Annotated in this window: 50 protein-coding genes, 1 tRNA gene, 1 rRNA gene and 1 pseudogene (1 of these 53 running past the window's edge); 33 read left to right on the plus strand and 20 right to left on the minus strand. The window is 61.7% G+C overall.

The genetic code is table 11. The features are described 5' to 3' along the window. Nucleotides 1-15: 15 nt before the first annotated feature. A 5S ribosomal RNA gene (rrf, locus tag K328_RS0114905) occupies nt 16-130 on the plus strand. 58 nt (nt 131-188) lie between these two features. Next, a tRNA-Met gene (locus K328_RS0114910) sits at nt 189-265 on the plus strand. A 154-nt stretch (nt 266-419) separates the two neighbouring features. On the opposite strand, the gene K328_RS0114915 is transcribed toward K328_RS0114910, so the two are convergent. From K328_RS0114915 to K328_RS0114945, 7 genes are all read right to left on the minus strand, one after another. After that, nucleotides 420-3,992 (minus strand): hydantoinase B/oxoprolinase family protein, encoded by a 3,573-nt coding sequence (locus tag K328_RS0114915; protein WP_028466655.1) that lies wholly within the window; start codon nt 3,990-3,992, stop codon nt 420-422. 65 nt (nt 3,993-4,057) lie between these two features. Beyond that, a complete protein-coding gene (locus tag K328_RS0114920) occupies nt 4,058-5,341 on the minus strand; it encodes a TRAP transporter large permease (protein WP_028466656.1) in 1,284 nt (427 codons plus the stop codon). Further along, on the minus strand, nt 5,341-5,901 hold the full coding sequence (locus tag K328_RS0114925; protein WP_036554542.1) for a TRAP transporter small permease subunit: 561 nt from the start codon (nt 5,899-5,901) through the stop codon (nt 5,341-5,343). The genes K328_RS0114920 and K328_RS0114925 overlap by 1 nt, the downstream gene beginning before the upstream one ends. Nucleotides 5,902-5,986: 85 nt before the next feature. Next, complete coding sequence (locus tag K328_RS0114930) at nt 5,987-7,039, minus strand: TRAP transporter substrate-binding protein (protein WP_028466658.1); 1,053 nt, start codon at nt 7,037-7,039, stop codon at nt 5,987-5,989. A 25-nt stretch (nt 7,040-7,064) separates the two neighbouring features. Further along, a complete protein-coding gene (locus tag K328_RS24245) occupies nt 7,065-7,886 on the minus strand; it encodes a putative hydro-lyase (protein WP_036554545.1) in 822 nt (273 codons plus the stop codon). Nucleotides 7,887-7,965: 79 nt separating this feature from the next. After that, a complete protein-coding gene (locus K328_RS0114940; protein WP_028466659.1) occupies nt 7,966-8,841 on the minus strand; it encodes a LysR family transcriptional regulator in 876 nt (291 codons plus the stop codon). Between the two features lie 3 nt (nt 8,842-8,844). Continuing rightward, the gene (locus tag K328_RS0114945) at nt 8,845-9,039 is read right to left on the minus strand and encodes a hypothetical protein (protein WP_028466660.1); all 195 of its coding nucleotides are present in this window, start codon (nt 9,037-9,039) and stop codon (nt 8,845-8,847) included. Nucleotides 9,040-9,296: 257 nt separating this feature from the next. On the opposite strand from K328_RS0114945, the gene K328_RS24250 reads away from it, so the two are divergent. From K328_RS24250 to K328_RS27010, 3 genes and pseudogenes are all read left to right on the plus strand, one after another. Further along, nucleotides 9,297-10,988, plus strand: a complete 1,692-nt coding sequence (locus tag K328_RS24250; protein WP_051284955.1) for a flavin-containing monooxygenase — start codon at nt 9,297-9,299, stop codon at nt 10,986-10,988. Nucleotides 10,989-10,999: 11 nt separating this feature from the next. Continuing rightward, nucleotides 11,000-11,068, plus strand: a pseudogene (locus K328_RS27180) (hypothetical protein); the annotation flags it as partial. 85 nt (nt 11,069-11,153) lie between these two features. Continuing rightward, nucleotides 11,154-11,306 carry a hypothetical protein gene (locus tag K328_RS27010; protein WP_245577559.1) on the plus strand — a complete coding sequence of 51 codons (153 nt, stop codon included), beginning with the start codon at nt 11,154-11,156 and terminating at the stop codon, nt 11,304-11,306. Nucleotides 11,307-11,334: 28 nt separating this feature from the next. Here the strand turns inward: K328_RS27010 and K328_RS0114960 are convergent, their stop codons facing one another. The 5 genes from K328_RS0114960 to K328_RS0114980 form a co-directional block, all read right to left on the minus strand. Beyond that, a complete protein-coding gene (locus tag K328_RS0114960) occupies nt 11,335-11,976 on the minus strand; it encodes a TetR/AcrR family transcriptional regulator (RefSeq protein ID WP_036554548.1) in 642 nt (213 codons plus the stop codon). A 126-nt stretch (nt 11,977-12,102) separates the two neighbouring features. Continuing rightward, nucleotides 12,103-13,185 (minus strand): ABC transporter ATP-binding protein, encoded by a 1,083-nt coding sequence (locus tag K328_RS0114965; protein ID WP_028466662.1) that lies wholly within the window; start codon nt 13,183-13,185, stop codon nt 12,103-12,105. Between the two features lie 81 nt (nt 13,186-13,266). Further along, entirely contained in the window at nt 13,267-14,430 is a 1,164-nt protein-coding gene (locus K328_RS0114970; protein WP_028466663.1) for an extracellular solute-binding protein, read from the minus strand. 32 nt (nt 14,431-14,462) lie between these two features. Next, complete coding sequence (locus K328_RS0114975; protein WP_028466664.1) at nt 14,463-15,245, minus strand: ABC transporter permease; 783 nt, start codon at nt 15,243-15,245, stop codon at nt 14,463-14,465. 10 nt (nt 15,246-15,255) lie between these two features. Continuing rightward, nucleotides 15,256-16,125, minus strand: a complete 870-nt coding sequence (locus K328_RS0114980; RefSeq protein ID WP_245577561.1) for an ABC transporter permease — start codon at nt 16,123-16,125, stop codon at nt 15,256-15,258. A 166-nt stretch (nt 16,126-16,291) separates the two neighbouring features. Here K328_RS0114980 and K328_RS24255 point away from each other — a divergent pair, with 166 nt between their 5' ends. Further along, the gene (locus K328_RS24255) at nt 16,292-17,305 is read left to right on the plus strand and encodes a LysR family transcriptional regulator (protein WP_051284956.1); all 1,014 of its coding nucleotides are present in this window, start codon (nt 16,292-16,294) and stop codon (nt 17,303-17,305) included. On the opposite strand, the gene K328_RS0114990 is transcribed toward K328_RS24255, so the two are convergent. The 3 genes from K328_RS0114990 to K328_RS0115000 all read right to left on the minus strand — a co-directional run bounded on the left by K328_RS0114990 (nt 17,271) and on the right by K328_RS0115000 (nt 22,440). Next, complete coding sequence (locus K328_RS0114990) at nt 17,271-18,425, minus strand: FAD-dependent monooxygenase (protein WP_028466666.1); 1,155 nt, start codon at nt 18,423-18,425, stop codon at nt 17,271-17,273. The two genes, K328_RS24255 and K328_RS0114990, sit on opposite strands and share 35 nt — an antisense overlap. Nucleotides 18,426-18,547: 122 nt before the next feature. Beyond that, the gene (locus tag K328_RS0114995; protein ID WP_028466667.1) at nt 18,548-21,946 is read right to left on the minus strand and encodes a molybdopterin cofactor-binding domain-containing protein; all 3,399 of its coding nucleotides are present in this window, start codon (nt 21,944-21,946) and stop codon (nt 18,548-18,550) included. Next, nucleotides 21,943-22,440 (minus strand): (2Fe-2S)-binding protein, encoded by a 498-nt coding sequence (locus K328_RS0115000; protein WP_028466668.1) that lies wholly within the window; start codon nt 22,438-22,440, stop codon nt 21,943-21,945. Before K328_RS0115000 ends, K328_RS0114995 begins: the two co-directional genes overlap by 4 nt. A 240-nt stretch (nt 22,441-22,680) precedes the next feature. Between K328_RS0115000 and K328_RS0115005 the strand changes: the two genes are divergently transcribed. The 11 genes from K328_RS0115005 (at nt 22,681) to K328_RS0115060 (ending at nt 33,050) form a co-directional block, all read left to right on the plus strand. After that, nucleotides 22,681-23,121, plus strand: a complete 441-nt coding sequence (locus K328_RS0115005) for a MarR family winged helix-turn-helix transcriptional regulator (protein WP_028466669.1) — start codon at nt 22,681-22,683, stop codon at nt 23,119-23,121. A gap of 58 nt (nt 23,122-23,179) precedes the next feature. Beyond that, on the plus strand, nt 23,180-23,890 hold the full coding sequence (locus K328_RS0115010; protein ID WP_028466670.1) for a TetR/AcrR family transcriptional regulator: 711 nt from the start codon (nt 23,180-23,182) through the stop codon (nt 23,888-23,890). A gap of 252 nt (nt 23,891-24,142) precedes the next feature. Continuing rightward, entirely contained in the window at nt 24,143-24,931 is a 789-nt protein-coding gene (locus K328_RS0115020) for an alpha/beta fold hydrolase (protein WP_281169436.1), read from the plus strand. A 41-nt stretch (nt 24,932-24,972) separates the two neighbouring features. Continuing rightward, the gene (locus tag K328_RS0115025; protein ID WP_028466672.1) at nt 24,973-26,007 is read left to right on the plus strand and encodes a 2,5-dihydroxypyridine 5,6-dioxygenase NicX family protein; all 1,035 of its coding nucleotides are present in this window, start codon (nt 24,973-24,975) and stop codon (nt 26,005-26,007) included. Between the two features lie 32 nt (nt 26,008-26,039). Continuing rightward, nucleotides 26,040-26,690 (plus strand): isochorismatase family protein, encoded by a 651-nt coding sequence (locus tag K328_RS0115030; RefSeq protein ID WP_028466673.1) that lies wholly within the window; start codon nt 26,040-26,042, stop codon nt 26,688-26,690. 177 nt (nt 26,691-26,867) lie between these two features. Further along, nucleotides 26,868-28,163: an ABC transporter substrate-binding protein gene (locus tag K328_RS0115035; RefSeq protein WP_028466674.1), complete on the plus strand. Its 1,296-nt coding sequence runs from the start codon at nt 26,868-26,870 to the stop codon at nt 28,161-28,163. A gap of 119 nt (nt 28,164-28,282) precedes the next feature. Next, nucleotides 28,283-29,164 carry a branched-chain amino acid ABC transporter permease gene (locus K328_RS0115040; protein WP_028466675.1) on the plus strand — a complete coding sequence of 294 codons (882 nt, stop codon included), beginning with the start codon at nt 28,283-28,285 and terminating at the stop codon, nt 29,162-29,164. Further along, a complete protein-coding gene (locus K328_RS0115045; RefSeq protein ID WP_028466676.1) occupies nt 29,164-30,123 on the plus strand; it encodes a branched-chain amino acid ABC transporter permease in 960 nt (319 codons plus the stop codon). Before K328_RS0115040 ends, K328_RS0115045 begins: the two co-directional genes overlap by 1 nt. After that, nucleotides 30,111-30,860 carry an ABC transporter ATP-binding protein gene (locus K328_RS0115050; protein ID WP_028466677.1) on the plus strand — a complete coding sequence of 250 codons (750 nt, stop codon included), beginning with the start codon at nt 30,111-30,113 and terminating at the stop codon, nt 30,858-30,860. Before K328_RS0115045 ends, K328_RS0115050 begins: the two co-directional genes overlap by 13 nt. After that, complete coding sequence (locus K328_RS0115055; protein WP_028466678.1) at nt 30,857-31,564, plus strand: ABC transporter ATP-binding protein; 708 nt, start codon at nt 30,857-30,859, stop codon at nt 31,562-31,564. The genes K328_RS0115050 and K328_RS0115055 overlap by 4 nt, the downstream gene beginning before the upstream one ends. A gap of 70 nt (nt 31,565-31,634) precedes the next feature. Continuing rightward, nucleotides 31,635-33,050, plus strand: coding sequence for a hypothetical protein (locus K328_RS0115060; protein ID WP_051284957.1), 1,416 nt, complete (start codon nt 31,635-31,637; stop codon nt 33,048-33,050). A gap of 81 nt (nt 33,051-33,131) precedes the next feature. On the opposite strand, the gene K328_RS0115065 is transcribed toward K328_RS0115060, so the two are convergent. Together K328_RS0115065 and K328_RS24260 are read right to left on the minus strand one after the other, a co-directional pair. Next, the gene (locus K328_RS0115065; protein WP_028466680.1) at nt 33,132-34,034 is read right to left on the minus strand and encodes a LysR family transcriptional regulator; all 903 of its coding nucleotides are present in this window, start codon (nt 34,032-34,034) and stop codon (nt 33,132-33,134) included. A gap of 17 nt (nt 34,035-34,051) precedes the next feature. Next, nucleotides 34,052-34,900: an amidohydrolase family protein gene (locus K328_RS24260; protein WP_169721215.1), complete on the minus strand. Its 849-nt coding sequence runs from the start codon at nt 34,898-34,900 to the stop codon at nt 34,052-34,054. A 193-nt stretch (nt 34,901-35,093) separates the two neighbouring features. Between K328_RS24260 and K328_RS0115075 the strand changes: the two genes are divergently transcribed. From K328_RS0115075 to K328_RS0115105, 7 genes are all read left to right on the plus strand, one after another. Continuing rightward, nucleotides 35,094-36,125, plus strand: coding sequence for a C4-dicarboxylate TRAP transporter substrate-binding protein (locus K328_RS0115075; RefSeq protein ID WP_028466681.1), 1,032 nt, complete (start codon nt 35,094-35,096; stop codon nt 36,123-36,125). An 86-nt stretch (nt 36,126-36,211) separates the two neighbouring features. Continuing rightward, the gene (locus K328_RS0115080; RefSeq protein WP_028466682.1) at nt 36,212-36,748 is read left to right on the plus strand and encodes a TRAP transporter small permease subunit; all 537 of its coding nucleotides are present in this window, start codon (nt 36,212-36,214) and stop codon (nt 36,746-36,748) included. Then, a complete protein-coding gene (locus tag K328_RS0115085; protein ID WP_028466683.1) occupies nt 36,745-38,055 on the plus strand; it encodes a TRAP transporter large permease in 1,311 nt (436 codons plus the stop codon). The genes K328_RS0115080 and K328_RS0115085 overlap by 4 nt, the downstream gene beginning before the upstream one ends. A gap of 46 nt (nt 38,056-38,101) precedes the next feature. After that, nucleotides 38,102-38,716, plus strand: a complete 615-nt coding sequence (locus K328_RS0115090) for a glutathione S-transferase family protein (protein ID WP_028466684.1) — start codon at nt 38,102-38,104, stop codon at nt 38,714-38,716. Nucleotides 38,717-38,734: 18 nt separating this feature from the next. Further along, a complete protein-coding gene (locus K328_RS0115095; RefSeq protein WP_028466685.1) occupies nt 38,735-39,268 on the plus strand; it encodes a carboxymuconolactone decarboxylase family protein in 534 nt (177 codons plus the stop codon). 18 nt (nt 39,269-39,286) lie between these two features. Further along, nucleotides 39,287-40,156 carry an amidohydrolase family protein gene (locus K328_RS0115100; protein ID WP_028466686.1) on the plus strand — a complete coding sequence of 290 codons (870 nt, stop codon included), beginning with the start codon at nt 39,287-39,289 and terminating at the stop codon, nt 40,154-40,156. Between the two features lie 11 nt (nt 40,157-40,167). After that, nucleotides 40,168-40,968 carry an SDR family NAD(P)-dependent oxidoreductase gene (locus tag K328_RS0115105; protein ID WP_028466687.1) on the plus strand — a complete coding sequence of 267 codons (801 nt, stop codon included), beginning with the start codon at nt 40,168-40,170 and terminating at the stop codon, nt 40,966-40,968. 22 nt (nt 40,969-40,990) lie between these two features. Here the strand turns inward: K328_RS0115105 and cynS are convergent, their stop codons facing one another. The 3 genes from cynS to K328_RS0115120 are packed head-to-tail and all read right to left on the minus strand — an operon-like array spanning nt 40,991 to nt 44,115. Then, entirely contained in the window at nt 40,991-41,440 is a 450-nt protein-coding gene (gene cynS / locus K328_RS0115110) for a cyanase (RefSeq protein ID WP_028466688.1), read from the minus strand. 26 nt (nt 41,441-41,466) lie between these two features. Then, a complete protein-coding gene (locus K328_RS0115115) occupies nt 41,467-43,206 on the minus strand; it encodes a bifunctional protein-serine/threonine kinase/phosphatase (RefSeq protein WP_245577564.1) in 1,740 nt (579 codons plus the stop codon). Between the two features lie 60 nt (nt 43,207-43,266). After that, the gene (locus K328_RS0115120; protein WP_028466690.1) at nt 43,267-44,115 is read right to left on the minus strand and encodes a formate/nitrite transporter family protein; all 849 of its coding nucleotides are present in this window, start codon (nt 44,113-44,115) and stop codon (nt 43,267-43,269) included. A 533-nt stretch (nt 44,116-44,648) separates the two neighbouring features. Between K328_RS0115120 and K328_RS0115125 the strand changes: the two genes are divergently transcribed. The 9 genes from K328_RS0115125 to cysG all read left to right on the plus strand — a co-directional run. After that, complete coding sequence (locus K328_RS0115125) at nt 44,649-45,224, plus strand: ANTAR domain-containing response regulator (protein ID WP_036554591.1); 576 nt, start codon at nt 44,649-44,651, stop codon at nt 45,222-45,224. Further along, nucleotides 45,221-46,387, plus strand: a complete 1,167-nt coding sequence (locus K328_RS0115130; RefSeq protein WP_028466692.1) for a CmpA/NrtA family ABC transporter substrate-binding protein — start codon at nt 45,221-45,223, stop codon at nt 46,385-46,387. The genes K328_RS0115125 and K328_RS0115130 overlap by 4 nt, the downstream gene beginning before the upstream one ends. 303 nt (nt 46,388-46,690) lie before the next feature. Beyond that, nucleotides 46,691-48,073, plus strand: a complete 1,383-nt coding sequence (locus K328_RS0115135) for a CmpA/NrtA family ABC transporter substrate-binding protein (RefSeq protein ID WP_028466693.1) — start codon at nt 46,691-46,693, stop codon at nt 48,071-48,073. Nucleotides 48,074-48,152: 79 nt separating this feature from the next. Further along, nucleotides 48,153-49,247, plus strand: coding sequence for an ABC transporter permease (locus K328_RS0115140; RefSeq protein ID WP_028466694.1), 1,095 nt, complete (start codon nt 48,153-48,155; stop codon nt 49,245-49,247). A gap of 11 nt (nt 49,248-49,258) precedes the next feature. Beyond that, nucleotides 49,259-50,980, plus strand: a complete 1,722-nt coding sequence (locus tag K328_RS0115145; RefSeq protein ID WP_028466695.1) for an ABC transporter ATP-binding protein — start codon at nt 49,259-49,261, stop codon at nt 50,978-50,980. Between the two features lie 21 nt (nt 50,981-51,001). Then, on the plus strand, nt 51,002-53,455 hold the full coding sequence (nirB, locus tag K328_RS0115150; RefSeq protein WP_156901386.1) for a nitrite reductase large subunit NirB: 2,454 nt from the start codon (nt 51,002-51,004) through the stop codon (nt 53,453-53,455). Beyond that, on the plus strand, nt 53,452-53,823 hold the full coding sequence (nirD, locus tag K328_RS0115155) for a nitrite reductase small subunit NirD (protein WP_051284959.1): 372 nt from the start codon (nt 53,452-53,454) through the stop codon (nt 53,821-53,823). The genes nirB and nirD overlap by 4 nt, the downstream gene beginning before the upstream one ends. Then, nucleotides 53,820-56,492: a nitrate reductase gene (locus K328_RS0115160; RefSeq protein ID WP_028466698.1), complete on the plus strand. Its 2,673-nt coding sequence runs from the start codon at nt 53,820-53,822 to the stop codon at nt 56,490-56,492. Before nirD ends, K328_RS0115160 begins: the two co-directional genes overlap by 4 nt. After that, nucleotides 56,467-57,671 carry the 5' portion of a siroheme synthase CysG gene (gene cysG / locus K328_RS0115165; protein ID WP_028466699.1) on the plus strand. It continues 283 nt past the right edge of the window, so the window shows 1,205 of its 1,488 coding nt (coding positions 1-1,205); the start codon lies at nt 56,467-56,469; its stop codon lies beyond the right edge, outside the window. Before K328_RS0115160 ends, cysG begins: the two co-directional genes overlap by 26 nt.

Below are 57,671 nucleotides of genomic sequence, written 5' to 3' on the forward strand. Positions count from 1 at the left end.
CTTGCTCGTAGATGACCTGGTGGTCATGGCGAGGGGCCCGCACCCGATCCCATTCCGAACTCGGCCGTGAAAACCCTCCGCGCCAATGGTACTGCGTCTTAAGGCGTGGGAGAGTAGGTCGCCGCCAGGTCATCTACGAACAAGACAAAAATCTTAACCTCCACAATGCAAATCAATCACACCCATGGCGCGGGGTGGAGCAGCCCGGTAGCTCGTCAGGCTCATAACCTGAAGGTCGTAGGTTCAAATCCTACCCCCGCAACCAAACTAAACAATATATCAACGGCTTAGCCACTCCAGGCTGGGCCGTTTTTGCATTCTAAGCACTGAAATGACCGGCGAAGTTCAGCAAGAGATGAACAGGAGCCACCCAAGCCGGCTCCTGTTAAATCAATCCTCTGCACCATACCCGGACTTTATCAGGAAGAGGGCGTTCCCCATCCGCCGCCGGACGGGGTTTGCATGACGAACAGGTCGCCGGCGTGGACCTCGTTCTGATCGTTGCCGCCGTGCTCAACGTGGCTTCCGTCAGCTCTGACGATCCATTCTTGGCCCACTTCGCCGGGACATCCGCCTGGCCCAGCAAAGGGCGGAACGCGTCGATGCGAGCAGAGCGTCGTGACCGTCATGTCTTCGAAAAAGCGCATCTTGCGGGTAATCCCGTCCCCGCCATGCCAGCGCCCGGTGCCGCCCGAGCCGCGCCGGATTGACCATTCTTCCAGCCGTACGGGGAAGCGATGTTCCAGAACCTCCGGGTCCGTCCCCCTTGTATTGGTCATATGTGTCTGCACGGCCGAGCAGCCGTCAAAGCCGGGGCCCGCGCCCGTGCCGCCGCAGATTGTCTCGTAGTTCTGGATACGGTCGTTGCCCCAGACATAATTGTTCATGGTCGCTTGGGAGCCTGCCATCGCGCCAAGTGCGCCCATTAGGGCATTGCAGGCAAGCTGGCTGACTTCGGTGTTGCCGGCAATCACCGCCGAGGGGTAGCGCGCATTCACCATCGAGCCTTCCGGGGCGATGATCTTCAGCGGCTTGAAGCAGCCTTCGTTCAGGGGAATAGGAGCGCCGACAAGGGTGCGGAATACATAGAGGACAACGGCGTGGCACACCGCGAGCGGGGCGTTGTAGTTCAAGGCGTTCGATGCCGTGCCGGTGAAGTCGATCTCCGCGGCGCGCCGCTCATGATCGACCCTGACAGCGACGCGGATGAAGGAACCGTTATCAAGCTCGTAGTCGAAAGACCCGTCCTTCAGGGCGTCGATCACGCGCCGTACGCATTCCTCGGCATTATCCTGCACGTGCCCCATATAGGCATGCACCGTTTCGAGTCCAAACTGGGAGATCATCTTCGCGACTTCCCGCGCGCCGGTTTCGTTCGCCGCCACCTGGGCCGCTAGATCGGCCATGTTCTCATTGATGTTCCGGCACGGGTAGGGGCCGGACCCAAGCAGAGTGCGGGTTTCGGCTTCCCGGAACCGGCCGCCGTCGATCATCTTGAAATTGTCGATCAGCACGCCTTCTTCCTCGATGTGACGGCTGTCGGGCGGCGCGGAGCCGGGCGTCTTGCCGCCGATATCCGCATGGTGGCCGCGGGAGGCGACATAGAAGATCGGTTTTCCGTTGTCGAAGACCGGCGTGACGACGGTCACATCGGGAAGGTGTGTGCCGCCGTTGAACGGCGCGTTGAGAACGTAAACGTCGCCTTCCTTCATGTCCGGATTGAGCCGGATCACGGTGCGTATGGATTCGGACATGGACCCGAGATGCACCGGCACATGTGGCGCATTCGCGACGAGGTCTCCGCCAGGTCCAAAGAGGGCGCAGGAGAAATCGAGCCTTTCCTTGATATTCACCGAATAGGCCGTGTTCGCCAGGGTCGCGCCCATCTGCTCGGCAATGGACATGAAGAGATTGTTGAAGACCTCGAGCATCACGGGATCGGCGCTGGAGCCGACAGCTTCCGCCCGGATCATCGGAACGGTACGCGAGAGAATGAGATGCCCCCATTCATCGACCGCGGCTTGCCAGCCCCGTTCGATCACATTGGTGCCTGTCGGCTCCTTGATGATTGCTGGCCCGTCGACGGTCTGACCGGACGTCATGCTTTCACGGTCATAGAGCGGCGTCGCCTTGCCGCCGAAATGGCTGTCGATCTGATCGACGGCAGACGGCGTGCCTTCGCCGGCCGGAAATGTCTCGGCGGTGATTTCCGCCGCGCCTCCGACGGCCTCCACGGCGAGTGCCTCGAAAACCAGCTCGCGCTCACCTGCGGCGAAGCCGAAGCGGGCTCGGTGCGCGACTTCGAATCCCGCACGCAACGCAGCTTCGTCGCCGAACGGGACTTCCAAGGCCTGGTGCGAGCCGCGATAGCGCAGATGCGCCCGTCGCTCAACGCGGATAGCCGTGCTGGCAACACCCTGTCTCTCGACCTCTGCGACGGCCTCGTCGGCGGCCTCCTTCAGCGCGACCTCTGCTGCGGCGACTGAAGAGATCGGCGCATCGAACTGGCGCTCACGCAGGGCGCGGATCTCCGCCAGACCCATGCCATAGGCAGAAAGCACACCGGCGAAGGGGTGCACGAAGACGGTCTCCATGCCGAGGGCGTCCGCAACGGCACAGGCATGCTGACCGCCGGCGCCGCCAAAGCATTGCAGCGTGTATTTCGTGACATCGTATCCGCGCTGAACGCTGATCTTCTTGATCGCGTTCGCCATGTTCTCCACGGCAATCCGCAGGAAGCCCTCGGCAAGGTCCTCCGGCGTCCGGACGGCAGCACCGGTCTCGGCGGCGATCTCCCTGGAAAGCGCCTCGAATTTCTCCCGGACGACAGCGGCATCCAGCGGCTGATCCGCGTCGGGGCCGAAGACGGCGGGAAAATGCGACGGCTGCAACTTGCCGAGCATCACATTGCAGTCGGTCACGGTCAGCGGTCCGCCACGCCGGTAGCAGGCCGGACCCGGATCGGCGCCGGCACTGTCCGGGCCGACCTGGAAGCGTCCGTCGCGGAAATGCAGGATCGATCCGCCGCCTGCCGCCACCGTGTGAATGTTCATCATCGGAGCCCGCATGCGGACGCCCGCGACTTCGGTCTCAAAGGACCTCTCGTAGGTTCCTGCATAATGGCAGACATCCGTCGAGGTGCCGCCCATATCGAACCCGATCAGGCGGTCATAACCGGCAAGCGCGCCGGTCTTCACCATTCCGACGACGCCGCCGGCCGGTCCGGACAGGATGGCGTCCTTGCCCTGGAACAGCGTCGCGTCCGTCAGACCGCCGTTCGATTGCATGAACATCAGCTTTCCCTCGCCCCCGAGCGCGTCGGAAACCTGGTTCACATAGCGGCGGAGGATCGGCGAGAGATAGGCGTCAACCACGGTCGTGTCGCCACGCGGGACGAGTTTCATCAGCGGCGAGACCTGGTGCGATGCGCTGATCTGCCCGAAGCCTTCCTCGGCGGCGATGGCGGCGATGCGGGCCTCGTGCACCGGATTGAGGTAGCTGTGCATGAAGGCAATGGCGACACTGTCGATGCCGTCTGTCTTCGCCTTTCTGAGCGCGGCGCGCGCACTGTCCTCGTCGAGCGGCGTCACGGTCTCGCCATCGGCATCCAGCCGCTCGTGAACTTCGACCACCCGTTCATAGAGCAGTTCCGGCAGCGTGATGTGAAGGTCGAAGATCCGCGGGCGCGCCTGGTGTCCGATCCGGAGCAGATCACCGAAGCCCTCGGTGATAAGGAGCAAGGTGCGGTCGCCCTTGCGCTCGAGAAGGGCATTGGTAGCAACGGTCGTTCCCATCTTCACGGACTCGATGGTGCCCACGGGGACGGGGGCGTCTTTGGTCAATCCCAGAAGGTCCCGGATACCCTGAACGGCGGCGTCTCTGTAGCGCTCGGGGTTTTCGGACAGCAGCTTGTGGGTGACGAGTGTCCCGTCTGGTTTCTGCGCCACGATATCGGTGAAGGTGCCGCCGCGGTCGACCCAGAATTGCCACATCACAGAATTCCTCCGTTGCGCTTCTTGCGCACGATTTTAGAAAGTTTGGTCAGGTAGATGATTGCTTAATAGAAGAGGCTGGGAAGCCAGAGAGCGACATCGGGAAACATCAACAGCACAGCGATCATCGCAAACATCGTCAAGACAAAAGGCGCGGCTCCGATCATGACATCGGTCAATTCACCCCGCTCTCGTACGCCCTGAACCACGTAAAGATTGATGCCGATCGGCGGCGTGATAAGCGCGGTCTCCAGCAGGACCATGAGCAGGATCCCGAACCAGACCGGGTCGAACCCGAGCGTTATCACGATCGGTGTAATGAGCGGGGCGACGGTGAGAAGCATGGAAAGTGTCTCCATGAAACAGCCGACGACGATGAGAACCCCGATCAGCATCAGCATCGTTTGCATCGGCGAGAGACCGAGGCCGGTGACGAAATCCGCGAGTGCCTGGGTCAGGCCGATCACCGACAGGACAAAGTTCAAAAAGACGGCGGCGAGGATGATCAGCAGGATCATCGAGGTTGTCCGCATGGTGCCCTCGACTGCCACCCTGATCATATCCAGCGACAACGAGCCGTTCGCCCAAGAGAGCCCCAGAGCGGCGACGACGCCCAGCGCAGCGGCTTCCGTCGGTGTCGCGACGCCCGCATATATCGAGCCGACCACAACCAGGAAGATGCCGATCGGCGGCAGGAGCGAGGGCAGAGCGTCGATCCGGTCATCCCACGTGGCCACGACGGGTTCTCCGCCCCATGCCGGCTTCGCAATGCAGAGTAAGATGACCGTCACCATGAAGAGCGCGGCCAGCAGGAAGCCGGGAATGAAACCTGCGAGGTAGAGTTCCGGAACCGAAGTGTCCGTCAGCAGACCGAAGAGTATCAGGTTGATCGAAGGGGGGATGAGAATGCCAAGCGTGCCCCCCGCGGCAATGGTCCCGAGAAATATACGCTCGTTGTAACCGCGCTTCTCGATCTCCGGGATGGCGACTGTGCCAATGGTCGCAGCAGTCGCGACGGAGGAGCCGGATGTCGCGGCAAAGAGCGCACATGAGCCGGTATTGGCATGCATCAGCCCGCCGGGCAACCAGCCGAGCCAGGTGACGATGCCGGCATACATCTTCGCAGCGATCCCGGAACGCAGCAGAATTTCGCCAAGCAGGACAAACATGGGGATCGCGACCAGCAGAAAGTCGGTCCCTGTCTGCCAGACCATGTCGCCCAGCGCGCGATGCAGCGGCATCGGGCTTTCGAGATACTGCAGGGTGATACCGAGCCAGCCCAGCGCGGCTGCGACGGGAACGGCCAGTGCGATGAGGCCCAGGAGGATCAGAAGCGTCTTGGCAAGCATCAGGCTGTCTCGTCTTTGATCTGTTCGTCCAGGGTCTTCACGCCGATCCGCCGCTCCGCCTCGGCCATCCCCCCCGTGAGCGTGGTGAACAGCATGCCGAAGAACAGCAAAAGGCCGCAGGCGACAAAGTAGATCCAGCCTGCCAGCCAGGGGATCTGGGGGATGGCGAGAGGCGTGCGCATTGGCGTGATCGAGCGGGAGCCATGCTGCAATGTGTCGGCGACAAGTCCCCAAGCCATCCAGGTTACAATTCCGGCAAAGCCGATGAGCAGTGCGAGCCCGAAGAAATTGAGAAACATCCTTAAAGAGCGCGGCAGGATCAGAAAAAGGGCGTCGATCCGAATATGGGCGCGCTCGAAAAGCGCGAAGGCGAGGCCGAGAGAGGTCGCCACTCCGAATGCGTAGCCGGATATCTCGTCCGCGCCGGCAATCGATGTGTTGAAGAACTTCCGCAGGATCACCTCCAGGGTGACCAGAAAGGCGGATCCCAGGATGAGCGCACCACCGAGCCAGACAAGCCAGCGGGATAGCCTGTGAGCGCAATCAATCAGACGAATCATGCAGGAGCTCCTCGAGAACCGATCGGTACGAGCTTGAGGCAGGACCGCCGGCGCCGGGTTGTGACCGGCGCCGGCGACTGTCCGTTTATTTGGCTTTCGCCGTCAATCCGAGAATCTTGCCGACAGTCTTGTTCCAGTCGGCGGCACAGTCGGCACCGCAGCGCTCTGCCCAGCGGGCCAGGACGACGTCAGTGGCGACGGTGTCGCGCAGGGCGAGATCTTCAGCTGAAGGCTTGACCAGCTTCATCGCACCCGGCTCGCCGATATCGCACGTGCCGCCGGTGATGCAGCTGATGGCGATGTCGTCTTCGGACGCGGTCTCGGTCCACATCTGATCGTTCAGAATGGCCAGTTCTTTCTGAAGCAGAGCCTGCTTCTCGGCGCTCATGGAATTCCACTTGTTCATGTTCATGGCGCCGAAGGCGAGGCCCCAGCCAACCCGAAGCGTGTAGGCGTGGGTTGCAACCTGGTGCCATTTTGCCTTGTAGGCGGACATGGTTCCGGTGATACCGCAATCGACCACGCCCTTCTCGAGCGCCGGGATGACTTCTGCGAACGGCACGGTGACGGAGGTGCCGCCGACGCCTTCGACGAAGTCGCCGAGGGTGGTGGCATAGACCCGGACCTTCTTGCCCTTGAGATCCTCGATCCCGTTCACCTCGGCGTTGCACCAGAGCGTCTGGCTGGGGAACGGATAGAGCATCAGAAGCTTGGCGTTGTAGATCTCAGCGAAGGCTTTCTCGAGGATCGGGTAATAGGCTTTCGCCACACTGCGCTCGGTCTCGATGTCCTGGGTGACGGAGGAAAGATCGGCGCCCTCGAACACGGCATTCTCCGCCGCGACATAGCCCGGAAGCCCGAAGGCGAAATCGAACACGCCGTTCTTCACGAGCCGCATGATCTCGAAGCCTTTCAGGCCGAGTTCTGTCTGCGGCTTGATCTCTCCGATGATGGATCCGCCGGAGGCCTTGGCGATCCGCTCGTTCCAGAACGGACCTTCATGTTTCTGATAATTTGTCAGGCTGCCCCAGGTTCCCACGGCCTTGATGACCGTCGGACTGTCGGCGACCGCCGGACCGGACGCGGACAAGCCTGCCGTGATGGCGAGCGCAGCGCCTAAAGCCTTTAGTTTTCTCATTTTTTGTCTCCCTGTTTTTGAGTGGTCACGCGATGAAACTGTTGGTCTGGTCGTCGATGTCCGTGATCAGCATCCGCCCGGGCGTGTGGGTGATGCAGAGGGGCGGGCGGGCTTCTGCGAGGGCATTCTGAGGTGTCACGCCGCATGCCCAGAACACCGGCACGCCCTCGGTGCTGACAGGTGGATCGCCCCAGTCGGGCGCATGGACGTCCTCAATGCCGATCTCGGCCGGATCCCCGACATGGACCGGTGCGCCATGCGCCCAGGGGAACCGGGCGGTGGTTTCTCGTGCCAGATCTACCTGGTCCGGCGCCACGTAACGAAGTGAGACAACCATGCCGCCGCCGAAGGGGCCGGCGGGTATCGTTTCGATATTCGTGCGGTACATCGGGACGGTCGTATCGGCCTCGATATGTGCCATGGGCACACCGGCGGCAATCAATGCCGTCTCGAAGGTAAAGGAACAGCCGATCGCAAAGGCTACGAGGTCGTCACGCCAAACCGCGCTCAGGTCTGGAACGGATTCGACCAGGTTGCCGTCCCGGTAGATATTATAGGATGGCGTGTCGGTGCGGACGTCGATGTCGCCGAGCGCGGGCCACAGCGGATTACCTGGCTCGGTCATCCCCACCAAGGGGCAGGGCTGCGGGTTCCGCCGGCAGAATGCTTCGAAATCGGGCGCGAGGTCCACTGACAGGATCGCCAGATTTACCTGGAGTTTTCCAGAGGCGAGACCTGCTGTGTGACCGCGATAGGCGCCGGCCCTGATTGCCGCCCGCACCGTTTCCACGTCGCGGCCAGCGAGATCGTCGTAGGTTGGATTTGAAGCATCGCCGTATGCGTGCATTGGTGCCTCCTGCGTCGAAAGAACAGTAGGCTGCGCATTTGATCAGGTTCAAATTAGTTATTTTGCGCTAATTCGATCACTAATTTTTATCGTATGCGGTGGCAACCATCTGCGCGATCTCAGCCGCCCGACCGGTCACAGAGACCTCGGGCGCCGCGAGAAAAGAGGCTGTGAAGCTCAGCGGTTCTGGCGTCCAGCCGGGATCAAATTGTTCGACCTGCCCTGAAGTCAGATAGTCCGCGGCTAGTGAAAGCGGCAAGGCGCCGATACCAAGCCCGGCTGCAACCAGCCGGAAACAGGCTGAAAGTGAAGAGGACGGGAAGATGACCGCACCAGGTCCGTAGCGTTCCAGAAGCGTTTCCTTAAGCAGACGGAAAGGCCTGGTGTCGCGGGCGAATGTAATGACAGGCGCGCCCGCAGCCGGATCGCTGACGGACAGAGACGGCGCGCGAAACCAGGTCATCTGATAGTCGGGGAGAGGAATGTTTTCGACCCGGTAATCTGAAATCGGTCCCATGAGGAGTGCAAGGTCTATCGCGTTGGCGAAAAGTCTCTCTCTTAGCGTGCGGGAAATGTCGACATCAATCTCGACGGTCAGCCGGGGAAATTCCGTTCTGAGCGCTGTGATGAACTCCGGGAGCCACGATTGCACGATGGTTTCGGACACGCCGATCCGAAAGAGAGACTGCATGCCGTCCGGTCGGCCGACATCTCTCTGGATGAGGCTGTTCAGCTTTAGGTATTGTTCGGCATAGCCGATCAGCGCCGCCCCGTTTTTGGTCGGGCGCATCGAGGCGGAACGATCGAACAATTCGACACCCAGTGCTGTCTCCAACGTTTTTATTCGGGCGGTTACAGCTGGCTGGGTCAGATGCAGTTCCTCCGCGGCCCGGCGTACGTTGCCCGTGCGCGCGACGGCCAGGAAAGCTCTGAGTTGGTCGAGGGTGAAGCGCACGGATCAGCCCTTGACGGCGCGGAGCGCGCCGCAGTCGACGTTGGATATTACGTTCGCCCGCATTACCAGGCGGGATCTCTCTGGAACATTCCGGATGCGCGTGGTGTCGGGGGCACGTCCGATCCTCAGGGCTTCGGCGAGGCCACTGTACGAGAGGATCTGCGCTTCGATGCTGTCAGTCCGCCGCCATATGCTCATGTTCGCCCGCCATTTAGATACTGTGACGGTTTCCCGTCGGGTCGCTAAGATCTGTCAGAGAATACTATTATATCCGTGGGTTGGGTTTTTCGTCGCCTCAGAGGTCTTTCTTTACCCGGCTCTGCTCTCATCGGACCATCTCAATTACAGTCTTCATAGTAATGACAGTCATGCAAAGGGTCGGTCGATCCTCGGCTTGCTGAAAAATGAACGATGGTTCATTATTCGTTGAAGACCACGGAGGAAAAGGGACAGTCATGAGTGATGGATCGACACTTGCCAGACTTCAGGCAGCCGACCCGCAAGCAAACCGCCATCTTGATGCGGTGATCGTCGGCGCCGGGTTCTCGGGCATGTATCAGCTTCACCTGTTGCGTGATCGGCTGGGGCTGAAGGCCCGTGTCCTGGAGCGTGGCGATGGTGTTGGTGGGACCTGGTACTGGAACCGCTATCCCGGTGCGCGGTGCGATTCCGAGAGCCATTCATACAGCTATTACTTTTCCGACGCCTTGTTGCAGGAGTGGGAGTGGTCCGAACGGTATCCGCAGCAGCCGGAGATTGTGCGCTATCTGAATTTCGTCGCCGACAAGCTGGATCTGAAGCGGGACATCCAGCTCGACACGACCGTCACCGCGTCGCGTTACGATGAGGCGGCAAACCGGTGGCTGGTCGAAACCGCAAGTGGCGAGACTCTTACGGCCAAGTATCTGATCACCGCGGTCGGCTGTCTGTCATCGGCGAACGTACCCGATATTCCGGGCCGGGATCGCTTTCAGGGCCAATGGTATCACACCGGCCAGTGGCCGCATGAGGGAGTGGACTTCACCGGCAAGCGCGTCGGCCAGGTCGGCACCGGTTCGACCGGTATCCAGGCTGTGCCGGTGATCGCCGCCGAAGCGGAGCATCTGACGGTTTTCCAGCGCACGGCAAATTACAGCATCCCGGCACAGAACGGCCCGCTGTCTGCCGAGTTCAAGGCGTGGGCGAAGAAGAACACTGACGATATCCGCCACACCATGCATGCCTCGACCAACGGTCACCCGTTCCTGATGGAGGAGCGCAATGTGTTCGACGTCTCCGCCGAGGAGCGACGGGCGATCTACGAGAAGGCCTGGGAGGTCGGCGGGTTGCGGTTCAGAGCGGTGTTCCAGGATTTGCTGCTCGACAAGGCGGCGAATGACACGGCGGCCGAGTTCCTAAAGAGCAAGATCCGGGAGATCGTATCGGATCCGCAGAAAGCCGAGGCACTCTCCGATATCGACCACCCCTTCGCGACCAAGCGGCCGCCGATCGATACCGGCTATTTCGAGGCTTACAACCGCGACAATGTCAGCCTCGTGAACCTGCGTAAGACTCCGATCGTCGAGATTACCGAGAAGGGAATACGCACGAGCGGGAAGGAATACGCGCTCGACATCATCGTTTTCGCCACCGGCTTCGATGCGATGACGGGATCGTTGCTCAAGCTCGGCATCGTCGGGCGTGACGGGGTCTCCTTAAGCACTGCCTGGGAAGCGGGTCCACGTACCTATCTGGGGCTTCAGGTTGCCGGCTTCCCCAACATGTTCACCATTACAGGTCCGGGCAGCCCGTCGGTGCTTTGCAACATGCCGGTCGCAATCGAGCAGCATGTTGAATGGGTGACCAACTGCATTGAGCAGATGGAGAAAAAGGGTGTCGAGCGGATTGAGCCGGACGAGCAGGCTGTCACGGACTGGGTCGAGCATGTCAATGATGCCGCCAACGCCACTCTGCTGCCGAAGGCTGGGCATTCCTGGTACCTTGGCGCGAACGTGCCCGGCAAGCCGCAAGTCTTCATGCCCTATGCCGGCGGCATGGCCCGCTATCGCGGGATCTGTGACCGGATCGCGACCAGCGGGTATGAGGGGTTCGTGATGGATGGCGAGACTGCTGCTACGTCAACAAGCGCCGTGGCGGCTCAATCGTAACTATCAGTTCGATGACGGCCGAGCGCTCGGTGCCGCGCCATGCCTATGCGCCTAGCAAGGCGGCGGTGACCAACATGACCATGAATCTCACCGCCGAATGGGGCCGGGCCGGTATCTGGGTGAACACGGTGGAGCCCAGATACCCGCACCCTGCGCGAGACGGGCGTGACCATCGTGCTTGCGGAGCAGAACATGCATTTCTGTCTCGGTATTTCCGAAGATGCAGCGGTGATCGACAAGGGGCATATCGTCTACCGCGATACGATTGACGGTCTGCGGGCCAATGAGGCGATCACAAAGCGCTATCTCGCGATCTGAAGTGTCTGGTATCCGAAGGCGTTGCGCCTCAGCTGGGCGAGAACAGCCCGCGGGTAAGGATCTTCATATAGGCCTGGATCACGTGCGCGGGTACCGCCTTGGCGCGACCATTGTCGTCCCGTGCATAGTGCATCGAAATGTAGGACCGTGCTGAAAGCAGCATATAGATCACGGCCTCCAGTTCGGCCTCGTCGAACCCTTGAATCTCACCGCGCTCGACTGCGCGGCCGAGCGAGCCCTTGTAGCCATTGACCAGCACACGGAAATGTTCAGCATGGGCTTCCGGCGCGAATACTTCAGCCTCATAGAGGATGCGGTAGAATGCGGGATGGGTGTTGAGATATTCCAGGAACGCCAGAAGGCGCGCCTTTTCGCGCTCTGAGCCGGTCAGGTCGCGCGGCAGCGAGGTGGCGATGTGATCGAGCATCTGGCGGCCCATATAGGGCAGGAGCTTGTTCAGGACGTCTTGGCGTGATTTGAAATAGTTGTAGAACGTTCCCTGTGCGATGCCGGCGAGCTGGGTGATTTTTGAAATCGACGCGTCTGCGTATCCCTCGCTTCCAACCACCTGCGCTGCAGCTTCCAGTATAAGCCTATAGGTTTCACGGGATTTTTCCTCGCGAGACATCCGCCGTGGTTGGGAGCTGCGAAGGGCAATTGACTTCGTCATCGAGAAACAGTGCTTTCCAATACTTTGTTCTTTTGATCGTATTTTGACGGAAATCTGTCAAGTTTCGCGGCCTCGCTTTGGTTTTGGACGGGGGGCGAGCGGTTGCTCGGTATTCGCTTCGAGATCTTACGCCGGCAGAATGACGCAATCTCGGGCGCGGACCCGGATCGCGACCTCTTTGCCGACCGTATGCGGGCGTTCGTCGATCTGGTTGATCGCCTGCAGAGACTGATTGCCTGCCTGCAGGAAGTAGCGGGCCACCTGACCCTGGTAATCGACATCCCGTACCTGCGCTGTCAGCACGGTATCGTGCGCGCCGGCTGTGCGTTGGTCTTCCAGTGCCAGTTTCTCGGCCTTTATCGACAGCTTGACCGGTGTTCCGCTTTTCAAAGGCTGGCTCTCACTTGCTTCCAGCATGGCGAAGATACTGCCGAGAGCGGGGACCTCGATCTCGGCGATGCCGTCGTTCAGGGCCTTCACAGTGCCGGAAAGAATGTTGGCGTTGCCAAGGAAGGTTGTCACGAATTCGGAGGCTGGGCGGTTATAGACCAGCTCCGGCGTGCCGATCTGTTCGACCCTGCCGGCGCTCATGACCACAATCCGGTCGGACATGGCCAGCGCTTCGGACTGGTCGTGGGTGACGAAGATCGTGGTGACGCCGATGCGGTTCTGGATGGCTTTCAACTCAACCCGCATTTCCTCGCGCAGGTTTGCATCCAGGGCCGAGAGCGGCTCATCGAGCAGCAGGACGTCCGGCTCGACGACGATGGCGCGGGCGAGCGCGATGCGCTGCTGCTGGCCGCCGGACAGCTGGGTCGGAAAACGGTCCTCTACGCCGGGGAGGCGGACGATGTTCAGGGCCTCGGTGACCTTCTTGCGGGCGTCCTCTTTCGGCACACCGCGATATTTCAGGCCGAAGGCGATGTTCTCGCCGATGGTCTTGTGCGGGAACAGGGCATAGTTCTGGAACACCAGGCCGAGATTGCGTTTGTGGATCGGTATGTCGTTCACGCGCCGGCCGCCAACCAGGATGTCGCCGGTTGTGGGGGATTCGAGCCCGGCGATCATCCTCAGCAAGGTTGTTTTCCCGCAGCCGGATGGCCCCAGCAGCGTGGTGAAGGAGCCTTCCTCGAAGGTGATGTTCGCGTCTTCGACCGCGACAACGGTGCCGAAGGCCTTCCGAATGCCGACAAGTTCAACCTGCGCCACTGACCATTCCTCGCTTTATAGACTGTTCCAGCGGGTCCGGCCGGCCTCCGGAGAGGCCGGCCGGGATGTTGGATGAAAGGCTCAGGCGCCTTTCTTCAGGCGGTTCCACTGCTTCTTCTGCGCTTTTTCGACCGGGTTCCAGGTCGTCGGATCGCGGAACACGAGGCCTTCCAGTTTGCCGGTCGGATCGAAGGCCGGCAGCCCCTTGATCACGTCGGACATGGCAATCTTGTTCGGATCGAGCGAGGACGGGTATTTCTGTCCTTCGGCGACCGCGAGCGCGGTTTCCGGTGCCAGCATGAAGTTCAGCAACTCTTCGGCGTCGGCCATCGGCGAGCCCTTGAGCACGAACATGCTTTCCATCCAGGCGAGGCCGTTCTTCGGGTCGAGATAGCCGATCGGATGACCTTGGGCCTGCAGCGCGGCGACACGGCCGGACCAGGCCTCTGTGACATAGATCTCTTCCTTGGCGAGAAGATCCATCAGCTCGGCGCCGGACTCCCAGTATTTGACGATCAGGCCGCGATGCTCGCGGGCTTTTTCCCAGACCGCGTCCCAGTCCTTGATGTTGTTCGGATCCTGATCTGATTGCAGCGCGCCGTACCATGCCCGGTTCGCCCAGTCGCCGCCCCAGCCGCCGATCTTGCCTTTCAGCTCTTTCTTGAGCAGCAAATTGGCGCCAAGCGCCTCGGCTTCTTCCTTGGAGACATACTTGGTGTTGTAGGCGATCCCGGTGGTTCCGTAGTCGTACGGGACTGCGGACAGGCTGTTCGGCGTGATGGCCCGGAACGGCTTGATGATGGCGTCCATCACGTTGACCATGTTCGGGATGTTGGCTTCGTTCAGCTCACTGCCATAGCCGTTGTCGACCCAGCGCTGATACCAGCTCACACCGGAGGAATGCAGCATGTTGTGGCCGTCGATGGAGCCGGCTGCCTTGATCTTGGTCAGCACTTCGGACTCGCCGCCAAAGGCGGAGTCGATGACCTTGTTGCCGCTCTTTGCCGTATAGGGATCGAAGGCATGCTTGCGCAGGGCCTCGCTGACGACGCCGCCCCAACCTTCGAAATAGATGTCGGTTCCGGCGGCCATGGCGTGCCGGCTGAGAGCGGTCATGCTGCCGCCTGCGACACCGGCGGCGATGCCGGCATAACCGAGCAGCGCCATGAAGGAACGGCGGTCCATGTCGCCGTTACCCATGCGCTCGCGCAGGGTTTCGTAGCGCTTTGTTGAGCTGATTTTCATCGTTGTTTCTCCTCTGTTCATGAGATGGCGGATTATCGTTGTTTGCGTGTGAAGTACCGGGCGAGTCCGCCCGCCATGAGCGGCACGCCGACGGTGATGACGATCATGACGAAACCAAGGGCATTGATTTCCGGGCTGACGGAATTGCGCAGCATGCCGAAGATCTGCGTCGGCACGGTCTCGGAGCCGGCCGGACGCCAGAAGATTGTCGCGGTGATGTTGTCGAATGAAATCGTGAAGGCGAACAGCGCGCCGGCGAACACGGCCGGCATCAGCAGCGGCAACGTGATCTGGAAGAAGGTCTGTAGCGGATTGGCGCCGAGGCTGAGCGCCGCCTCCTCATAGTCCTTGCGGATGCCGACAAGTCTCGCCTGGACAACGAGCACGACAAAGGGCAGGGCGATGATCGTGTGGCCGATCAGCAGCAGGGCGAAGGAGCGCGGCATCGACAGCCAGCGCAGGAACAGCAGCAGGCCGACGGCAAGGACCGTCTCCGGCACCAGAACCGGAGAGATCAGGAAGGTGGTGATCCAGGCCTTGCCCGGGAAGCGGTATCTGACGAGGGCGAGGGAGGCGAGAATGCCGATCGTGGTTGCCAGGATGGCGGTGCCGATTCCGAGCACGAACGAGGTCTTGAAAGCGCGGACGATCGCCTCGTTTTCGTAAAGCTTCTCGAACCATTGCAGGCTGAAGCCTTCGATCGGGAAGCCGCCGAACTGCGAGCTGTTGAAAGCCAGCAGCAGGACAACCGCAACCGGCGCGAACATGAAGATATAGACGGCGACCGCATAGAGGCGGATCAGGTTCCAACCCATGGCCCGCTCCTCACCCGAAGGCTTTGTAGAGTTGGTTCATGCCCATGATCCGGCTGTAGAGGACAACCACGAGACCGAGCAGAACCAGCAGGGTGAAGGAGAGTGTCGCGCCCATCGGCCAGTTCAGCTCGGACAGGATCGCGTCATAGATCAGGTTGCCGTACAGGAAGTCGTTCGGGCCGCCGAGGATAAGAGGCGTCACGTAACTTCCGGCAGTGAGCACGAAGACCAGCAAGCTGCCCGCGGCCAGGCCCGGCAGGGACAACGGCAGCGTCACCTCACGGAAAGCCTGCCAGGGCGAGCAGCCGAGAGTTCGCGCGGCGGGCACAAGGTTCCGGTCGACGCCTTCAAGGCTGACATACACATTAAGGATCATGTAGGGCAGGAAGACGTGGATGAAGCCGACGATGACTGCGAACTCGTTGAACATCATCTGCAACGGCTCGTCGATCACTCCAAGCCAGAGCAACACACCGTTGATGGCGCCCTGATTGCCCATGATGTGGATCCAGGAGAGCGTCCGGATGATGAAGCTGACCCAGAAGGGCAGGATCAACAGCAGGAGCAGCAGCCATTTGTGCTTGTAGGTGGTGTTGGCGATGAAATAGGCCGGAATGTAGCCGAGCAGGGCCGCCAGCACGGTGACGATGACGGAGAGCCTGAACGTCTTCCATATGGCCACGTGGTAGTAGTTGTCGGTGAACAGCTCCGACCAGTTTTCGAACGAGAAAGCGGGGCGGTCCACGCCGAGATCGATATTGATATAGAAGGAATAAATCAGGATCAGCGACATCGGCACGACCACAAGAAGCGTGATCGTGACCAGTGCCGGCGACAAGAGCCACCACGGCCTCATAGCCTTGCTACGCAATGCGCTCACCTGAAAATGTCCCCAACGATACGCGACCCTGTCTTGAACGGCCGGTTGTCCGGCTCTTCTCGGCGGCCGCACATGCGGCTCATCTCGAATGTAGAAATCTTCATCAGGCTCGGTCATTGTTCCAATAGATAATGAAAATCACGGTCATTGATTTGAGGAATGGTCTATGGAACTGCCTCGGGTGGACGACAGTGAACGCCTCGCGAGGGAGCTCGACTGGAACCTGTTGCGCACCTTCATCGCAATCGTTCAGGAGGGCGGTATCACTGCGGCGGCAGATCGGCTTTTGCTCAAACAACCGAGTGTCAGCAATGCTCTCAAACGTTTGGAGACAAGCCTCGGAAAGCGGCTGATCGACCGCGGGCCCAGTCACTTCCGGGTCACCGACGCGGGGCAGAGCCTCTATCACGAGGCGCTTGAGATCCATGGCACGATCGCCCGGCTGACTGTGGAGCTACGCGATATCGAGGACGAGATCCGCGGTCATGTCCGGATACGCCTGGCCAGTCATGTGATCTTCCCGCCGCTGGACGCTACCCTGAGGGAATTCAGTCACCGGCATAGCAACGTGACCTATGACATATCCGTCGAAACCAGTGCGAACGTGGTGGCATCGGTGCTGGAGAAGAAAGCCAGTCTCGGGATCTGCCTTGTTCACCGCCAGCATCCCGATCTGACCTATGACAAGCTTTTCCGGGAGCATTTCGGCTTCTTTTGCGGGCCGACCCACCGCTTTTTCGGGCAGAAGAACCTGACTCTGGCGGATCTCGACGGTGAGCCTTCGGTCACCTTCGATACAGACAGCCTGCAGGATGCGCTCCGGCCCGTCGCCGTACTGCGCACTCAGCTCAATCTCGATCATACGATCCGTGCGACCTCTTCCCAGCTGGAAGAGGTGAAACGGCTGATCGTTGCCGGGGTCGGGATCGGCCCGTTGCCGATCCATGTCATGACCCGCGATGTCGAGGATGGTCTGCTCTGGCGCCTGCCGCCCTATGACGATCCGCCGGCAATCGATGTCTTTCTCGTCACCAATCCGGCCTCGCGCCTCAACAGGGCGGAGAAAGGCATGATCGATATGCTGCTGGAGATGACAGAGAAATTGCCGTTGTCGGGCCGTACCTACCCGCCCTCCGGCATTGCCGTCAGGGTTGGGAGCCACCCAGTTCGGCCCGGATAGGGTCGTACCCATAGACCCAGGCTGGGTCTTCCGGCTCCTTCAGCCAGGTATTGGCATTGGAAATCGTCTGCACCTTGGTCGCCCGGTCCCGTCGCGTCGCCTCGTAGAGATTGAAGACATCCCCGTAATTCTCTGCCCCCAGCTCCTTCAGGCACCGGGTCAGGACGGCGGCATCCTCGATGGCCATGCAGGCGCCCTGCGCCATATGCGGGCGCATCGGGTGGCAGGCATCGCCGAGCAGGACCAACCGGCCACGGCTCCAGAGGTTGAGTGGGTCGCGGTTCCAGAACGGCCATTTCGTGACGGTCTCGGTTGCGTCGATCAGGGTCTGGATCACCGGGTGCGAGCCGCCGAAGATCGCTTCCATCTCCTCGCGGGAGCTGTCGACGAACGGCTCGTCATGTTCCCAGCCGTCCACGGGTACGCCTGTGACGTAATAGTATTCCGACTTATCGCCCTTGGTGTCGTACGCCATGATGTGGCGGGACAGCTCCCACCACCATTTGACGCAAGCCTCGAAGTCGAGGCCCGAGGCGCGCAGCTTGTCCATGTTGACCATGGCGCGGTGCCCGACCCAGCCGGAGAATTTCGGCTTTTCCGGGCCGAGCAGTTTCTCGCGGATCATCGAGTTGATGCCGTCGGCGCCGATCACCAGACGGGCGGAGACCTGTTTGCCGTTCGTGAAGCTGAGCAGCACGTCGTCGTCGCGTTCCTGCAGGTCGCTCAGGCCGTGATCGAAATGCACCCGATCGGCCGGCAGTATGTCCATCTGTTCGGCATGCAGGTCGCCCCGGTGGATCGTGATGTAGGGGGCGCCATATTCCTTCTTCGCATAATCGCCGAGCGGAATCCGGGACAGATAGTCGCCGCTGTTTCCGTCGCGCGAGAACCAGTAATCGGGATGAGAGCCGATTTCGGACAAGCGGTCCTCGAGACCGATGGTCCGGAAGATCTTCATCACGTTTGGGCCGATATGGATGCCCGCGCCGATCCGTGAGAAAACCGGGGCCTGCTCGAAGACATGGACGGAAAAACCCGCCTCCAGCAGCAGTGCCACGGCAGCGGCGCCACCCATGCCGGCTCCGATGACGGCGATATCGACTGTCTCGATCTGGCTCACAGAGCAGGCTCCTTTCCCTCGTCGCGAATGATATTAGTCATTAGCATGCAAACAATATTGGTTCAAATGTCAATCGACACCCCGAGTGTGGGTATGCCGCGTCCCTGAGCGTTCCCGGCCCCCTACCAAGCCGGAAGATCGGGTGCGAACCGGGCCCGCATATAGGCCGCAAGCGAATCCCGCTGGGCCGAGGTGAACTCGTTCCTGAAGGACGGCATGTCACGCAGGTCGAGGTTGACCGGTGCTTCGATGCCTTGATCGAGCAGGCTCCGGAAGGCCTCCGGCGTTGGCGCGCGCAGGACTGCCGAAGCGGCCAGCGGAACCCGTGCGGCGGTCACCAGGTCCGGCATGGCGGGATCGTGGCAGACGGCGCAGGCGCTTTCGAAGATCCGGTGCGTCGCGTCCGGCGCCAGCGACGGCGGTGTTGCGTGCATGGTCGGGGCGCCGGGCGGTATCAGCGAGGCGAGATAGACCGACATGGCGCGGATATCGTCGTCCGGCAGGGCCGTCATGCTGCTGACCACCTCCGCCATTGGTCCGGCGGCAGCGGCATGATCGGAGAGCCCTGTTCGCAGATAGGCGAAGAGGCTGTCTGCGGTCCAGCCGCGCGCTCCGGCTTCCGTGCCTTGCAGAGCGGGCGCGAACCAGCCGTCGACCATGGTGCCGGTCATCAGCGATTGTTCTGCCCCGAGGAGATTCCGGGGGGCATGGCAGGCACTGCAATGACCCGCCGCCTCGACCAGATATTTTCCCCGGTTCCAGATCTCGGAAGCGGATGCATCCGGTTGGAACGGCGCGGCGTCGTGATAGGCGGCGTTCCAGAGCGCCATGCCGGACCGGATATTGACCGGCGCCATCATTTGGGCGGTTGGAGTTTCGGCCTTCACCGGCTCAAGGGTTTGCAGATGGGCATAGAGCGCGAACATGTCCTCCTCGCCGATCTTGGCGAAGGACGTATAGGGGAAGGCCGGGTAGAGATGGCTTCCGTCGCGGCTGATACCCCTGCGCATGGCTCGGGAGAAAGCCTCATAGGACCAGTTGCCGAGGCCTGTGTCCGGGTCTGGCGTAAGGTTGGTGGTCCAGACGGTGCCGAACGGCGTTTCCATGGCGCGCCCGCCGGCATTCGTCAGGCCGCCGTCCGCCGTATGGCAGATTGCGCAATCGCCAAGGGCGAAAACCTGCCGTCCCCGCTCCAGGGTTTCGGCACTAAAGGTTCCGGGCTTGGGTGCCGGGCTTGGCTGGATCGGGGGATGCAGCGGCAGCGACACCGCGCCGAGGGTCAGGGCACCGGCGAGGGCGCCCGCCCAGCCGAGAAGCTTGTTCCGGCGTCCATTATCGTTTGCCTCGGCTTGTCCTTGCAGACGCAGCGGGCCGTCCGTGTTCCCGAGTGCCTTGCGCATTGCCTCCGGTGTGAACGGCGCTTCCCGCATGCGCACGCCGGTGGCGTCGAAGATGGCGTTCGCGATGGCGGCGGCGCTCGGCACTGCCGCGCTTTCGCCGACGCCGAGCGGCGGATCTTCCGGCCGAGAGACGATAAGGGTCTGGATATCCGGAACCTCGGAGAAGGTCTGGATCGGGTAGGTCGCCCAGCTTTTCGGTGTTGGCGTAATTTCGTCGAAGGTGACCTGCTCGGTCAGCACCCGTCCGGCGGTCTGGATGACATTGCCGTGGATCTGCTGGCGGACTCCGTCCGGATTGATCGCGAGCCCCTGATCCTGGCCGACAAACACACGGTGCAGGGTGACGACCCCGCTTTCGAGATCGACGGAAACATCGACGACCCAGGCCGCCGACGCGGCGGCGACGCCGGGAAAGGTGCCGTGGACATAGGTTGCGAAGGCAAAGCCCTGTCCGAAGGCCATGCGGCCCTCGCGCCGGAAGCGCGGCCCGTCGTGTTTCTCCCAGCCAGCGGCTTCGGCGGTGCGCCGGACCAGTTCGGCCTCACGTGGATCTGTCATGTGACGCAGGCGGAAGGCGACCGGGTCCTCAGAGGCCTCGAAGGCCATCTCGTCGATGAAACTTTCATGCGCGAAGGTGTTAGGCAGCGCCGAGACGCCCCGGATATAGGCGGCGCGGACGATCGGGGCCATGTCGTGGACCGTGATCTTCTTGTGCGGCACCCGATAGGGCGGAATGCTTGTCCTGTCACCCATGTCCGCCGGTCGCGGCTCGCCGGAAATCACGCCGGTCAGCAGCAGGGCAAGGTTTGGTCCCCGGTTCGAGGGGTACCAGGTGTCGAGCGCATAGGCGTGCAGGTCGTTGCCCGCCGTCATGCCGCCCTCGACTTCCATGATCTGGGCGGCGCCTTTCGGCTCCCACAGATGTTCCTGGGCGCGGGTGAGTTGCACGCGGACGGGCTTGCCGGTGGCCCGCGACAGCAACAGGGCATCGCCACACACATCGTCGGCGCAATTGCGGCCGAAGCAGCCGGCAACCTGATACCGCCGGACGTCGATTGTCTCGGCCGGTAAGTCGACCAGCATGGCAAGGTCGGCGCGCAGCAGGTGCGGGCTCTGGGTGCCGGACCAGACGATCGGGTCGGCACCGTTCCAGTCCGCGACGGCGCAGGACGGGCCGATGGAGCCATGCTCGTGATAGGGCCAGACATAGGTGCGCGCGAGGGTCTTCGCGCTTTCCGCCATGCCGGTTTCGAAATCACCGCTGCGGTCGAGTGCGCGCGGCGTGGACGGATGCGATTTGAGGCTGTGAACCAGATCGTCCAGATCGGGCAGGGGCGGCGGCTGGCGCCAGGTGACGTCGAGCGCTTCGGCGATGCGCTGGGCCTGCTCCGGACGCTCGGCCACGACGCCGAGAAAGTCGCCAATGCGCACGACGTCGATCAGCCCGTCCATGCCGGAGACGGAGGATGCGTCATAGTCGATCAGGCTGTTGCCGATGAAATCCCCGGTGTCGCGCCCGGCATAGGGCGGCCGGATAACATGGCCGTGGACCATGCCCTCGATATCGAGGTCATGCACATAGAGCTGCTGCCCCGTCAGCTTCTCCATCATGTCGCGGCGCGGGGCCGATGTGCCGACGATTTGGTAGTGTGCGGGGTCCTTCACCGGCGTCTCAAGGTCAAGCGGCAGGGCGATTTCCTGCCCGGCGATCAGTGTGCCGTAGTCACAGCGCTCGGCCTGCCAGTGGACGGCGCCGTCAGTCGATGTGACGTCTTCCTCCGGGGCATTGAGGCGCAGTGCCCCAAGCCGCAGCAGCTGGCGGTGTGCCTGGGCGGCGGCCTTGCGCAGCGGGATGGCTGTGATCTGCATCGTCTCGGAGGCAATCGTCGGGCCTTGATCCGGTACCTCTTCCGTATTGCCGAGGACGACGCGGACCCGGTCCAGAGGGATATTCAGTTCTTCAGCGACGATCTGGGCAAGGGCGACTTCGATCCCCGTCCCCAGATCGACATGGCCGTTATAGGCGGTGATCTGACCCGCCGCATCGATCCGGATGAAGGTCTCGCGGACGGCGCCGACTTGCCGGAAGATTTCGAGGGTGCTGGTGTGATTGTCGGTCATCGGGCGTGTTCTTCGGTCTTTGCCGCCAGGTTTTCGGCGGCGGTGCGCACGGCGGCGATGATTTCCAGGTGCGTGCCGCAGCGGCAAAGGTGATGGCGGTGGGCTTGGCGGATGTCGTCGTCTGTCGGAGATGGATTGTGGGCGAGCAGTGCCACCGTGTTCATGATCATGCCGTTGATGCAGTAGCCGCATTGCGCGGCCTGCTTCTCGTCGAAAGCCTGTTGCACGGGGTGCATTTCACCGGTTTCGGTATCCGGCAACCCTTCCAGGGTGGTGACGGAAGCGCCGTTTGCCTTGACCGCCCGCAGGACGCAGGCGCGTGCCGGTGCGCCATCTACCAGAACGGTGCAAGCACCACATTGTGCCATGCCGCAGCCGTATTTTGGCCCGTTCAAGCCGAGCCGGTGGCGCAGCAGATCGAGCAGCGTCAGGTGCGTGTCCGCGTCAAGCGACAGCGCTTGTCCGTTCACAGTAAGCTTGATTGTACCCGCCATAGTCCCCCGCTTAATTGCCCTCGATACTCAGCGAAGTTTTGTATGTATGCAAATATATTTGCGTCCCCGTTCGTCAGTTTTGCCCATCAAATGACGCCTGCCCAATTAATATGCAGGCGAACGAGAGCGCTTGCCAGACGCACGGAAATATAGGAGGGCAGGGGATGCCGACTGTTCGAGCATTCACAGCGCTTGTGTCGTTTGGATTAGTGTAAGCGCTTCCATGGAGATCGAAGACTTATGACCGTTGATGTTGCGGATGTGCCCGGGCCATATCGCCTCGAAGATCAGGTTGGCTTCATGCTGCGCCTCGCTAATCAGCGCCATATGGCCATTTTCACGGAGAGGATGGGCGGGGAGCTGACGGCGGTGCAGTTTTCGACGCTGGTCCGGTTGTCCGAGGTCGATGGACCGATCTCGCAGAATGCGCTTGGCCGTCTCGTCGGGATGGATGCTGCAACCACAAAAGGGGTGTTGGCGCGCCTGATGGCGAGGGATCTGGTCAAGATGGAGAAGAGCCAGACCGACAAGCGGCGCTACATGCTTTCCACCACCCAGGCAGGGCGGGATTTGATCGCGAAACTGATGCCCCTTGCATGTCAGATTACCGAAGAAACGCTTGCACCGCTTACTGCGAAGGAACGTGCGAGCCTGCTTCGATTGCTCGCGAAGCTCTATTGAAATATTAAACAGAAACAGAATACTAAGTCATTTGTCGGTCGAGCGGGGCGCCGGGACCATGGACGGAATATCCACTAACCCAGGGAAGGCCAGTGCGGCGAACCCGGATGATGACGGCGAGCGGAGACGCAAGCCCGGACGCCCGAAAGACAATGGCGATTTGCGGGATGTCATCGCCGATCACGCGGAACAGGTTTTCGCCGAACACGGTTTCGCCGGCGCGCGGGTCCGCGACATTGCCGCGCGGGCCGGGGTGAATCAGGCCCTGATCAGCTACTATTTCGGGTCAAAGAGGAAATTGTTCGACGATGTGTTTCGCCGTCGGGGGCGTGTCCTCGCCGGGCACCGGCATGTCAATCTCGACGCCCTGCTGGATCGCGGCGAGCCATTGGCTGTGGAAGACATCATCCTGGCCTACCTGAAGCCTCAGTGGGACATGAAATACAGCGGGCCGGGCGGGGCTGCCTTCGTCCGTATGCAGGCCCGGCTGCATGCTGAGCCGGAAGAGGATGCCCTGCGTCTGCGCCGTGAGGTCTACGACGCCTCGCTGCACCGCTACATCACGGTGCTGACAAAGAATTTGCCGGACATTCCCGAGGACGTCATCTCCATGCGTATGGCGTTTCTGGTCGGAACTTACCTCTTTATGCTGAACGATCTCGGGCGGTTGCAGGACCTGACCAGCGGGCACATCACGGATATCGGAAAAGACCAGATGCTGAGCCATCTGGTGGCATTTTTGTCGGCTGGTTTGCGAGCCCCGGTTTAGCACCAAACGCGGTGTTTGTGCGCTGGCTCAAATTTTTATCTTGTTATTATACAAATGATTAAATTACGCTGAAATTCATCGTTGCAGCGGAAGTTGTCATGGTGAGGAGCGAACGGATCGGACAGAGTGTCCCGCGTTCGATCGTCACGATGAGAACTGAAGGTCCGGCTTTCTTGCCGGGGTGCGTGCGGATACCGGCCAGGCTGGGCCGCGTCACCTATTCTTCAGGCTCGTATTGAAGGGACCGGGATCTTGTACGGCTATAATCTCCATGCAAACGGCATCCTGCAGCACTTGCTTCACTACGAAGGCAACGGGCCGCAGATGCTGCTCATTCCGGGGATTACCTCGCCGGCGATCACCTGGGGGTTTGTTGCCGAACGTCTGTCGGAGCGGTTTGACGTTCACGTTCTGGATGTGCGCGGTCGCGGCCTGAGCGAGGCAGGCGATATGGATTACTCGCTCGATGCGATGGCGGCGGACGCTGTTGCCGTCGCCAAGGCCGCGGGACTTCGGAAACCCGTTGTCCTTGGGCATTCCATGGGTGCCCGGATTGCGATCCGGGCCGCGCGCGGCAATGAAGATGTGTTCGGTGGGCTCGTGCTTGTCGATCCGCCCGTTTCCGGTCCCGGCCGTCCGGCCTACCCGTCACCCTGGCCCTGGTATGAAGACTCCATCGTGATGTCGCAGAAGGGCTGCACGGGCGAGGACATGAAGGCATTTTGCCCGACCTGGACGGAGGATCAGCTCAAGCTCCGGGCGGAGTGGCTGCGAACCTGTCAGCTCGATGCCATTCGCATTGCCTATGACGGGTTTCAGACCGATGACATTCATGGCGATCTACCTCATCTCAAGCTGCCGATGCGGTTGGTCGTGGCTGGTGATGCGCCAGTCATCGGCGATGATGACGTGACGGAAATCAAGGAGCTGGCCTCGCATATGGAAATCCGCACCGTTGCAGGTGCGGGCCATATGATCCCGTGGGACAATATGGACGGCTTCCTCGACGCCGTAATGGACTTCAATACAGTACTGGCCTGAGCCGAGCAGACACGTAACTGGACCGAACCCGGAGCACATCGATGGATCAAGCAAGCTTTACGGAAATCTGCCTGCATCAGCTGAAGATGTCCGGCGTGCATGAGGGCGAGAAGCTGATCGTCCTGACCCAGGGAAGTGACCGGCTGGATTATGCGGATGCCTTCATGGCGGCGGGTCAGCGGCTGGGGGCGGTGATGTACCACATGCGTCTGCCGTCTCCGTTGCCGATTGGCGGCTGGAATGTCGGCATGACGGGGCTGGCGGGAATGCCGGAGGCCGTCGAGGCGCTGAAGAATTGCGACATGCTTATCGATTGCATCTTCCTGCTGTTCTCTCCGGAACAGATGGCGATCCAGGCGGCTGGCACCCGCGTCCTGACCGCGGTGGAGCCGCCGGAGCTTCTGGCCCGCATGCTACCGTCGAAGGAGCTGCGCGAAAAGGTCGAGATCGGCGCCGAGATCCTGTCCAAGGCCAAGGTGATGCGGATCACCTCGCCGCACGGCACCGATGTGACCTACAAGCTGAACACCTATCCGACCATTGCCGAATATGCCTGCACGGATGAGCCGGGCCGGTGGGATCATTGGCCGTCCGGTTTCGTCTTCACGGGCGCGGATGATGACGGCGTCGATGGACAGATCGTCGTGGCGCCGGGCGACATCCTGCTGCCGCAGAACATGTATGTGCGGGAAGAGGCCATCGTCTACACGATCGAAAAAGGCTGGGTCCAGGACATCCGGGGCGGTCTCGATGCGGAGCTGGTGATCTCCTACATGGAGGACTTCAATGACGAGCGCGGTAAGGGCATGAGTCATGTCGGCTGGGGTATGAACCCGAACGCCAAGTGGCATGGCATGACCCCGGGCGCGTTCCCGGGCGGCATGGGCATGGAGCCACGCAGCTTCTACGGCAACGTGATGTTCTCCACCGGGCCGAACAATGAGCTGGGCGGGCCGAACGACACGCCCTGTCACCTCGATATTCCGATGCGGAACTGCTCTCTGTTCCTGGACGACGTACCGATCGTGGTGGATGGGGATATTGTTGTCGACGAGATGAAGATGGACCGTGGCTGATCGGCCGGCTCTTCCGGGGAGGGCATGAATTTATGTCTCAGGAACAGGTATATCAGGCCGCCGGTTTCGGAAATTCCGTGCCGCGCGGCGTGCGCCCGGCGACCCTTGTTGTCGATTTCAGCTATGGCTTCACCGACGTGCGTTATCCGACGGCGTCGGACATGGCGGAAGAAGTCGCCCGGACCAAGCGGCTGGCGGACCTTGCGCGTGCGGGCGGTTTCCCGGTTGTCTTCACCACAATCGCCTATCAGCCGGGAGAGCTGGAACACACCGCCTGGCTGCGCAAGGCGCGTGGCATGACAGCGCTCCTGGAAGGATCACGGCTTGTCGAGATCGATACAGGCACGGGCATCCAGCCCGGTGATCCGCTGATCGTCAAGAAAGGCGCTTCCGCCTTCTTCGGCACCTCTCTCGCCGCATTGCTGACGGGGGCTGGTGTCGACACGCTTGTGGTTGCCGGGGCGACGACATCCGGATGCGTGCGGGCGACGGTGGTGGATGCTGTACAGTCGGGGTTCAACGTCCTTGTCGCGGCAGATTGCTGCGCGGACCGGGCCGCCGCGCCACATGAAGCGAACCTCTACGACATGGGCCAGAAATATGCCGATGTGACCGACGCCGAGGACATTGCCGGCTGGATCGAGGGATTGCTCCCTGTTCCGGGAGTTGTGCAAACGGGTTGAAGAACAAAGGAATTCCGGAAGCCGACGCTGCCGCCAAGGATGGGCGGAGAAGCGATGGTTTCCCAATAAAACATGCAGGGACTGAAGCGCCTTTGAACCAATAAAAATCCGGCACGGGCGGCCGGGAAAAACAAGATCTACCCCACGGGAATGGCTTAAATCGGGAGACTGGATAAGATGAATACTATCGGTACAAAGAAGAATTTGACTCTGCCGCGGCGCTCGCTGCTCAAGGGCATGGCTGCTGCTGGTACGGTGCTTGCTGCTCCGGGAATTATCGGTCGCGCGGTGGCGCAATCCGGCGACGTGATCAAGCTGGGTGCTCCGTTCCATCGGACTGGCATCGGCGCAGCCTATGGCCGCTGGTACGAGCGGACCGCGCTCGCGGCGGTGAAGCTGATCAACGAGCAGGGCGGTATCAACGGCCTGCCGGTTGAGTTGATCATAGAGGATGACGGCACCGATCCGAAGCGCGGTGTCGAAGCTGTTGAGAAATTCAGCGCTGAGCACAAGGTCGATGCGATCTTCGGCCACCTGTTCTCTCATGTCTCGGCTGCCAGCGCACCACGTGCAGGTGAGCTGAAAATGCCTTACTTCCTCTGCTCCGAAGCCCATTCGCTCGCGGCGGGTGCCTTCAACCGGTACGTTTTCCAGCCGTCGATCAGCGACGTGAAGAGCCAGGTCAGCTCGATGGCGCCATGGATCACGGATAATCTCGGCAAGAAAGTCACGATGATCTATCCGGACTATGCCTTCGGATACGATCACCGGGACAATCTGAGGGCGGCTGTCGAGGCACAGGGCGGTGAAATTGTCGGCGATATCGCAATCCCGCCGACCGAAACCTCCTACACCCGCTACCTGCCGCGGATTCCGCTCAACACGGAGGTGATCTACCACGTGCTGGTCGGCCCGGGCGTGCTCACCTTCGTCAAGGAGCTGGGCGAGCATCTCGGCTCCCAGCGTCCGGAAATCTTCGGCTTCATCGACTCCCTTGAAGCGGTGTCCTTCGATATCCCGCAGCTTGCTTACCTTGAAGGCACACACTTCTGGGAAGCCATGCCGCGCTATGCCCAGCCGAACCAGACGTCGTTCGACAAATTCTATCGCGAAAAGGTCGGCGTGGATGCCAATGGCGCGAGCGTCGACGATCCCAAAAGCGTCGCGACCTTCTCGCACATGTTCTCCGTTTGGGAGACGCTGTTTGCCATGAAGAAGGCGATGGAGATGGCCGACTACAAGGGGCCGAAGCAGAAGATCGCCATGCTGGAAGCGATGGAAAGCATCACCGGATTCGAGGAAAGCAACGAGTTCCCGCAGGGCCGGAAAATCTTCAATGGCAAGATGCACCAGTCCTTTGCCCAGCAGAACATCTCCAAGGTGGTCGACGGCAAACTGAAGGTGGTCCACACGGTATCGCCCGAAGACACGCTGTATCCGGACGAAGCCGACTACACGAAGATGTCCTTCTGATCCTTCACGATAACCGGCGGGCGCCGAGACGATCGGCGCCCGCCGTCCTTCACTGAAATTGATACCGTGGCGACGGCGGGTTTCCGCCATCCGCATGCGGCGAAGGCGCAAACAACTCAATGGATATTGTTCCTTATCTCTTGCTGGCGACGCTGGAAGGGCTCGTGCAGGCATCCGTGCTGATGCTGACGGCGCTCGGATTGTCGCTGGTCTTCGGCGTGATGCGCGTGGTGAACGTGTCCCACGGCGAGTTCTTCATGCTCGGCGCGGTCGCGGCCTGGGTCTGTGCGAACCTGATTCCGGGCCCGCCTTACGTTCCCTTTATCGCGGCCTTGCTGATTGCGCCCGTGTTTGTCGGCGCTCTGGCCTGGGCCGCCGACTGGGCCATCCTGAAGCGGATCAATTATAATCCCGAGGCCACCATCGTCTCGACGATCGGCCTGATGTACATCATCCAGCAGATGACGCTGATCACGTTCGGGCCGGATGCGCAGGCCGTGGATGCGCCGTTCTATTACACGGTGCGGTTCCCCTGGTTCGGTTATTCCGGCTACAAGTTTTTCATCATCGCCGTCGCTTTCGTCCTGGTCGGCGGGCTGCTTTACCTGCTGCGCCATTCGAAAGTCGGCCTGTTCATGCGGGCGACCCAGTTCGATAAGGAGACGGCGCAGAATTTCGGCATTCCAGTAACCAAGGTCTATTCCGGTGTGTTCGCGGTTGGTGCGATGCTGGCCGCCATCGGGGGTGTCCTGGTCGTGCCGAGCCAGCAGGCGCATTACCTGATGGGCCACGATCCGTTGCTGCTGTCCTTCGTCGTCGTCATCGTTGGCGGGCTCGGCTCGATCCCGGGGACGATTGCCGCCGCAATCCTGATCGGCATGTCCGACGGGCTGCTCTCCGTCTTCTTCTCGCCGACGCTCGCCAAGATCTTCTCGACGTTGCTGGTGGCGCTTGTGCTGGTGTTCAGACCGCAGGGTCTGTTCGGAAAGGCGGGCCGGTGATGTCTATCCATAACAAGAAACTCTTCCTGCTTTGTCTTGCGACATTGGCAGGTTTGTTCGTCCTGCAGTTCCTGCTGTCGGACTATCTGGTCCTGGCGTTCACGCGGATCCTGATCCTCGCGGTCTTCGCCATGGGGTACAACGTCCTGATGGGCTATACCGGCCTCGTCAGCCTCGGGCACGCGATGTTCTTCGGAGCGGGCGTCTACGGAGCGGGTCTATCGAGCTATTATCTAGGCGTTTCTCTTCCCGTTGCCTTCCTGGCGGGCATCCTTGCCGCCATCGTGCTGTCCTTCCTGATCGGTCTGCTTGCGCTCAGAACACAGACGGTTTCCTTCATGATCGTCACCCTGATGTTCAGTCAGGCGGCGTTTTTGCTGATCCTGTATTTCTCCGAATTCACCGGCGGTGATCAGGGCCTGACCCTGCCCACCTCCGCGCGGAGCTTCTCCCTGTTCGGGCTGGAGGTCGACATGACCTCCGATGTCGCGCGCTACAATCTGGCGCTTACCGTGTTCGGCGTGGTCCTGCTTGGGCTGTTCGCCTTCACGCAGGGGCCGGTCGGGCGTCTGCTCGTCGCCGTGCGGGAGAACGAGGACCGGACCCGCATGCTCGGCTTCGACACCTACGCGATCAAGCTCTTGGCCTTTACGGTCTCCGGCGGCATCTCGGGCGTGGCAGGAGCACTCTACGGGCTGATGTTCGGCTATATCGGCTCGGCTTTCGCGGAATTCAAAATCTCCATCGAGGCGCTGCTGTTCACGCTGGTCGGCGGGCCGGGAACCCTGCTCGGGCCGCTCGTCGGCACGGGACTGATGACCCTGCTTTTCGACCGCCTCAGCGGCGTGACGACAGCCTATCTGATCGTGATCGGCGCCCTGCTGATCGTGGTCACGCTGTGGTTCCCCACAGGCATTCTCGGAACCCTTCGCGACAGGTGGCTGCCATGGCTGAAGTAGTGTTGCTCAAGACCAAGGGCCTCACCCGGCATTTTGGCGGCCTGAAGGCGGTCGAGAATGTGGACTTCCAGATCAAGGAAGGGGAGATCCGCGCCATCATCGGGCCGAACGGGGCCGGCAAGTCGACCTTCGTCAACCTGCTTTCGGGCAGGATCAAGGCGACTTCGGGGAGTGTGGAGTTCGCCGGGGAGGATATCAGCCGTATGCCGGCGCACAAACGGGTGCGCAAGGGCATCGCCTATACCTTCCAGATCACGAATATCTATGGCTCGATGAGTGTGCTGGAGAATATCTGCGTCGCGGTTCACAACCGGCTGCGCCCCAGCCTGCTCAGCCGCAATCATGTCAGCGAGGTGGATATCGAGGCGGAAGCGGCCGAGGCGGCGAAAACAGTCGGGCTGGGAGATCGCCTGGAGGAGGTCGCCGGGACCCTGGCCTACGGGCACCAGCGTCTTCTCGAGGTCGCCATGGGGCTCGCGCTGCAGCCAAAACTGCTGATCCTCGACGAGCCGACGCAGGGGCTTTCGGACTCCGAGATCGCGAATTTCAAAGAGGTTGTCCGGGAAGTGAACAAGACGACCACAGTCCTTCTGATCGAACACAATATGGATGTGGTCATGACGCTGGCCGAGCAGATCACGGTGATGGAGCGCGGGACGGTTCTTGCCGAGGGAACACCGGACGCCATCATGAACAATGCTGCCGTTCAGGCCGCTTACCTGGGAGCGAGCGCATGAGTGTGATGCGGGTCGAGGGCTATAACGCCTTCTACGGACGCAGCCAGGCGCTGCGGGATTTCAGCATCGAGCTGCGCGGTGGCGAGGTTCTGTGTCTTCTCGGGCGCAATGGCGCCGGCAAGACGACTGCGCTGAAAGCAATCATGGGCACGGTAAAGCCCGCTTCCGGCGCGCTCTGGCTGGACGATGTGAACCTGTTTGGCAGGCCGGCGGAGGAAATCCCCAGAGCGGGCATTGGCTACGTGCCGCAGGGGCGGCGGCTGTTTTCGGAGCTGACGGTCTGGGAAAACCTGGAAATCGGCTTGCTCACGCGCGAGCAGGGGCGGGACGGCCTCGACTATGCGCTGGAGCTTTTCCCGGTCCTGAAGGAACGCATGAAACAGCGCTCCGGGACCCTGTCGGGTGGCGAGCAGACCATGCTCGCCATGGCGCGGGCCATGTGCATCACCCCGTCGGTGATCATGCTGGACGAGCCGACCGAGGGGCTTATGCCGTCTGCCATTGCGGGTATCCGCGACGCGGTGATGAAGCTCCGGGATTCAGGTGTTGCCGTGCTTCTGGTTGAGCAACGCGTTGATGCTGTGCTGCCGATCGCGGATCGCGTGGCCTTCATGGATCACGGAGAGATAAAGGCCGAGTTCCCGATTGACGAAGTGCGGGAAAATACGGCGCTGTTGCATCAGTATGTGGGGGTCGGTCATTAGGCGCGGAGGCGGTTGTCCTGTGGGCTGACCGTCTGAGCGCATGCATTGTAGCCGGAGCCGGGAGAATTACATGCCGTCTTGCCTGTCGCCGTTGGGACGGCGCGCTGTCCTGCTCCCGGCCGCTCTCATTGTCCTCCTGCTTGTTCCCGCCGTTGCCATTGCTCATGAGGCAGCTGGCGGCCTGATCCTGCTGCTTCCGAGGGATTTCTACACGATGGGGGCGACCCTCGCGGTCGCCGCGTCTTTCATTCTGCTTGCGGTCGTTCCCCAGAAACCATTCCACCGTATCGCGACCGCCACGCTCTCCCTTTTTCGCATGCCGGAGGGCGGTGGCCGCTCTCTGTCCCTTGCCTCGACGGCCCTGGTCCTGGTGCTGCTGATCGCCGGTCTGACCGGTGCGCACGATCCCTTGCGGAACCCGCTGCCACTTGTTCTCTGGAGCATCGGCTGGATCAGCATGACTCTGGCCTGTGCCTTTTTCGGCAACCTCTGGGCCGTGCTGAATCCCTGGACCGGCCTCGTCGATATCGTCCGGAGCCATTTCCCGCCGCGGATGACCTTGCCTGCCCGGCTCGGCTATCTGCTGGCGGTCTCGCAGTTTCTCATTTTCATCTGGGTCGACCTGATATCTCCGCACAGCATGGACCCGGACCGGCTCGTGCTGCATCTGTCCCTGTTCTGGGGGTTCAACTTCGCCGGCATGGTGCTGTTTGGAAAAGAAGACTGGTGTGCCCGCGCCGAGCCGCTTCACATCTATTTCCGTCTGGTGAGCACGATAGCGCCGGTGGGACCTGGCGTGGACGGGCGAGTGCGCCTTGGTTTCCCCGGCGTGCATGCGATTACCCTGCCGCCTTTGTCGCAAAGCGGCGTGGCCTTTGTGCTGCTGTCGCTGGCGGCGGGAACGTTCGACGGCTGGTCCACGACCTTCCGCTGGATGGGAATCCTCGGTTTCAACCCGCTGAACTATCCGGGCCGCTCCGCGGTGATGTGGCAGAACACGCTGGGTTTGCTGGCAGCGTGGGCGCTGGTCTGGTTTCTCTATCATGCCTGCGTCCGTATCGGTGCCCGCCTGGCCGGAGCGCGGGATGCGGAGCAGGAGCTGGTTGGACGTCTGGTCTATTCGATCCTGCCGATTTCCGTCGCCTATCACGGCTCCCATTTCCTGACCCGGCTTCTCGTCGACTACCAGTATGTCTATCAGGTGATCTCCGACCCCTTTGCGCTGGGCTGGGATCTGTTCGGGACCGCGCATTACCACACGACCACCTCATTCTTCAGCCGCCCGGACAGTGTTTTCGTCCTCTGGAACATCCAGACTGCGATCATCACCATCGGCCATGTCATTGGCATCTGCATGGCCCACACGATCGCGCTGGATCGTCTGGGTTCCGGCCGCAAGGCGGTGGTTAGCCAGACCCTCTTGGCACTCTTCATGGTTGGCTACACGGCGATGGGGCTTTGGTTACTGGGTGCGCCTCGCGTGTAGGGTGGGTCGGTTTGGGGGACGGCTTTTAATGCGGCCTATAAACCTCGCTGCCGGTAGCCGTCGCGACCGGACATAATCGCGTTACCAGACGTTCTGCCGGGAAAGCGCCTCAACCACTTGCTTCAACACCCGGTGCAGCTCGGAAAAGCTCCGGTTGCCGGCGCGGTCGGCCCGCATGATCAGGCAAAGCTGCCAGCTCAGTTCCGGATGGAGCGGACGGGAGGCCAGGATGCTCCGGCTGGCTTCATGGGTGACTGCGCTCTTCGAAAGCACGGTCGAACCCAAACCCGATGCAACCATGGCCTTGGTAATGGAGACACCATTCACCGCAGCCTCGATGTTCAGCTTGAGACTGTTCCGGGCGGCATATCTTTCCAGCAGGTCCCGAAGTCCGAACGCCGCGTCGGGAAGGATCAGGTCGCGGTCCTGCAGCCAGCTGCAGGGAATGCGATCCGGCAAATTGCTGTCGGCATGGGTGATGAAATGCATTTGCTCCGAGACCAGAGGCAGGATGAGCATTTCTTCCAAAGGTTCCGGGTCGTGTACGAGCCCCATATCGAGCTCCTTGCGCAGCACCGCTTCATAGGTCGCCGCTGAGTAGCTTTCCCGGACATGCAGCCGGATCGCCGGCAGTTTCTCGCTGCAAATCCGGAACAGCTCAGGCATCAGGGTCTCGCCCGCGGTCGGCGGCACACCGATCACCACCGAGCCGCTGGGCTCGCCGAGGAGGGAGCTGATCTCGTCCCGTGCATGCCCCATGGAGGTCAGGATCTCCCGGGCGTGCTGCAGGAAGCGCTGACCCGCCTCCGTCACCTCGATGCCGTTCTTCTGACGCAGGAACAGCCGGCCGCCGAGTTCCTCTTCAAGCGAGCTGACCTGACGGCTGATCGCCGACTGGGCAATGCGCAGTTTGCGCGCCGCCGCCGTGAAACCGCCTTCCTCGGCGACCGTGATGACGTATCTGAGGATCCTGTGATCGAACATTGCGATGCAGCTCCCGTCTAGTCAGCCCAGTCATAGAGGCGGCAGGGATTGTCCTGCAGGATGGCCCGGCGTGTGCCCATGTCTGGAAACCATGTCTCCATGGCGTGATAGAGGCCCGCCGTATCGATCTTCTGGAACGGCAGTGGTTCCGTGCCGCTATAGAGCCCGCCGCCATGCTTCGGGGTGTGGGGCCAGTCGCTGGCCCAGACCATGCGGTCCGGCGCCATGGCATGGACCTGCCGGGCGAGGTCCGCAACGCCCGGACCGTTTGGGCCGGTGGAAATCCGGTAGCTGCCCGACAGCTTGACCCAGGCGCCGCCGTCGACCAGCTGTTTCAGGCTTTCGATATGGGGGTCGGGCTGAAGCGGATCGACCAGTCCGAAATGGTCGAGCACAAGGGGCCGCTGCAGGCGGTCCTGCAGCGGGATGATCGCGGCCCATGTCTCCGGTGCGCAGAAAACCTGAATGTGCCAGGTGCTGCCGGCCAACGCGCGATCCATGGCTGGCAGGATTGTCTCGATCGATGGAGCGCCGGTGCGAACCGAATGCAGGTTCAGCCGCACACCTCGAATACCGCGCTCATGCATCGTCGCCAGTTCCGTGTCGCCGGTCGCTTCCGGATCGATCACGGCAACGCCTCGCGCTGTGTCTCCAAGCTCTTCAAGCGCATCGAGGGTGCAGCGATTGTCGGTGCCGTAGAGGCTCGGCTGCACAATCACCAGCCGGGCAATATCGGTTCCCCGGATCGCCTTCCTGTAATCCTCGATGGTGGCGGGCGGCACGGTGTAGCTGCGCCGTGGAGCGAAGGGATAGCGAGCGGCCTCACCGAAAAAATGCATGTGGCAGTCTATGGCGCGGATCGTCATGGCGGCACTCCGGGTGGCGGCGCGGGTAAAGCACTTCGAGGAGTATCGGAGATAAACCGTCTCGATATCCATCTCTTTTGGGCATGGAATGAATACAATTAATGCATTGGCGGGATAGGGGGATTCTCGTCAAGCTAAGGAATAATAAGGGCGAGGTCTGAATCCGACGCCTGATAAAAAAAGGGAGGTACTTATGAAATTCCGCAGTATGCGGCGTCACGCCGTTACGGGTCTGTTTGGTGCTGTTCTGGCTGGTGCCAGCCTGTTTTCAGGTATCGCGTCAGCCGACACCTACAAATGGATCACCTCGAAGCCGCAGGGCGCGAACGATGCCCAGGCGATCAGCACGCAATGGATGGTCGACGAGTTCGCGCGCCGCACCGGCGGCAAGCACGATATCCAGGTTTTCTGGGGCGGCAGCGTTGCGAAGACGCGCGAGATACCCGATGCGCTGTCCGCCGGTGCCGGTGATTTCGGCGATATCATCACGCCGTATTTCCAGGACAAGTTCCCGCTGAACAATGCGGTGGGTTTCTTCATTCCGCAGCCGAACTCGACCATCGAGGTCGCGCTGATGATGCAGAAATGGCACCGGATGTATCCGCAGTTCGATGCGGAAATGGCGAAATACAACCTGAAGGCCATCGGCTTCCGGCCGCTGGAAAGCTATGGCCTGCTGTGCCGCGAGCCGATCAACGGCCTCGCCGATCTGAAGGGCAAGCGCATCCGGACATACGGTTTTGCCTATCCGAAGATCGTTGAGGCGATGGGCGCGACACCTGTCTCGATCGCGTCCTCGGAAGCCTACGAAGCCTTGCAGCGGGGCATCCTCGATTGCTCGCCGATCGGCCCGGCCCTGGCACGTGGCTGGAAGCTGGACGAAGTCGCGAAATATTACGTCAAGTTCCCCTTCGGCGCCTCCTTCGGCCATCTGGTGACGATGAACCGGAAGTCCTATGACGGCATGCCGGATGACGTGAAAGCCATCGTTGACGGCCTCGGCCGGGAATATGCGATGCGCTATGCCGTGGATCTGGAGGTGCAGATTGCCGCGGTGCTGAAAGAGTGGAAGACATCCGGCGTCACGGTCATCGACTTCCCGATTTCGGAAGCGGCGGCCCTGGTCGAGGATGCCGGTGTGCAGGAGATCCGGAAGGGCTGGATCGAAAAGGCTAACGCAGCGGGTCTGCCGGCCGATGCGATCGCAGCCGAACTGAAGTTCTGATCTTCTCGGGATCGCGCACTGGCTGGCCCGCTGCGCGATCCCGGACTTATCCTGACATTCTTGATTTCCTGAGACGGGAGTATCCGATGAGCGCGTCACGTTCCGCGCCGGGGCCATTGAGCCGGGCTGAATCCTGGCTTGATCGCCTGATCGATTTGATGGCCGTTCTTTCCGGGGCGATCCTGTTCCTGATGATGTTTCTGGTCGTTGCAAACACACTGACCCGGAAGTTTCTCAACTGGCCGATCACCGGCGCGTTCGAGCTCACCGCATCCATGCTGACGTTGTCGATCTTTCTCGCCCTCGCCTACACGCAGAAGGCTGGCGCCCATATCAGCGTCGATGTGCTGAACCGGCATCTGACCGGCGGCGTGAAGCGGGCTCTCGATCTCTCTGCCCCGGTCCTCGGGTTCGTCTGTTTCGGCTGGGCGACCTATGCCTGCTGGCTGTTCGCCTATGAGTCCTATTCCATGTCAGAGCAGGAATGGGGGTCGATCACCTATCCGATCTGGCCGGTTAAAATGATCGTCTGTTTTGGCCTTGGTGCTCTGACACTGCGCTACCTGCTTGAGATCGGCATCGTCGCCATGGGCGAGCGCCAGGACGGGGAGACACCGCGATGAGTCTCGTTATCGGAACCATCGGCACCTTCGTGCTGATCGCGGCAATCCTGTCCGGCGCCAATGTCATGGTGGCACTGGCCCTGGTCGGCGGCATTGGTCTCGCGGTTGTCAGCGATTTCAATGTGGCGACAGCCCTGATGGGCAACGTCTTTTTCGATACCACACACAGCTTCAATTTCAGCGTTATCCCGATGTTCCTGCTGATGGGGTTCTTCGCCATGCGGGCGGGCCTCGGTCAGGATATGTTCGACGCTGCAACGAAGTGGCTCGGTCGGTTGCGGGGCGGTCTTGCGATCTCCACAACCATCGGTGCCGCTGCTTTCGGCGCCGCGGCTGGGTCGAGTGTTGGCTCGGCGACTGTCTTCACCAAGCTGGCCCTGCCGGAAATGCTGGCGCGCGGGTATGACAAGCGGCTCGCCGCCGCCTCGATTGCCATTTCCGGCACTCTCGCGGTGATGATCCCGCCGAGCGCACTTATGGTGGTGTTCGGCATCCTGACCGATACCAGTATCGGCGGCCTGCTGCTGGCAGGTGTCATTCCAGGCTTCCTCTTTGCCTTCATCCTCTGCTTCGCGACCTATCTCTGGGTGCGGATTTATCCCGAAGCGGCGCCACAGATGGTCGAGCGCTTCACCCTGCGTGAGAAAGTGGCCTCGCTGCGTCTTGTCGGCCCGCTGCTTCTGGTCATCATGGTGATCATCTTCGGTCTCTATCTCGGCTTCTTCACGCCGACCGAAGCGGGTGGTGTCGGCGCGCTGGTCACCATGATCCTGGCCGCGATCAGGCATCGCGGACTGCGGGGCATCGAGATCCGGCAGACCCTGCTCGACACGGTCAAGACCTCGGGCATGATCTTCGCCATCATCATTGCCGCGATCCTGTTCTCCAAGTTTCTGGCTCTCTCGGGCGTGACCCATGCGCTCGGCGGCTTCCTTACCGGGCTGGAGACCAATCGCTGGGTCATCGTCTTCTTCATCGTGCTGATCTATCTGGTGCTCGGCATGCTGATGGATGCACCGGGCCTGCTGGCGATCACGCTGCCGATCACCCATCCGGTGATGCTTGGCCTCGGCTTCGATGAAATCTGGGTCGGCGTCTTCGTGGTGCTGCTTTGCGAGCTGGGTGCCGTGACGCCGCCGGTCGGGATCAATTGCTTCGTTGTCCAGGCGGCGTCGGAAGGGCGGGTTGAGCTGGACGAGGTCTTTCGCGGGCTGACGCCGTTCTTCCTGGCGGGGCTGGTGATGCTCCTCCTGCTCTGCTTCTTCCCGGAGATCGCAACCTTCCTGCCGGACACGATGAAACAGTAGGCCGTCGCCATTCCAATGAAATGCGCGGCTGACCAACGGAACCGATATGCTGACACTTTATTCTTCGCTGACCTCTCCCTATGGCCGAAAAGTCCGGATCGTCATTGATGTTCTTGGGCTTGCCGACCAGATCGCCGTCCAGCACGCCAACACGCTCGATCCGGAGGACAGGCTCAGGCAGGTCAACCCGCTGGGAAAGATCCCTGCCCTGATCCTCGAAGACGGCTCGGCGCTCTATGACAGCCGGGTGATCGTGGATTTCCTTGAGACCCGTTATGGCGACGGGGCGATCCTGCCCCGGGAGCCTGACCGGCGTTTCCGGCAGCTCACCCTTGCCGCGCTCGCCGAAGGGATCAACGATGCGCTGCTGATGGTCACCTATGAGGGCCGTTTTCGCGAGCCGGAGCAGATCAGTCAGGTCTGGCTCGATCACCAGTATGGCAAGATCCGGCGCGGCCTGACGGAAGTCAGCTGCAATCTCGACGAGTACCGCGCGCCCGGCATTGCCGCGATCACGCTTGCCTGCGCGCTTGGTTACGCGGACTGGCGCCAGCAGCTCGACTGGCGGGCCGAGTTTCCGCCGCTTGCCGCATGGCTCGAAGAGTTTGGGCAGCAGGTGCCCGCATGGGAACGAAGTGCGGCGCCGAAGCCCGTTACCTGAACCAATAAGGAAATGATGATGCCCCGCATACCTGAGCTTGATCCCGGCAGCCTGACGGCGGAGCAGAAGCGCGTCTACGACGAGATCGCGTCCGGGCCCCGCGGCGGCGTGCGCGGGCCGCTTGCGGTCTGGTTGCGCCGGCCGGGGCTGGCCGACAGGGCCCAGGCGCTCGGCCGGTACTGCCGCTATGACAGCTCCCTGTCGCCACGGCTTTCCGAGCTTGCGATCCTGACAACGGCACGGATCTGGGACGCTTCCTACGAGTGGGCGGCGCATGAGCCGCATGCGGAGAAGGCCGGCCTGCCGCGCCCGGTGATCGATGCGCTGAAAGAAGATCGGGAACCCGAATTCGAGGCAGAGGACGAGGCGGTCGTCTACGAGGTGGCGCGCAAGCTCAATCTGGACCGTCGCTTGTCGGACGAACTCCACGAGCGGGCGGTGGCCGTCCTCGGGCTTGAGGGGCTGATCGATCTCGTTGGGGTGCTTGGCTATTACAGCCTGATCTCGATGACGCTCAATGCCTTTGAAATCGAGGCCCCGGCCAAGTCCTGAAAAGAAGACGAGATAACAATGGACCAGAAATCCAGCTTTCATCCGAACCCGTCAAAACCGGCTCTGGCCTTGCCGCCCGGTTCCACGGACTGCCACTGCCATGTCTTCGGGCCGGTTTCCGCATTTCCCTATGCCGAGGACCGGACCTATACGCCGGAGGGTGAAGCGCCGAAGGAAAAGCTGTTCGCCATGCATGATGCCATGGGGCTCCAGCGTTGCGTCATTGTGCAGGCGGGCTGCCACGGCTTTGACAATTCCGTGGTCGCCGATGCCATCGCCGCGCGGCCGGGGCGCTATCTCGGCATTGCCCTAGCGCCAACCGATACATCGCTCGACGCGTTGCGGGTTCTGAAGCTTCAGGGCTTCCGGGGCGTGCGATTCAACTTCATGCGGCATCTCGGCAAAGGGGCATCCTTGTCCGATGTGATCGGCATGACGGACCGGCTGGCCGAAATCGGCTGGCACCTGCAGGTCCATATGGAGAAAGAACTTCTGGCGGAGATGGTGCCGGATCTGAAGCGCTCCCGGGTGCCGGTGGTGATCGATCACATGGCCCGGGTGGATGCGAGCCTTGGTCTCGACCAGCCTGCCTTCACCGCACTACGGCAGTTGCTCGACGATGAAAAATTCTGGGTCAAGGTCAGCGGCTCCGAGCGGGCGTCGCGGCAGGGCCCGCCTTACAGCGACGGCATGCCGTTTGCGCGGACACTTGTTGCCGAGCATGGCGACCGTGTCCTGTGGGGGACGGACTGGCCGCATCCCAATCTTGCCGGACCTGTTCCGGATGATGGCCAGTTGGTCGATCTGATCTGCGAGATCGCGCCGGACGCGGCTGCCCGACAGGCACTGATGGTGGACAATCCGGCCCGCCTCTACGGTTTTGAATAGGGGGAGCGAGTATGAGCGGACGTCTTGAGGGAAAAGTTGCCATTGTCACGGGCGCGGGCTGTGTCGGTCCCGGTTGGGGCAACGGACGTGCGATCTCGGTACGCTTTGTCGAGGAAGGCGCGAAACTTTTCGCGGTCGACCTTAGCGAGGAAGCACTGGCGGAAACCGTCGAGCGGGTCCGGGAGGCCGGTGGGGAGATCGAAACCCGGCTGACGGATGTGACCGATACCAATGCAGTCCGCGCCATGGTCGATGCCTGCATCGCCCGTTTCGGCCGGGTCGATATTCTGGTGAACAATGTCGGTGGGTCCGCCGCCGGTGGACCGGTCGAGCTCAGCGAGGATGCCTGGGACAGCCAGATAGACCGGAACCTGAAAAGCGTCTTTCTGACCTGCAAGCACGTGCTGCCGCACATGGATGCGCAGGGATCTGGCGCGATCGTCAATCTCGCTTCGACCTCGGGCCAGCGCTGGACGGGTGCTGCCCAGGTGGCCTATGCCGCAACCAAAGCAGGCGTGATCCAGCTTTCCAAAGTGGTGGCCGTGCAATATGCGCCGAAGGGTATCCGGGTAAACACCGTTGTGCCGGGCCAACTTCACACGCCGATGGTGGAAGCGCGGCTTGCCGGGCAACGGTCCGGCGGCGATGTCGATGCCCTGCTGCAAAGCCGGGTGAAACGCATCCCGCTCGGCTTCATGGGAGACGGTCGCGATACAGCCAATGCGGCGGTCTACCTCGCCTCCGACGAGGCGCGCTTTGTCACCGGAACGGAGATCATCGTCGATGGCGGCATGACGGCGCGGTGCGATTGACGCTCGGAGGCGCGCTCTGCGCCTACCAGGAATTATAGCCGAGATATTTCCCTGACATCTCGATCTTCACCCGGTCGCCCTTCAGATTTTCGACGCGGGTGATCGACATGTCGAAATCGATGGCGGACATGATGCCGTCGCCGAATTTCTCGTGGATCAGCGCCTTGATGGTCGGGCCGTAGACGCCGACGATCTCATACAGGCGGTAGATGCAGGGATCGGTCGGGATCGCCTGTTCCCAGATCTTGGTCGGGCTTTCCTCGAGCAGGAGGCCGGCTTCCTGCGGCAGGCTGAGGGTGCGGACCAGGGCTTCGGCCTTTTCCTTCGGCATCGCGTTCATGCCCATGCAGGCTGAATGGGTCCAGACCGGGCTCATATCGATCTTTCCGGCAATCTCTTCCCAGGTCATGCCGGTCTGCCGCTTGGCGGACAGGATCAGGGCGGTGACGTCTTCCTTGCTCTGCAGAATCATCGTTCTTCCTCTTCATTGTTCGGGTTTCAGAGTGCTCCGGCGTTCTGGACGAGGAGCAGGACAACGAGAACGGCCAGGATCAGCGAGACGATTTTCCAGAACCGGACCGGATCGCGCTCGGCGAACGGGCGCCGTTTCCGGGCACGCCAGCCGGTGCCCGGCTGCCGCAGTTCCAGGTCGAACTCTGAAAGGGCCTGCTGGCGCTGTTCCGGATGCGGATGCACGGCGCGGCGCAGGGCGTCGTCCATCCAGTCCGGCACGTTGTTTTTCTCGTCACAGGCGCTGCGGTAGGCGAGACGGCCGAGATCGCGGCGGCTGCGCACCTTGGAGACGGCGGTTCCGTAGGGCAGGCGGCCGGTCAGCATTTCGTAGGTGATGACACCAAGGGAGAACAGATCCGCACTCCATGTCACCGGATCGCCGTTGAAATATTCGGGCGCGGCATATTGCAGGGTCCCGAGAATGTCGCGCTGCTCCGGTTCGGCCTCGTCGACTCCGGCAATGTAGGTCGAGCCGAGATCGATGATCTTTACCGTGCCGTCTCCGTCGATCATGACGTTCTCGGGGCGGAGGTCCTGATGCAGCATCTCCTGGCGGTGGAAGGCGCGCAGACCTTGTGTGATCTGCCGGACGATGTCCCGGACCAGGTCGAGATCCGGGTTCGGATTGTCGGCCATCCATTGCCTTAGGGTACGGCCCTCGACGAACTCGGAGACCGTATAGAGCGCACTCTTCTCTTCCGGCGCGGGGACGGCGGCCACGATGTGCGGGTTGGCGAGCCGCCGGGCGACCCATTCCTCCATCAGGAAGCGGCGCAGATAGGCCGGATCCTCGCGCATGTCCATGGACGGGATTTTCAGGGCGACGCGGGAGCCGTCCGGCGCTGCGGCGAGGAAGATGTGGCTGCGATGGCTCGCATGAATGGAGCGCAGGATCTTGTAGCCGTCGATCTCGGCGCCGGTTTCAGGCAGGGGCGGCGGGATCAGGTGTCCGCCTTCAACGGATGGAACGTCCAGCGCGTTTTCGGGCAGTCCGTCGATACGCACGATCTGGATCGTCAGATTGTCCGGACTGCCAAGGGCGGTGGCCTCCTCCGCGATGGCTTGGGCGGCGGCATCGAGATCCGGTGCGCCACGCAGGGCGGCGGCGATGGCACGTGCCGGGACATGGTCGTGGATACCGTCGGTGGTCAGCAGGAATGTGTCGCCGATTTCGAGATCGACCGTGTGGTAGTCAATCTCGAGATCGGCGGCGGCGCCCATGGCCCGGCTGAGGCAGGTTTCGCCCGTGGATAGCGTGAGGTGGTGCTCGCGGGTCAGTGGCTCCAGACTCTCTCCGCTGAGGCGGCTGATCCGGCTGTCGCCGACATGAAACAGATGTGCCGTCCGGTGTTTCAGGATCATGGCGGAGAGTGTGCAGACCCAGCCGAGATCAATGCTCTCGAGATGGGCTCGCCGGCTCTGGGCATGCAGCCAGGAATTGGTCGCGGTCATCACGCGGCTGGCGGCTGTTTTGGCCGTCCAGCTATCGGTGGTGCAGTAATAGTCGGTCAGCAGGGCCTTGACGCAGGTCTCGGCAGCTTCCCGGCTGACCGAGCTGGTGCTGATGCCGTCGGCTACGGCCAGAACGATGCCTTTCAGGCGCAGGCTCCTGCCTTCGGGCAGCATGGCGCCATGGAAATCCTGGTTTACGCGTTTGCGGCCTGCGGCCGAATAACTTCCGACGCTGACCGTGAGGCCCGGTGTCGGGCTCATGTCGTTGGGCATTATGAGTTTCCGGTTGTCGAAGAGCCCGGCCATCCGGCCGGGCTCCCGCGCGATTGTGGATTACTCAGCCGGAACGCTGGCGGATTTGGTCGAGGTGCCCGCCGGGGTCCGCTTCGGTGAGGTCTTGTAGTGGGTGGCGTAGATCGTGGCGCCGACGAAGGTCAGGCCGCCGACCAGATTGCCGATCACAGTCGGGATTTCGTTCCAGATCAGGTAGTCCATCACGGTGAAGTCACCACCGAGCAGCAGTCCGGACGGGAACAGGAACATGTTCACGATGGAATGCTCGAAGCCGAGATAGAAGAAGATCAGGATCGGCATCCACATGGCGATGACCTTGCCGGAGACGGAAGTCGACAGCATTGCCGCGACCACACCGGTCGAGACCATCCAGTTGCACATCACGGCCCGGACGAAGAGCGTCAGCATGCCGGCGAAGCCGTGCTCGGCGTAACCGACGGTCCGTGATTCACCGATCACGCCGATCTTCTGGCCGACCGCATTTGGCGCTTCGGAAAATCCGGTGGTGAAGATGATGGCCATGAACACGGCGACAGTGAAAGCGCCGGCGAAATTACCGACGAAGACGAGGCCCCAGTTCCGAAGCACGCCGTTCACGGTCACGCCGGGCCGCTTGTCGAGCAGGGCGAGCGGGCAGAGCGTGAACACGCCCGTCAGCAGATCGAAGCCGAGCAGGTAGAGCGTGCAGAAGCCGACCGGGAAGAGCAGGGCGCCGATCAGAAACTGACCGGTATTCACGGCGACGGTGACGGCGAAAGCCGCGGCGAGTGCGAGGATGGCGCCCGCCATGTAGGCGCGGATCAGGGTATCCTTCGTGGACATGAAGACTTTCGACTCACCTGCGTCGATCATCTTTGCCGCGAACTCAGAAGGATTTACGTAAGCCATTTCTGGGTCCTTTCATCGGGAAGAAAGCCAGAGGCCGAGCGGTGTACATGAGCGATGAAGGAAGATTGGTCCGGCATCTTGTCTCCGCTCTGACCTGGAAGACGCCGGAACTCCGGCGTCGCACGGTATTCGGTCTGGGAATGCGGAGATGAATGAACGCCGCACACCCACGCCTCGCCCGGAAATCGGGAGAGTCGAAGTTGCAGCGTCATTGCTGCTGGCCTCCTGGGAGGCCGCTTGACAGAAATACCGCGTCGTTGCGGCGGAGACTTGGCCCTCATGTGAATGAGAACCAGTCATGCTTACAGGGTAGGGAGAAGATTTTTTATTTTGCAAGTGCGAAATATTTGATCGCCCGGAAAGTTCTCTTTCGGCGACATGACTGATATCGGCTTTTTGTCAGGAAAAGCGCGGTTGTGAGCCTGTTTCATCTTTCAAGTGGAAAAGAATGCCTTCAGCGCCGTGGGCGTGGTGATGGCGTGTTTTTTGCATTGCGATATGGCGATTCACCGCTGCTGGATACCTGTTATTCCATGAAGATCGTTGTCATTGATCTGCAGAACGAGCGTGCCGGCCTGATCAAGGAGGCACTTGCAGAGGCCGGGTTTCCGGATGTTGTGGTCGTCGCCGAGACGGACCGGCTGCTGGAACGGCTGGGCGAGCTTGATCCCGACGCCGTGCTGATCGACCTCGAGGCACCGAGCCGCGACATGCTGGAGCAGATGTTCGAGGTCTCGCGCCAGGTCAAGCGACCCGTCGCCATGTTCGTCGACGATACCGGCGAGAGTTCGATTGCGGCAGCGGTCGAGGCTGGTGTCGGTGCCTATGTCGTGAACGGTCTCGCCAAGGCGCGGATCAAGCCGGTCATGGACCTGGCGATCAGCCGCTACAACGCTTTCACCCGCCTGCAGACCGAGCTCGACACGGCCAAGGCCGCGCTTGCCGAGCGCAAGCTGATCGACCGGGCAAAGGGCATCCTGATGAAGATGCGGGGGATTGAGGAGGAGGAGGCCTACAAGCTCCTGCGCAACACCGCGATGAATCAGAATAGGCGGATCGTCGAGATTGCCGAGGGTATTGTGACTACTGCGGAGCTCTTTCACCAATGACCGAGATCCGGATTGGTTTTATCCCGTTGGTCGACGTAGCGCCGCTGGTCGCCCTGAAGGAAATCGGCTTCGCCCGCGAGGAAGGCATTGAGGTCTCGCTTCACCGCGAGATTTCCTGGTCCAATATCCGCGACAAGCTTGCGGTTGGGCTCTATGACGGCTCCCACCTGCTGGCACCGATGGCGCTGGCGACGAATCTCGGATTGGCGGGACCGCCAGCCGATCTGATCGTGCCCTATGTTCTGAATCTCAACGGCGATGTTCTCTGCGCCACCTCCGCTTTTCTTGAGGCGGTGGGGCTGCCTCCGGATGCCGGGGCGAAGGATGTTGCGGCCCGGATTCGGGCGGGGGCCCTGGGGCGGCCAGTGACATTCGGGGTGCCGTTTTTCTTTTCGACCCATCACTTTTTGCTGCGCTACTGGCTTGCTTCCGAAGGTATAGACCCGGCTCGCGATGTCCGGATCGAGGTTGTTCCGCCGCCGCTGATGCCGGAGGCGATTGGCAACGGGGTCATTGACGGGATGATGGTCGGGGAGCCCTGGGGCTCAGTCGCGGTGGACCGGGGCGAGGCCTCGATTTTCCTGTCCGCGACCGAGATCTGGGCCGGAGCGCCGGAGAAGGTTTTCGGGATGCGCCGAAGCTGGGCGGAGGCGAATGCGGGTGCTGTGCAGGGCCTGCTGCGTGCGCTTTACCGGGCGTCCGCCTGGGTGCAGGACCCGAGCAATCGGGTGACACTCTCCGAGCTGCTGGCGAGAGAGGCCTATCTTGATCTCTCGGCGGAGGTGATTGAGCGGGCGCTGTCGGGTGATCTGACCAGAACGCCGCAGGGGCTGCAGGGAAAAATAGACCGTTTCGTGGTTTTCCAGGACGGGGCGTCGAGTTTCCCCTGGCTCTCCCAGGCGCTCTGGCTGCTGACGCAGATGGAGCGTTGGGGCTTTGTCTCGGCAACGCCGGAGCTGCAGCGCGTGGTCCGCAATACCATGGCGCCGAACCTCTATCGCGAAGCCCTGACGCCACTCGGCATTGCGATCCCGAGTGCCAATTCGAAAGTCGAGGGCGCGTTGCATGAATCAACGCCGGCGGCATCCGCTCTTGGTCGCCTGTTTCTTGGCCCGGATGCCTTCTGCGACGGGGGTGTTTTCGACCCGGCGCCGAGTGAGTGAGCGCGACTAAATTGAGCAGGTGAATAAAAAATAGGCAAAAAACCTATTTGGTCAATTTTTCATCTTTTCGCTCTTGTGCAACTCTGAAATTGGTTTATGCTGCATTGCGAGATACGGACAGGCCCAAAGGCGGGCCGTCTGCACATAAAGCCCCGATGACGGGGCGGTAGCCGGGCAAAGCCGCTCGATCCAGAGTACCGCGTTTCGCGGACTTCGGGGTCGGCGGCTTTTTTTATGCCCTCGGACAACATCCGGCCAGCGGACAGGAAAAGTGTCACGCAAGGCCGAAGTCGGAGAGACAAGATGCAACTCGTTCGTGGATTGAGAATGCTATCGGCCGCGCTGGTCTGCGCCGCCGCCCTGGCCGGACCGGCCAGTGCCGAAATGCTCGACGTTGAAAAAGACGAGCTGAAGTTCGGCTTCATCAAACTGACGGATATGGCCCCGCTCGCGATCGCCTACGAGAAGGGCTATTTCGAGGATGAAGGGCTGTTCGTCAGCCTGGAGCCGCAAGCGAACTGGAAAGTGCTGCTGGACCGGGTGATCACCGGTGAGCTCGACGGTGCCCATATGCTGGCTGGCCAGCCGCTTGCCGCAACCATCGGGTTCGGCACCGAGGCCCATATCATCACGCCATTTTCCATGGACCTGAACGGTAACGGCATCACCGTTTCCAACGAGGTCTGGGAGCAGATGCTGCCGCATATTCCTAAAGGCGCGGACGGCAGGCCGGTTCACCCGATCAAGGCGGACGCCCTGAAGCCGGTGGTCGAGCAGTACAAGGCCGAAGGCAAGCCCTTCAACATGGGCATGGTGTTCCCGGTCTCGACCCATAATTACGAACTGCGCTACTGGCTCGCCGCGGGCGGTATTCATCCGGGCTTCTATAGTAAGGAGAACATCTCCGGCCAGATCCTGGGCGACGCGCTGCTCTCCGTGACGCCGCCGCCGCAGATGCCGGCCACCCTCGAAGCCGGAACCATCTATGGCTATTGCGTGGGTGAGCCGTGGAACCAGCAGGCTGTGTTCAAGGGTATCGGGGTGCCGGTGATTACCGACTACGAGATCTGGAAGAACAATCCGGAGAAGGTTTTCGGTATCACTGCCGGGTTCGCCGAGAAATACCCGAACACCACGCTGGCCATGACCAAGGCACTGATCCGTGCCGCCAAGTGGCTGGATGAGAACGACAATGCCAACCGCATGGAAGCTGTCGAGATCCTGTCCCGCTCCGAATATGTCGGCGCGGACAAGGAAGTCATCGCCAACTCCATGACCGGCACCTTCGAATACGAGAAGGGCGACAAGCGTTCGGTTCCGGATTTCAACGTCTTCTACCGCTATTTCGCGACCTACCCCTTCTATTCGGACGCAGTCTGGTACCTGACCCAGATGCGTCGCTGGGGGCAGATCACGGAAGCCAAGACCGATGCCTGGTATGACGAGGTCGCGCGCAAGGTCTATCGCCCGGATCTCTATCTGAAGGCCGCGAAGATGCTGGTCGAGGAAGGCCATGTGGCGAAGGCCGACTTCCCCTGGGAGACGGATGGATACCGCGCGCCGCAGTCCGAGTTCATCGACGAGAAGACCTTCGATGGCCGTACGCCCAACGCCTATCTGGAGCAGTTCCCGATCGGCCTGAAGGGCAAGGAAATCGTCACCGGCAACCAGGTTGCCGGAGGCTGAACGGAGCCGGGCCGGCGTCCCCAGTCGCCGGCCCGCTCCCCATTCCTGTCTGATCCAAATAATACCGAGGACGCAGATAATGACCGCAACAGATGCGATGCAGCTCCCCGATGAAGCAACGGAGAAAGCCCGCGCCGCACGCCGTGACCGGCTCTTTGCACGGATTGCCCGGCTGGACCCGTATCTCAATCTCGTCGCGCTTGGCTGGATTTCGCCGCTGCTGAAGATTGCTGCCGGAGACAATCCGTCCGTGCAGCTTGGAGAGCTCTGGCGCAGCCTCGGGCTGCCGGCGCTGGGTATCGGGCTGTTCCTGGCTCTCTGGGCGATGACGGCGCCGATGGTGCAGACATCTCTTGGCACGGTTCCGGGTCCGGCGGGTGTCTGGGAGCAGGTGGAAAGCCTCTATGCCGACCATATGCGTGAGCGGGAGAAGGAGGACGCCTTCTATCTCCGCCAGGACAAACGCAACGAGAAGCTGATTGCCGCCGGCAAGGCGGACAAGGTCAAGCACCGCAACTACACGGGCCAGCCGACCTATCTCGACCAGATCGGCACGTCGCTGGTGACTGTCGCGCTCGGGTTCGGCATTGCCACATTGTTTGCCGTGCCCATCGGGGTTATCTGCGGCCTGTCACGCTCGGCCACGGCGGCGCTCAATCCGCTGATCCAGATCTTCAAGCCGGTAAGCCCGCTCGCCTGGCTGCCGATTGTCACGATGATCGTCTCGGCCCTGTCGACAACCAACAGCGAGATGTTCCCCAAGAGCTTCATCATCTCCGCGGTGACGGTCACGCTCTGTTCGCTCTGGCCGACGCTGATCAATACGGCGCTCGGGGTCGCGAGCATCGAGAAGGACCTGATCAATGTTGGGCGTGTGCTCAATCTCTCCTGGTCGGTCAAGGTCATCAAACTGGTGCTGCCGTCCGCCATGCCGCTGATCTTCACCGGGCTGCGTCTTTCGCTCGGCGTCGGATGGATGGTGCTGATCGCGGCCGAGATGCTGGCGCAGAATCCGGGGCTCGGAAAGTTCGTCTGGGATGAGTTCCAGAACGGCTCCTCCCAGTCCCTTGCCAAGATCATGGTCGCGGTTTTCACCATCGGCATCATCGGCTTCCTGCTGGACCGGGTGATGATGGCGCTGCAGACCATGTTCTCCTTCTCGGAAACCCGGTGAGGAGCGGTCGGATGGCATTTCTCGAACTTAGAAATATCTCCAAATCCCACGGTGTTGGCGATCGCCGGACCTCGGTGCTGGAGGATGTGAACCTGACGGTGGATGAAGGCGAATTCGTCGCCATCCTGGGCTTCTCCGGTTCCGGAAAAACCACCCTGATCTCCGCGATCGCCGGACTGATAGAGGCGGACAAGGGTGAGATCCTGCTCAAGGGGGCGCCGGTGAAAGGGCCGGGCCCCGACCGGGGCGTGGTGTTCCAGAGCTATTCGCTAATGCCCTGGCTCACTGTTCAGGGCAACATCGCGCTTGCCGTGGACGAGATTTTCTCCGGTGAAAGCAGGGCCCAGCGGCGTCAGCGCGTCGAGGCGGCGATTGCCATGGTCGGCCTCAGCCATGCCGCCGAGCGGCGGCCGGCGGAGCTTTCTGGCGGCATGCGGCAGCGTGTGGCGGTGGCCCGCGCCCTGGCAATGAGCCCGGAGATGCTGCTGCTGGACGAGCCGCTTTCCGCGTTGGATGCGCTGACACGGGCGAAGCTGCAGGACGAGATCGAGCAGATCTGGAGCCGGGACCGCAAGACGGTGATCCTGATCACCAACGATGTTGATGAAGCCCTGCTGCTCGCCGACCGGGTGATCCCGCTGACGATCGGACCGGGTGCCACGCTCGGCCCCGACTTCAAGGTGGATATTCCGCGCCCACGCGAACGTTCGGCAATGAACGATAACCCGACCTTCAAGCGGTTGCGGGCGGAGATCACCCAGTACCTGATGGATATCGGCGCGACTGCGGCCGGTACTGCGGACGAAAGCATATCGCTGCCGCAAGTGGTTCCGATCACCCGGAAGGATGCGCCGCCGAAAGTCTATCGGGACACTGCGAAGTCCGCGATCCAGGAAGGGTATGTGGAGTTCTCGGACGTCCGGAAAGTCTACCCGACGCCAAAAGGCCCGCTGACAGTCGTCGACGGTTTCGATCTGAAACTGAAGCAGGGTGAGTTCATCTCGCTGATCGGGCATTCGGGCTGCGGCAAGTCCACGGTGCTGTCGATGGTCGCCGGCCTTACAGACATAAGCGGTGGCGGGATCATTCTCGACGGGCATGAAGTTTCCGGTGCCGGGCCGGATCGGGGCGTGGTGTTCCAGGCGCCTTCCCTGATGCCATGGCTCACGGCCCGGCAGAATGTCGAGCTCGGGGTGGAGCGTGTCTATCCGCATGCCTCCGAAAGCGAACGCCGCGACATTGTCGAATATTACCTGACCCGCGTCGGCCTTGCCGATGCCATGGACCGGTCCGCCAAGGATCTTTCCAACGGCATGAAGCAGCGCGTCGGCATTGCCCGGGCATTTGCCCTGTCTCCCAAATTGCTGCTGCTGGATGAGCCGTTCGGCATGCTGGACAGTCTGACGCGCTGGGATCTCCAGGAAGTCCTGATGGAGGTCTGGAGCCGTACCCAAGTGACCTCGATCTGCGTCACCCACGATGTCGATGAAGCGATTCTGCTGGCCGACAAGGTGGTGATGATGACGAACGGGCCGAACGCCCGCATCGGGGAAATCATGGAAGTCGACCTGCCACGGCCGCGTTCGCGCCGGGCACTGCTCGATCATCCCGACTACTACCGCTATCGCCAGCAGGTCCTGCAATTCCTTGCTGATTACGAAGGTGGCGCCGATCCGAAGAAACCGGCTCCGGCGCCATCGTCTCCCGCCAGTTCCAAGGACGAGGCGGCTTAAAGGGTGGAAACGGAGATCATCATGACAATAAGAAAAAAACTCGTCGTGATCGGAAACGGTATGGCGCCTGGGCGGGCGCTGGAGCGGTTGCTGGAAAAGGCACCCGACGCCTACGAGATCACCATTTTCAACGCGGAACCCCGGGTCAATTACGACCGGATCATGCTCTCGCCGGTCCTGTCCGGTGAGAAAAGCTACGAGGACATCCTGATCCATGACGATGCCTGGTATGCCGAGCACGGTCTGACCCTGAAGAAAGGCTGCAAGGCGACCGCCATCGACCGGGAGAAGAAGCAGGTCACCGGTGCCGATGGCAGCGTCGTTGATTACGACAAGCTGCTGATCGCGACCGGCTCCTCTCCTTTCATCATTCCCATTCCGGGCAAGGATCTGGACGGGGTGCTGACCTATCGGGATCTGGACGATGTCGAGGCAATGCTCGAAGCCGCCAAGTCTGGCGGATCGGCGGTCGTCATCGGCGGCGGCCTGCTCGGTCTGGAAGCGGCGGCAGGGCTGAAGGAACGGGGCATGGACGTCACCGTCCTGCACCTGATGCCGACCCTGATGGAGCGTCAGCTCGACACGGCGGCGGGATACCTGCTTGAACGTGCCATCGAGGCGCGCGGCATTAAGGTCCGTACCGCAGCGAACACGCACGAGATCATAGGTGAGGACCGTGTTGAGGGTGTGCGCCTCGATGACGGGACAGAGCTTCCGGCGGATATTGTGGTCATGGCTGTCGGCATCCGGCCGAACGGCGATCTGGCGCGCGATGCAGGCCTTGAGGTCAATCGCGGCATTGTCGTCGACGATGCCATGCAGACTTCCGATCCGGACATCCTCGCGGTTGGCGAATGCGTCGAGCATCGCGGCACGGCCTACGGGCTGGTCGCGCCGCTTTACGAGATGGCTGCCGTTGTGGCGGACCGGCTGCAAGATGGCAGCGCGACCTATACCGGCTCGGTCACCTCGACACGGCTCAAGGTCACCGGCATTGATCTGTTCTCCGCTGGGGATTTCGCCGAGGGCAAGGATCGCGAGGAGATTGTCCTGCGGGATGCGACGAACGGTGTCTACAAGCGCCTGGTCATCCAGGAAGACAAGCTCATCGGCATCGTGCTTTACGGCGACACCAAGGACGGGGCCTGGTTCTTCCAACTGATGCGCGACGGCGCCTCCATCGAAGAGATGCGCGAGACGCTGATCTTCGGTCAGAACTATGCCGGAGGGTCCCCGCTGGACCCTACGGCGGCCGTTGCAGCCTTGCCGGATGATGCGGAAATCTGTGGCTGTAACGGCGTTTGCAAATCGAAAATCGTGGGTGCCATCACGGAGCATGGCCTGACCTCGCTGGATGAGGTGCGGGCTCGCACCAAGGCCTCTGCCTCCTGCGGGTCTTGCACCGGTCTGGTCGAGCAGCTGATGGCCTTCACGCTCGGCGACGGCTTTGTCCCGGATGCGGTGCAGCCGATGTGTGGATGCACGGATCTCAGCCATGACGATGTGCGCCGTCTGATCGTCGCCAAGGAGCTTAAATCGATCCCGGCGGTGATGCAGGAGCTGGAATGGAAGACCTCCTGCGGCTGCGCGAAATGCCGCCCGGCGCTGAACTTCTATCTCGTGGCGGACTGGCCGGGCGAGTACGAGGACGATTACCAGTCGCGCTACATCAATGAGCGGGTGCACGCGAACATCCAGAAGGATGGCACCTATTCCGTCGTCCCGCGGATGTGGGGCGGGATGACCAGCTCACAGGAACTCCGCGCCATCGCCGATGTGGTGGACAAGTTCGGCATTCCGTCCGTGAAGGTCACGGGCGGTCAGCGGATCGACCTTCTCGGCGTGCCGAAGGAAAATCTCCCTGCAGTCTGGGCGGATCTGAATGCCGCCGGAATGGTCTCCGGCCATGCCTACGCCAAGGGCCTGCGCACGGTGAAGACCTGCGTCGGTACCGACTGGTGTCGGTTCGGCACCCAGGATTCGACCGGTCTTGGCGTGAAGATCGAGAAGATGATGTGGGGGTCTTGGACACCACACAAGGTGAAGATGGCGGTCTCCGGCTGCCCCCGGAACTGTGCCGAGGCGACCTGCAAGGATATCGGCGTGATCTGCGTCGATTCCGGTTACGAGCTGCATGTTGGCGGCGCGGCGGGCATGCATATCAAAGGCACTGAAGTCATGTGCAGCGTGGAGACGGAGGCCGAGGCGCTGGAATATTGCGCCGCCGTGGTCCAGCTCTACCGCGAGCAGGGTCGCTATCTCGAACGCATCTACAAATGGATGGACCGGGTCGGTCTCGACGCGATCCGCGAGCAGGTCGTCGAGGACGAGGCGAAGCGGACCGCGCTTTTCGAGAAGTTCCTCTACTCGCAGCGCTTCGCCCAGAAAGATCCCTGGGCCGAGCGTGTCGCGGGCAAGGACGCTCATGAATTCGCGCCGATGAACCGGATCGCCATGCGGGAGGCTGCGGAATGAACGAGTTGAGCCCAACATCGACCGAACCGAAGGCGCAGCATTGGTTCACCATCGGCCGCCTGTCGGACATTCCGCGCCGGGGCGCCAGGCAGGTGCTTCTGCCGCGTGGCCCGATTGCCGTGTTCCGGACCCAGACGGACGAGGTCTACGCGATCGACGACAAATGCCCGCACAAGGGCGGTCCGCTCAGCCAAGGCATTGTGCATGACGGCGCCGTCACCTGCCCGCTGCATAATTGGGTGATCGATTTGCAGACCGGGGACGCCATGGGAGCCGATCAGGGCTGCGTGCGGACCTATGAAGTGCGCAAGGACGCCGACGGCCTTGTCTCCGTTTCGCTGTCGGGTGGCTCCGGGAAGACGGAATGACGGAGACATCATCCGCGCCGGTCCGCACCACCTGTCCCTATTGCGGGGTCGGATGCGGTGTTCTTGCCGAAACAGCGGCGGACGGCGCGGTGCGGATCTCTGGGGACCCTGATCACCCGGCGAATTTCGGCCGGCTGTGCTCGAAAGGCAGCGCTCTCGCTGAGACGGTCGATCTGGAGGGCCGCCTGCTGCACCCGAAGATCGGCGGCAGGGAGAGTGGCTGGGACGACGCCCTCGATCTGGTGGCGTCCCGGTTTTCCGAGAGCATCGCCGCGCATGGGCCGGACTCGGTGGCCTTCTATGTTTCGGGACAGCTCCTGACCGAGGATTATTACGTCGCTAACAAGTTGATGAAGGGCTTCATCGGCTCCGCCAATATCGACACGAATTCGCGGCTCTGCATGGCTTCGTCTGTCGCCGGTCACAAGCGGGCCTTCGGTGAGGATATCGTCCCCGGCACCTACGAGGATCTGGAACAGGCAGATCTGCTGATCCTGGTCGGCTCCAACCTCGCCTGGTGCCATCCGGTGCTTTTCCAGCGTGTCGTGGCGGCGCGGGAGCGGCGGCCCGAGATGCGGATCGTGACCATCGATCCGCGCCGCACCGTGACGGCCGATGCTGCAGACAGTCACTTGCCGGTCGAGGCGGACGGCGATGCGGCCCTGTTTAACGGATTGCTGCGACACCTCTCCGAGACGGGGACGCTCGACCGCTCCTATATCGCGCAGCATACGGCGGGTTTTGACGAAGCCGTTGCCGCGGCGGCGGAATGGACGGTGGAGCGTGTCGCCGAAGCGACCGGCCTGTCCGAGGGAACGATCCAGGCTTTCTACGCGGCCTATGCCGGGACGGAGCGTGTCGTCACGGTCTATAGCCAGGGCGTGAACCAGTCCGCCTCCGGCACCGACAAGGTGAACGCGATCATCAATTGCCATCTGGCAACGGGCCGGGTCGGCCGTCCCGGAATGGGACCGTTTTCCGTCACCGGGCAGCCGAATGCGATGGGCGGACGGGAAGTCGGGGGCCTCGCGAACCAGCTTGCCGCCCATATGGATCTGGGCGATCCGGTGGCTCGCGATGTCGTCGGCGGTTTTTGGAACAGTGATAGCCTGCCGCATGGTCAGGGTCTCAAGGCCGTCGATCTGTTCGACGCGGTGGCCGATGGCCGGATCAAGGCGCTCTGGATCATGGCGACGAACCCGGCCGACAGTCTGCCGAATGCCGATCTGGTGACAAAGGCGCTGGAGACTTGCCCGTTCGTGGTGGTCAGCGATGTGATCGAAAAGACCGATACGACCCTGCATGCGGATGTGCTGCTTCCGGCGACGGCCTGGGGCGAAAAAGACGGCACCGTCACCAATTCGGAACGCCGGATCTCCCGACAAAGGGCTTTTCTTAATGCTCCGGGAGAAACAAAGGCCGACTGGTGGATTGTCTCCGAGATTGCACGCCGGATGGGGTTTGCCGAGGCTTTTCCCTTTCAGTCTCCGGCGGACATCTATCGGGAGCATGCCCGGCTTTCCGAGTACAGGAACGAAGGCGCACGGCTCTTCTCGCTAGCGGCCCATGCCAATATCGACGCGGCTGAATTTGACGAGATGGTACCGTTCCAGTGGCCGCTTGCGGGCGCGGAAAAGCGTCAGGGCGAGAAGCGGCTGTTTTCTACTGGCGGGTTTCCCACGGCGGATGGCCGGGCGAGACTCATACCGGTCACGCCGCCAGCCAAGCGGGCACGGGAGCCGGGCCTTTTCAGGCTGAATACTGGCCGGGTCCGCGATCACTGGCACACCATGACGCGCACCGGAAAATCCGCCCGGCTGTCGCAGCATATCGCGGAGCCGTTTCTGGAAATTCACCCTCGCGACGCAGATGCGCTCGGGTTGGATGCGGCTGGGCTTGCCCGTGTCGAGTCCGGTTTTGGGACTGCAATACTCCGGGTTCTACGCTCCGAGCGGGTTGCGCCGGGGACGGTTTTTGCGCCGATGCACTGGACGGCCCAATTCTCAAATGCGGGCCGGATTGGTGCCGTGATCAAGCCGGATACAGACCCGGTATCTGGCCAACCCGCGCTGAAGGGAACATTCGCTCGGATTTCGTCCGTCATCCCAAAATGGTTCGGCTTCGCAGTCCTGAATGAGCGTCCACAGGACGTCCCGGGCAGCTACTGGGCGCTGGCGACGGCGCCGGGCGGCTGGCGTCTGGAGTTGGCGGGCGACACCAATCCGGAGGATTGGCCGGCATATGCCCGTGCACTGTTCGGTATGGAGACGGGTCAGGAGATTCTTTCGTTCCTGGATGAAAGCAGCGGATATCACCGGTTCGCGGCATTCGAGAATGACAGGCTGATCGGCGCCTTGTTCGTCGGGCCGGAGCCCGTTGCCGCTTCCCGTAATTGGGCGGCCGGGCTTCTCGAAGCGGATTTCAGCCGGCCGCAGGACCGGCTTTTGACGCTCGCCGGACGGCCCGCTGCCGGTGAAGTCGAGGAAGGCTCGATCATCTGTTCCTGCTTCAGTGTCGGTATCAACCGGATCGCGGGTGCCGTTGCGGATGGACGGGCGGCGACTGTCGACGAGATTGGCGCCGTGCTTTCCGCCGGTAGCAATTGCGGTTCATGTCGTGGTGAAATCCAGAGGATTATCGATCATGCGAGACATCAGAAAACCGGTTGAGCGTCGCCCGGTGCGGCTGGAACCTTTGTCGGTTTTGCCTGTCTTCTGCACACTTGAAGGCAAGCCCGTGCTGGTCGCAGGCGGCACGGAAGCGGCCGCCTGGAAAGCGGAGTTGCTGGCAGCTTCCGGCGCCATGGTCTCCGTCTTTGCCGAAGATGTCTCCGAAGAGATGCAGGATCTGCTGAGAGATGGTGCCGCTTCCGGCGAAATCATGCGGATCGGGCGGGACTGGAGTGCTGCGGATCTCGACGGCATGGCTTTCGCCATCTGTGATGCCGGGTCCGATGAAGAAGCGGCTCGCTTTCACGCGGCGGCACGCGCCGCCGGTGTCATCGTCAATGTGATCGACAAGCCCGATTACTGTCAGGTCCAGTTCGGCTCCATCGTCAATCGCTCACCGGTGGTGGTCGGCATTTCGACCAGCGGTGCGGCACCGATCCTCGGCCAGGCGGTGCGCCGCCGGATCGAAACTGTTCTGCCGCGCGCGCTGACTGCGTGGGCCGCTCTTGCCGAACGTGTCCGCGACGAGGTGATGGCTCGGTGCACGCCGGGCGCCGGGCGCCGCGCGTTCTGGGAGCGGTTTGTCGATTTTGCATTTACCGGGGCGGAGCCGGACCGGATGTCCGGCAATGCCTCCGGGTTCATCTCCCGCCTGATCGGTGCCGATAAAGAGGCACGTCAGGGCAAGGTCACACTGGTCGGCGCCGGACCCGGCGCGGCGGATCTGATGACCGTCAAGGCTGTCCGTGTCCTGCAATCGGCGGACGTCATCCTGTTCGACGATCTGGTGTCGGACGAGGTGCTTGAGCTGGCCCGGCGCGAGGCCAAGCGCATGTTGGTAGGCAAGCGTGGTGGACGCGATTCCTGCCGCCAGGAAGACATCAACGCGCTGATGGTGAAGCTGGCGGGGCAGGGCAAGCACGTAGTGCGTTTGAAGTCCGGCGATCCGATGGTTTTTGGGCGCGCGGGCGAGGAAATCGCGGAGCTGGAGGATGCCGGCATCCCGGTGACGGTTGTGCCGGGCGTGACTGCTGGCGTGGCCATGGCCTCGGCGTTCGCCACGTCGCTGACACATCGTGACCGGGCGCAATCGGTTCGCTTTGTCACCGGTCACTCGCGGGATGGCGGTCTGCCGGAAACGCTTGACTGGAAAGGTCTCGCCGACCCCGCGACGACGAC

The sequence above is a fragment of the Nisaea denitrificans DSM 18348 genome, assembly GCF_000426505.1.
GTDB lineage: Bacteria > Pseudomonadota > Alphaproteobacteria > Thalassobaculales > Thalassobaculaceae > Nisaea > Nisaea denitrificans.

Bases quoted from the DNA above. Each gene is read 5' to 3' on its own strand.
- K328_RS0114915 (WP_028466655.1), bottom strand. From the start codon at position 3,992: ATGTGGCAATTCTGGGTCGACCGCGGCGGCACCTTCACCGATATCGTG.
- K328_RS0114920 (WP_028466656.1), bottom strand. From the start codon at position 5,341: ATGCTTGCCAAGACGCTTCTGATCCTCCTGGGCCTCATCGCACTGGCC.
- K328_RS0114925 (WP_036554542.1), bottom strand. From the start codon at position 5,901: ATGATTCGTCTGATTGATTGCGCTCACAGGCTATCCCGCTGGCTTGTC.
- K328_RS0114930 (WP_028466658.1), bottom strand. From the start codon at position 7,039: ATGAGAAAACTAAAGGCTTTAGGCGCTGCGCTCGCCATCACGGCAGGC.
- K328_RS24245 (WP_036554545.1), bottom strand. From the start codon at position 7,886: ATGCACGCATACGGCGATGCTTCAAATCCAACCTACGACGATCTCGCT.
- K328_RS0114945 (WP_028466660.1), bottom strand. From the start codon at position 9,039: ATGAGCATATGGCGGCGGACTGACAGCATCGAAGCGCAGATCCTCTCG.
- K328_RS24250 (WP_051284955.1), top strand. From the start codon at position 9,297: ATGAGTGATGGATCGACACTTGCCAGACTTCAGGCAGCCGACCCGCAA.
- K328_RS0114960 (WP_036554548.1), bottom strand. From the start codon at position 11,976: ATGACGAAGTCAATTGCCCTTCGCAGCTCCCAACCACGGCGGATGTCT.
- K328_RS0114970 (WP_028466663.1), bottom strand. From the start codon at position 14,430: ATGAAAATCAGCTCAACAAAGCGCTACGAAACCCTGCGCGAGCGCATG.
- K328_RS0114975 (WP_028466664.1), bottom strand. From the start codon at position 15,245: ATGGGTTGGAACCTGATCCGCCTCTATGCGGTCGCCGTCTATATCTTC.
- K328_RS24255 (WP_051284956.1), top strand. From the start codon at position 16,292: ATGGAACTGCCTCGGGTGGACGACAGTGAACGCCTCGCGAGGGAGCTC.
- K328_RS0114995 (WP_028466667.1), bottom strand. From the start codon at position 21,946: ATGACCGACAATCACACCAGCACCCTCGAAATCTTCCGGCAAGTCGGC.
- K328_RS0115000 (WP_028466668.1), bottom strand. From the start codon at position 22,440: ATGGCGGGTACAATCAAGCTTACTGTGAACGGACAAGCGCTGTCGCTT.
- K328_RS0115005 (WP_028466669.1), top strand. From the start codon at position 22,681: ATGACCGTTGATGTTGCGGATGTGCCCGGGCCATATCGCCTCGAAGAT.
- K328_RS0115010 (WP_028466670.1), top strand. From the start codon at position 23,180: ATGGACGGAATATCCACTAACCCAGGGAAGGCCAGTGCGGCGAACCCG.
- K328_RS0115025 (WP_028466672.1), top strand. From the start codon at position 24,973: ATGGATCAAGCAAGCTTTACGGAAATCTGCCTGCATCAGCTGAAGATG.
- K328_RS0115030 (WP_028466673.1), top strand. From the start codon at position 26,040: ATGTCTCAGGAACAGGTATATCAGGCCGCCGGTTTCGGAAATTCCGTG.
- K328_RS0115035 (WP_028466674.1), top strand. From the start codon at position 26,868: ATGAATACTATCGGTACAAAGAAGAATTTGACTCTGCCGCGGCGCTCG.
- K328_RS0115040 (WP_028466675.1), top strand. From the start codon at position 28,283: ATGGATATTGTTCCTTATCTCTTGCTGGCGACGCTGGAAGGGCTCGTG.
- K328_RS0115045 (WP_028466676.1), top strand. From the start codon at position 29,164: ATGTCTATCCATAACAAGAAACTCTTCCTGCTTTGTCTTGCGACATTG.
- K328_RS0115050 (WP_028466677.1), top strand. From the start codon at position 30,111: ATGGCTGAAGTAGTGTTGCTCAAGACCAAGGGCCTCACCCGGCATTTT.
- K328_RS0115055 (WP_028466678.1), top strand. From the start codon at position 30,857: ATGAGTGTGATGCGGGTCGAGGGCTATAACGCCTTCTACGGACGCAGC.
- K328_RS0115060 (WP_051284957.1), top strand. From the start codon at position 31,635: ATGCCGTCTTGCCTGTCGCCGTTGGGACGGCGCGCTGTCCTGCTCCCG.
- K328_RS0115065 (WP_028466680.1), bottom strand. From the start codon at position 34,034: ATGTTCGATCACAGGATCCTCAGATACGTCATCACGGTCGCCGAGGAA.
- K328_RS24260 (WP_169721215.1), bottom strand. From the start codon at position 34,900: ATGACGATCCGCGCCATAGACTGCCACATGCATTTTTTCGGTGAGGCC.
- K328_RS0115075 (WP_028466681.1), top strand. From the start codon at position 35,094: ATGAAATTCCGCAGTATGCGGCGTCACGCCGTTACGGGTCTGTTTGGT.
- K328_RS0115080 (WP_028466682.1), top strand. From the start codon at position 36,212: ATGAGCGCGTCACGTTCCGCGCCGGGGCCATTGAGCCGGGCTGAATCC.
- K328_RS0115085 (WP_028466683.1), top strand. From the start codon at position 36,745: ATGAGTCTCGTTATCGGAACCATCGGCACCTTCGTGCTGATCGCGGCA.
- K328_RS0115090 (WP_028466684.1), top strand. From the start codon at position 38,102: ATGCTGACACTTTATTCTTCGCTGACCTCTCCCTATGGCCGAAAAGTC.
- K328_RS0115095 (WP_028466685.1), top strand. From the start codon at position 38,735: ATGCCCCGCATACCTGAGCTTGATCCCGGCAGCCTGACGGCGGAGCAG.
- K328_RS0115100 (WP_028466686.1), top strand. From the start codon at position 39,287: ATGGACCAGAAATCCAGCTTTCATCCGAACCCGTCAAAACCGGCTCTG.
- K328_RS0115105 (WP_028466687.1), top strand. From the start codon at position 40,168: ATGAGCGGACGTCTTGAGGGAAAAGTTGCCATTGTCACGGGCGCGGGC.
- cynS (WP_028466688.1), bottom strand. From the start codon at position 41,440: ATGATTCTGCAGAGCAAGGAAGACGTCACCGCCCTGATCCTGTCCGCC.
- K328_RS0115115 (WP_245577564.1), bottom strand. From the start codon at position 43,206: ATGCCCAACGACATGAGCCCGACACCGGGCCTCACGGTCAGCGTCGGA.
- K328_RS0115120 (WP_028466690.1), bottom strand. From the start codon at position 44,115: ATGGCTTACGTAAATCCTTCTGAGTTCGCGGCAAAGATGATCGACGCA.
- K328_RS0115125 (WP_036554591.1), top strand. From the start codon at position 44,649: ATGAAGATCGTTGTCATTGATCTGCAGAACGAGCGTGCCGGCCTGATC.
- K328_RS0115130 (WP_028466692.1), top strand. From the start codon at position 45,221: ATGACCGAGATCCGGATTGGTTTTATCCCGTTGGTCGACGTAGCGCCG.
- K328_RS0115135 (WP_028466693.1), top strand. From the start codon at position 46,691: ATGCAACTCGTTCGTGGATTGAGAATGCTATCGGCCGCGCTGGTCTGC.
- K328_RS0115140 (WP_028466694.1), top strand. From the start codon at position 48,153: ATGACCGCAACAGATGCGATGCAGCTCCCCGATGAAGCAACGGAGAAA.
- K328_RS0115145 (WP_028466695.1), top strand. From the start codon at position 49,259: ATGGCATTTCTCGAACTTAGAAATATCTCCAAATCCCACGGTGTTGGC.
- nirB (WP_156901386.1), top strand. From the start codon at position 51,002: ATGACAATAAGAAAAAAACTCGTCGTGATCGGAAACGGTATGGCGCCT.
- nirD (WP_051284959.1), top strand. From the start codon at position 53,452: ATGAACGAGTTGAGCCCAACATCGACCGAACCGAAGGCGCAGCATTGG.
- K328_RS0115160 (WP_028466698.1), top strand. From the start codon at position 53,820: ATGACGGAGACATCATCCGCGCCGGTCCGCACCACCTGTCCCTATTGC.